The 57,671-nt window shown below is 39.4% G+C and carries 42 protein-coding genes (2 of these 42 cut by a window edge); 19 read left to right on the top strand and 23 right to left on the bottom strand.

Annotated elements, in window-relative coordinates; translation table 11 throughout:
- On the bottom strand, nucleotides 1-481 hold the 5' portion of the coding sequence (ybbA, locus tag PSF09_RS11075) for a putative ABC transporter ATP-binding protein YbbA (protein WP_210837626.1). 206 nt of this gene lie to the left of the window's left edge; only the first 481 of its 687 coding nucleotides appear in the window; the start codon lies at nucleotides 479-481; its stop codon lies off the left edge, out of view.
- Here ybbA and tesA point away from each other — a divergent pair.
- The 5 genes from tesA (at nucleotide 449) to PSF09_RS11050 (ending at nucleotide 4,339) form a co-directional block, all read left to right on the top strand.
- Nucleotides 449-1,090 (top strand): multifunctional acyl-CoA thioesterase I/protease I/lysophospholipase L1, encoded by a 642-nt coding sequence (gene tesA / locus PSF09_RS11070; RefSeq protein WP_210837628.1) that lies wholly within the window; start codon nucleotides 449-451, stop codon nucleotides 1,088-1,090. The genes ybbA and tesA overlap by 33 nt on opposite strands.
- Nucleotides 1,091-1,168: 78 nt before the next feature.
- On the top strand, nucleotides 1,169-1,972 hold the full coding sequence (locus tag PSF09_RS11065; RefSeq protein WP_272683896.1) for an SDR family oxidoreductase: 804 nt from the start codon (nucleotides 1,169-1,171) through the stop codon (nucleotides 1,970-1,972).
- A gap of 75 nt (nucleotides 1,973-2,047) precedes the next feature.
- Nucleotides 2,048-2,905, top strand: coding sequence for a co-chaperone YbbN (locus tag PSF09_RS11060; protein WP_272683895.1), 858 nt, complete (start codon nucleotides 2,048-2,050; stop codon nucleotides 2,903-2,905).
- 13 nt (nucleotides 2,906-2,918) lie between these two features.
- Nucleotides 2,919-3,863: an SPFH domain-containing protein gene (locus tag PSF09_RS11055; RefSeq protein WP_109912071.1), complete on the top strand. Its 945-nt coding sequence runs from the start codon at nucleotides 2,919-2,921 to the stop codon at nucleotides 3,861-3,863.
- Nucleotides 3,860-4,339 (top strand): NfeD family protein, encoded by a 480-nt coding sequence (locus PSF09_RS11050; protein WP_272683894.1) that lies wholly within the window; start codon nucleotides 3,860-3,862, stop codon nucleotides 4,337-4,339. Before PSF09_RS11055 ends, PSF09_RS11050 begins: the two co-directional genes overlap by 4 nt.
- Here PSF09_RS11050 and cueR read toward each other — a convergent pair.
- On the bottom strand, nucleotides 4,293-4,703 hold the full coding sequence (gene cueR / locus PSF09_RS11045) for a Cu(I)-responsive transcriptional regulator (RefSeq protein WP_272683893.1): 411 nt from the start codon (nucleotides 4,701-4,703) through the stop codon (nucleotides 4,293-4,295). The genes PSF09_RS11050 and cueR overlap by 47 nt on opposite strands.
- A gap of 118 nt (nucleotides 4,704-4,821) precedes the next feature.
- Between cueR and copA the strand changes: the two genes are divergently transcribed.
- The 5 genes from copA (at nucleotide 4,822) to PSF09_RS11020 (ending at nucleotide 10,280) form a co-directional block, all read left to right on the top strand.
- Entirely contained in the window at nucleotides 4,822-7,755 is a 2,934-nt protein-coding gene (gene copA, locus PSF09_RS11040; protein ID WP_272683892.1) for a copper-exporting P-type ATPase CopA, read from the top strand.
- A 187-nt stretch (nucleotides 7,756-7,942) separates the two neighbouring features.
- The gene (locus tag PSF09_RS11035) at nucleotides 7,943-8,524 is read left to right on the top strand and encodes an HdeD family acid-resistance protein (RefSeq protein ID WP_272665719.1); all 582 of its coding nucleotides are present in this window, start codon (nucleotides 7,943-7,945) and stop codon (nucleotides 8,522-8,524) included.
- A gap of 156 nt (nucleotides 8,525-8,680) precedes the next feature.
- The gene (locus PSF09_RS11030; RefSeq protein WP_210837640.1) at nucleotides 8,681-9,484 is read left to right on the top strand and encodes a TraB/GumN family protein; all 804 of its coding nucleotides are present in this window, start codon (nucleotides 8,681-8,683) and stop codon (nucleotides 9,482-9,484) included.
- Between the two features lie 21 nt (nucleotides 9,485-9,505).
- Entirely contained in the window at nucleotides 9,506-9,979 is a 474-nt protein-coding gene (gene ybaK, locus PSF09_RS11025; protein WP_272665718.1) for a Cys-tRNA(Pro)/Cys-tRNA(Cys) deacylase YbaK, read from the top strand.
- The gene (locus PSF09_RS11020) at nucleotides 9,951-10,280 is read left to right on the top strand and encodes a hypothetical protein (RefSeq protein WP_272665717.1); all 330 of its coding nucleotides are present in this window, start codon (nucleotides 9,951-9,953) and stop codon (nucleotides 10,278-10,280) included. The genes ybaK and PSF09_RS11020 overlap by 29 nt, the downstream gene beginning before the upstream one ends.
- 60 nt (nucleotides 10,281-10,340) lie before the next feature.
- Here the strand turns inward: PSF09_RS11020 and ushA are convergent, their stop codons facing one another.
- The gene (gene ushA / locus PSF09_RS11015; RefSeq protein ID WP_004913593.1) at nucleotides 10,341-12,005 is read right to left on the bottom strand and encodes a bifunctional UDP-sugar hydrolase/5'-nucleotidase UshA; all 1,665 of its coding nucleotides are present in this window, start codon (nucleotides 12,003-12,005) and stop codon (nucleotides 10,341-10,343) included.
- Between the two features lie 258 nt (nucleotides 12,006-12,263).
- Here ushA and PSF09_RS11010 point away from each other — a divergent pair, with 258 nt between their 5' ends.
- Both PSF09_RS11010 and ybaL read left to right on the top strand, forming a co-directional pair.
- On the top strand, nucleotides 12,264-13,487 hold the full coding sequence (locus PSF09_RS11010; protein ID WP_272665716.1) for an MFS transporter: 1,224 nt from the start codon (nucleotides 12,264-12,266) through the stop codon (nucleotides 13,485-13,487).
- Between the two features lie 286 nt (nucleotides 13,488-13,773).
- The gene (gene ybaL / locus PSF09_RS11005; RefSeq protein ID WP_004913598.1) at nucleotides 13,774-15,525 is read left to right on the top strand and encodes a YbaL family putative K(+) efflux transporter; all 1,752 of its coding nucleotides are present in this window, start codon (nucleotides 13,774-13,776) and stop codon (nucleotides 15,523-15,525) included.
- 235 nt (nucleotides 15,526-15,760) lie between these two features.
- Here ybaL and PSF09_RS11000 read toward each other — a convergent pair whose 3' ends face one another.
- The 4 genes from PSF09_RS11000 to PSF09_RS10985 form a co-directional block, all read right to left on the bottom strand.
- Nucleotides 15,761-16,108 (bottom strand): DUF1937 family protein, encoded by a 348-nt coding sequence (locus PSF09_RS11000; protein WP_210837654.1) that lies wholly within the window; start codon nucleotides 16,106-16,108, stop codon nucleotides 15,761-15,763.
- 118 nt (nucleotides 16,109-16,226) lie between these two features.
- Nucleotides 16,227-17,003 carry a DeoR/GlpR family DNA-binding transcription regulator gene (locus PSF09_RS10995; RefSeq protein WP_272683891.1) on the bottom strand — a complete coding sequence of 259 codons (777 nt, stop codon included), beginning with the start codon at nucleotides 17,001-17,003 and terminating at the stop codon, nucleotides 16,227-16,229.
- A 35-nt stretch (nucleotides 17,004-17,038) separates the two neighbouring features.
- Nucleotides 17,039-18,268, bottom strand: a complete 1,230-nt coding sequence (locus tag PSF09_RS10990; RefSeq protein ID WP_272665714.1) for an FAD-dependent oxidoreductase — start codon at nucleotides 18,266-18,268, stop codon at nucleotides 17,039-17,041.
- A complete protein-coding gene (locus tag PSF09_RS10985) occupies nucleotides 18,265-19,665 on the bottom strand; it encodes an NAD(P)/FAD-dependent oxidoreductase (RefSeq protein ID WP_272665713.1) in 1,401 nt (466 codons plus the stop codon). The genes PSF09_RS10990 and PSF09_RS10985 overlap by 4 nt, the downstream gene beginning before the upstream one ends.
- Nucleotides 19,666-19,906: 241 nt before the next feature.
- Here PSF09_RS10985 and PSF09_RS10980 point away from each other — a divergent pair, with 241 nt between their 5' ends.
- Together PSF09_RS10980 and eutH are read left to right on the top strand one after the other, a co-directional pair.
- A complete protein-coding gene (locus tag PSF09_RS10980; RefSeq protein ID WP_272665844.1) occupies nucleotides 19,907-21,346 on the top strand; it encodes an FGGY family carbohydrate kinase in 1,440 nt (479 codons plus the stop codon).
- 22 nt (nucleotides 21,347-21,368) lie between these two features.
- Nucleotides 21,369-22,619, top strand: coding sequence for an ethanolamine utilization protein EutH (eutH, locus tag PSF09_RS10975; RefSeq protein ID WP_272665712.1), 1,251 nt, complete (start codon nucleotides 21,369-21,371; stop codon nucleotides 22,617-22,619).
- 340 nt (nucleotides 22,620-22,959) lie between these two features.
- Here the strand turns inward: eutH and PSF09_RS10970 are convergent, their stop codons facing one another.
- The 9 genes from PSF09_RS10970 to apt form a co-directional block, all read right to left on the bottom strand.
- The gene (locus tag PSF09_RS10970) at nucleotides 22,960-24,273 is read right to left on the bottom strand and encodes an inosine/guanosine kinase (RefSeq protein WP_004913614.1); all 1,314 of its coding nucleotides are present in this window, start codon (nucleotides 24,271-24,273) and stop codon (nucleotides 22,960-22,962) included.
- 106 nt (nucleotides 24,274-24,379) lie between these two features.
- Nucleotides 24,380-25,498 carry an LPS O-antigen length regulator Wzz(fepE) gene (gene wzz(fepE) / locus PSF09_RS10965; protein ID WP_272665711.1) on the bottom strand — a complete coding sequence of 373 codons (1,119 nt, stop codon included), beginning with the start codon at nucleotides 25,496-25,498 and terminating at the stop codon, nucleotides 24,380-24,382.
- Nucleotides 25,499-25,621: 123 nt separating this feature from the next.
- Nucleotides 25,622-26,587, bottom strand: coding sequence for a ferrochelatase (hemH, locus tag PSF09_RS10960; protein WP_272665710.1), 966 nt, complete (start codon nucleotides 26,585-26,587; stop codon nucleotides 25,622-25,624).
- A gap of 182 nt (nucleotides 26,588-26,769) precedes the next feature.
- Nucleotides 26,770-27,414 (bottom strand): adenylate kinase, encoded by a 645-nt coding sequence (gene adk, locus PSF09_RS10955; RefSeq protein ID WP_210838678.1) that lies wholly within the window; start codon nucleotides 27,412-27,414, stop codon nucleotides 26,770-26,772.
- Between the two features lie 192 nt (nucleotides 27,415-27,606).
- Entirely contained in the window at nucleotides 27,607-29,475 is a 1,869-nt protein-coding gene (gene htpG / locus PSF09_RS10950) for a molecular chaperone HtpG (RefSeq protein ID WP_004913627.1), read from the bottom strand.
- Nucleotides 29,476-29,963: 488 nt separating this feature from the next.
- Nucleotides 29,964-30,563 carry a recombination mediator RecR gene (gene recR / locus PSF09_RS10945; RefSeq protein WP_004913633.1) on the bottom strand — a complete coding sequence of 200 codons (600 nt, stop codon included), beginning with the start codon at nucleotides 30,561-30,563 and terminating at the stop codon, nucleotides 29,964-29,966.
- Nucleotides 30,563-30,892, bottom strand: a complete 330-nt coding sequence (locus PSF09_RS10940) for a YbaB/EbfC family nucleoid-associated protein (RefSeq protein ID WP_004260403.1) — start codon at nucleotides 30,890-30,892, stop codon at nucleotides 30,563-30,565. The genes recR and PSF09_RS10940 overlap by 1 nt, the downstream gene beginning before the upstream one ends.
- 48 nt (nucleotides 30,893-30,940) lie before the next feature.
- Nucleotides 30,941-32,884, bottom strand: coding sequence for a DNA polymerase III subunit gamma/tau (gene dnaX / locus PSF09_RS10935; RefSeq protein WP_272665709.1), 1,944 nt, complete (start codon nucleotides 32,882-32,884; stop codon nucleotides 30,941-30,943).
- A 112-nt stretch (nucleotides 32,885-32,996) separates the two neighbouring features.
- Nucleotides 32,997-33,548: an adenine phosphoribosyltransferase gene (gene apt, locus PSF09_RS10930; protein WP_210838682.1), complete on the bottom strand. Its 552-nt coding sequence runs from the start codon at nucleotides 33,546-33,548 to the stop codon at nucleotides 32,997-32,999.
- Nucleotides 33,549-33,690: 142 nt separating this feature from the next.
- Between apt and priC the strand changes: the two genes are divergently transcribed.
- Entirely contained in the window at nucleotides 33,691-34,239 is a 549-nt protein-coding gene (gene priC / locus PSF09_RS10925) for a primosomal replication protein PriC (protein WP_109912058.1), read from the top strand.
- Nucleotides 34,240-34,257: 18 nt separating this feature from the next.
- Nucleotides 34,258-34,434, top strand: a complete 177-nt coding sequence (gene rsmS, locus PSF09_RS10920; RefSeq protein ID WP_272665708.1) for a pleiotropic regulatory protein RsmS — start codon at nucleotides 34,258-34,260, stop codon at nucleotides 34,432-34,434.
- A gap of 5 nt (nucleotides 34,435-34,439) precedes the next feature.
- Here the strand turns inward: rsmS and mscK are convergent, their stop codons facing one another.
- The 3 genes from mscK to acrR all read right to left on the bottom strand — a co-directional run bounded on the left by mscK (nucleotide 34,440) and on the right by acrR (nucleotide 38,940).
- Nucleotides 34,440-37,817 (bottom strand): mechanosensitive channel MscK, encoded by a 3,378-nt coding sequence (gene mscK / locus PSF09_RS10915; RefSeq protein ID WP_272683890.1) that lies wholly within the window; start codon nucleotides 37,815-37,817, stop codon nucleotides 34,440-34,442.
- Nucleotides 37,818-37,923: 106 nt separating this feature from the next.
- Nucleotides 37,924-38,277: a DsrE/DsrF/TusD sulfur relay family protein gene (locus PSF09_RS10910; RefSeq protein ID WP_004913652.1), complete on the bottom strand. Its 354-nt coding sequence runs from the start codon at nucleotides 38,275-38,277 to the stop codon at nucleotides 37,924-37,926.
- A gap of 12 nt (nucleotides 38,278-38,289) precedes the next feature.
- Nucleotides 38,290-38,940, bottom strand: coding sequence for a multidrug efflux transporter transcriptional repressor AcrR (acrR, locus tag PSF09_RS10905; RefSeq protein WP_004260429.1), 651 nt, complete (start codon nucleotides 38,938-38,940; stop codon nucleotides 38,290-38,292).
- Between the two features lie 134 nt (nucleotides 38,941-39,074).
- Here acrR and PSF09_RS10900 point away from each other — a divergent pair, with 134 nt between their 5' ends.
- Together PSF09_RS10900 and PSF09_RS10895 are read left to right on the top strand one after the other, a co-directional pair.
- Nucleotides 39,075-40,262: an efflux RND transporter periplasmic adaptor subunit gene (locus PSF09_RS10900; protein ID WP_210838690.1), complete on the top strand. Its 1,188-nt coding sequence runs from the start codon at nucleotides 39,075-39,077 to the stop codon at nucleotides 40,260-40,262.
- A 15-nt stretch (nucleotides 40,263-40,277) separates the two neighbouring features.
- Nucleotides 40,278-43,439 (top strand): efflux RND transporter permease subunit, encoded by a 3,162-nt coding sequence (locus PSF09_RS10895; protein WP_210838692.1) that lies wholly within the window; start codon nucleotides 40,278-40,280, stop codon nucleotides 43,437-43,439.
- A gap of 57 nt (nucleotides 43,440-43,496) precedes the next feature.
- Here PSF09_RS10895 and PSF09_RS10890 read toward each other — a convergent pair whose 3' ends face one another.
- The 3 genes from PSF09_RS10890 to PSF09_RS10880 all read right to left on the bottom strand — a co-directional run bounded on the left by PSF09_RS10890 (nucleotide 43,497) and on the right by PSF09_RS10880 (nucleotide 56,158).
- The gene (locus tag PSF09_RS10890) at nucleotides 43,497-49,553 is read right to left on the bottom strand and encodes a TcdA/TcdB pore-forming domain-containing protein (protein WP_272683889.1); all 6,057 of its coding nucleotides are present in this window, start codon (nucleotides 49,551-49,553) and stop codon (nucleotides 43,497-43,499) included.
- Between the two features lie 598 nt (nucleotides 49,554-50,151).
- Nucleotides 50,152-54,792: a TcdA/TcdB pore-forming domain-containing protein gene (locus tag PSF09_RS10885; RefSeq protein ID WP_272683888.1), complete on the bottom strand. Its 4,641-nt coding sequence runs from the start codon at nucleotides 54,790-54,792 to the stop codon at nucleotides 50,152-50,154.
- Between the two features lie 88 nt (nucleotides 54,793-54,880).
- On the bottom strand, nucleotides 54,881-56,158 hold the full coding sequence (locus PSF09_RS10880) for a hypothetical protein (protein WP_272683887.1): 1,278 nt from the start codon (nucleotides 56,156-56,158) through the stop codon (nucleotides 54,881-54,883).
- 191 nt (nucleotides 56,159-56,349) lie between these two features.
- On the opposite strand from PSF09_RS10880, the gene PSF09_RS10875 reads away from it, so the two are divergent.
- A complete protein-coding gene (locus PSF09_RS10875) occupies nucleotides 56,350-57,279 on the top strand; it encodes a two-partner secretion domain-containing protein (protein WP_272683886.1) in 930 nt (309 codons plus the stop codon).
- Between the two features lie 118 nt (nucleotides 57,280-57,397).
- On the opposite strand, the gene PSF09_RS10870 is transcribed toward PSF09_RS10875, so the two are convergent.
- Nucleotides 57,398-57,671 carry the final stretch of a DASS family sodium-coupled anion symporter gene (locus PSF09_RS10870; protein ID WP_004913667.1) on the bottom strand. It continues 1,112 nt past the right edge of the window, so the window shows 274 of its 1,386 coding nt (coding positions 1,113-1,386); the start codon falls outside the window, past its right edge; its stop codon occupies nucleotides 57,398-57,400.

Below are 57,671 nucleotides of genomic sequence, written 5' to 3'. Positions count from 1 at the left end.
AAGCTCGAGCAAGTGCAACGCGTTGTTGTTCCCCTCCTGACAACTGTGCTGGCATATGTTTTAAGCGATCTTTTAAGCCTAAATCAGTCAGTAAACCCGCCGCATGTTGATAACTTTCAGACTCAGATTCGCCACGTAGCAAAGAAGGAAGCTGCACATTTTCAATAGCATTTAAGGTTGGAATCAACATAAAGGATTGAAACACAAAACCGACACTTTGTGCCCGTAAATGTGCCCGTTGCTCTTCATCCATTTTAGTGAGGTCTTGACCTAATAAATTAACCGTTCCACTGGAGCCGTCATCCAACCCCGCGATAATCCCTAACAAGGTTGATTTCCCCGAACCAGACTCCCCAATTAAAGCAATTGTTTGCCCGGACTCGACAATTAGCTCAACACCTTGCAATATAGTCAGTTCATGTTCACCTTGGCCAACACGTTTAATGAGATGATGAACTTCAAGAATATTATTCGCCGACATATATTGGTATTTCTCCTGTTACTGACTGCAAGTGGGCACGCACTTGCGTCAACTAAGCTATTAATCTTAGGTGATAGCCTAAGTGCAGGCTACCGTCTACCGGCTGAGCAGGCTTGGGCCTCTTTGCTTGCCGAACGTTGGCAGAAACTTTCCCCACCCGTTGCTATTATTAACGGTAGTATTAGTGGGAATACCTCTGCACAGGGGTTAGAACGACTTTCCATGTTACTCGAACAAAACAAACCTAACTGGGTATTGATCGAGTTAGGTGCAAATGACGGCTTACAAGGTCTCCCAGTAGAACAACTTGAAGCTAATTTACAACAGATTATTAAGCAAATCGTGCAATCCGGTGCGAAACCGCTCTTAATGCAAATTCGTATTCCACCTAACTATGGAAAACGTTATACGACAAGTTTCGAAAAAGTCTATCCGAAATTGGCGCAAAGTAATCAAATTCCATTACTGCCATTTTATATGGAAACTGTGATAACTAAGCCTGAATGGATACAACAAGACGGTATTCACCCGACGGTTGAAGCCCAGCCATCCATTGCTGATTTTATGGAAAAACAGCTTTCTGAACATATTTTACCGTCTAATAAATAAAACAGACGTTAAACAAGAGAATTAAAACGCTCTTTTATACCCGAAATAGATTCAGTTGCATGAAACCAAGGTAAAGTTATGCAAACATCAGCACGAAACAAAAAATCAGTCCTGGTCACAGGTGCATCAAGCGGTATTGGCTTTTGTGCTGCACAAACACTTCGCCAGCGTGGCTATCATGTTATTGTTGCCTGCCGTAAAGAAAGTGATATTTTACGCCTGAAAGAACTGGGTTATGACACCGTCTCACTTGACCTCGATGATAAAAATAGCATAGAAACAGCGGCTCAAACGGTGCTAACACTCTGTAATCATCGCCTTTACGGGTTATTCAACAACGCCGGTTTTGGGGTGTATGGGCCGTTAAATAGCGTCAACCGCGAGCAACTCGAAGCGCAATTTTCCACTAATTTTTTTGGTGTTCACCAATTAACTTTCTTGCTATTACCCGCCATGAGCGCGCACCATGAAGGCCGAATTATCCAGACCAGTTCGGTAATGGGGGTGATTTCAACTCCCGGCCGTGGCGCTTATGCTGCCAGTAAATACGCACTGGAAGCATGGTCTGATGCCCTACGCTTAGAGTTAGCTGGAACAGGTGTAAAAGTGAGCTTAATTGAGCCAGGCCCTATTCATACCGCTTTTACTCAAAATGTTGAACAAACTCAAAAAGATAAACCTGTTAAAAACCCAGGTATTGCCTCACGTTTTACCTTAACACCGGAACATGTGGTAGAAAAACTGATCCATGCGTTAGAAAGCCCGCGCCCAAAAGTACGCTACTCTGTCACGTTATTAACTGTCGCTGTACGTATCTTAAAGCGTATTTTACCTGACAAAATAATGGATAAAATACTGTCAAATCAGGGAAAAAAAGCTTGAAAAAAGCAAAATCAGCCCCATTTTATTACTATCGCTCAAAAATTCTATTGATAACAAATTCAAAAGAGACTTCTTATGTTTGCTAACGCTCAGATAATTGATATTAACGAAACCAACCTACACCAACTCATTGAACAATCAATGAACTTACCTGTCATGTTTTACTTTTGGTCACCGCGTAGCCCTCATTGCCAAGATTTCGGTACTATGTTGGAAAAAATTGCCAACGACTACGCAGGGTCATTTATTTTAGCTAAAGTTAATTGTGATGAAGAACAAATGATCGCCAGTCAGTTTGGCTTAAAAGCGATCCCTACCGTATATGTATTGCAAAATGGTCGTCCTGTTGATGGCTTTGAAGGGCCACAACCCGAAGAGGTCGTGCTGGAAATTTTATCTCGCGTGCTGCCAAGCCCAGAAGAAATGAAAGCAGCACAAGCTGCTGAATTAATTGCAGAAGGTAAAGCGCAAGAAGCACTGCCATTGTTAAAAGAAGCGCATCAGCTGAACCCCAAAAATAGCGAAATCACATTATTATTGGCAGAAACCCAAATCGGTTTAAATCTTGTTGATGACGCACAAGCTACTTTAGAAGCTGTCCCATTACAGGATAAAGACAGCCGCTACCAAGGTTTAATTGCACAAATTGAATTATTAAAACAAGCTGCGGACACCCCTGAAATTCAGCAATTGCAAGATGAATTCAATCAAGATCCGCAAAATACAACGTTAGCTGTTCAATTAGCCCTAAAACTGCATGAAGTGAACCGCAACGAAGAAGCGCTGGAAATGTTATTCGGCTTTTTACGTACCGATTTGGGTGCAGGTGACGGCGCAGTGAGAAAAACCATGATGGATATTATGTCTGCAATGGGAACTGGTGATGCCATTGCCAGTAAATACCGTCGCCAAGTATATTCATTACTTTACTAATTAAGGGTTAAATATGGACTTGTTCGCCTTTGGTGCAATACCGATTATCATTTTTGTCGCTGTCGTTATTGTTTTTACCTGTGTTAAAACAGTACCGCAAGGCTTTCAATGGACAGTTGAGCGTTTCGGCCGCTATACCCGTACGCTACAACCAGGCTTGCATATTATTGTGCCATTTATGGACAAAATTGGCCGTCGCATCAATATGATGGAACAAGTCCTCGATATCCCATCTCAAGAAGTTATTTCTCGCGATAATGCCAACGTCACGATTGATGCGGTCTGCTTTATTCAAGTCGTTGACCCAGTACGTGCGGCCTATGAGGTCAGCAACCTTGAGCTTTCCGTACTGAATTTAACCATGACAAATATTCGTACCGTATTAGGTTCCATGGAACTGGACGAAATGTTATCACAACGTGATTCCATTAATAGCCGTTTATTACACGTGGTGGATGAAGCAACTAACCCTTGGGGTGTCAAAATTACCCGTATCGAAATTCGTGACGTGAAGCCACCAAAAGAATTAATTAGTGCGATGAATGCGCAGATGAAAGCTGAACGTACCAAACGGGCTGATATTCTTGAAGCTGAAGGTATCCGCCAAGCAGCAATTTTAAAAGCTGAAGGTGAAAAACAGTCACAAATTCTCAAAGCTGAAGGTGAACGCCAATCCGCATTTTTACAAGCCGAAGCACGCGAAAGAGCAGCAGAAGCGGAAGCAAAAGCAACACAAATGGTATCTGAAGCGATTGCCGCTGGTGATATGCAGGCGATTAACTACTTTGTGGCGCAAAAATACACTGATGCACTGACTAGTATTGGTTCTGCCGAAAACAGCAAAGTCATCATGATGCCATTAGAAGCCAGTAACTTAATGGGCGCAATTGGTGGGATTACTGAGCTAATCGGTGAAAGCAAGAAAACCGGTGCCATAAAAAAACAGGTAAAAGAATGATAGAGCTTATCAGTGCTCAACCCGCATGGTTTTGGCTGTGTCTTGGTGGGCTATTGCTGATTGGTGAACTTCTTGGTACCGCAGGCTATTTTTTATGGTCGGGTATTGCTGCGGTGCTTGTTGGCGTTATCGTTTGGGCTCTGCCATTCATCGGTTGGGAGTGGCAAGGGATCTTGTTTGCCATTTTTACCGTTGTCTCTGCTGTATTATGGCGCAACTGGTTGAGGAACAAGCAAAAAAACAAGGCAGATAACGTCAATCAAATCAGTCATCAACTCATCGGTGTGAAAGGCCGTTTGTTGTCAGATACCGAAGAAGGCTTTAGCCGAGTACGCCTTGCCGATGGTAGTTGGCGCGTGTATAGCGACACGCCATTAAGCGCCAATACAGAAGTGGTCGTCATCGCAGTAGACGGTATCACCTTGCAGGTTAAGCCTTCTCATGATGACAACATCCACGCGCCAAGTGGTCAATAATTGGGCAATCCGCACCATCATCCCCAGGACATACGTCCACGAGCTCTTGTAATGTATCTCGAATGGCAGACAATTTAACGATTGTCTGCTCTATTTCATTTATCTTGGCTATCGTTGTCGTTTTTACATCAGCACTATGTCGGGTTGGGTTGCGAAATAAACCTAATAATTCGCCACATTCATCCAAGGTAAAACCCACATCTTTTGCCTGTTTGAGCAACACGAGTTCGTTTAAATGACGTTCCCGATAATAGCGGTAGCTGTTCTCCCCTCTTTCAGGTGGCGTAATTAAACCTTTATCCTCATAAAAACGGATTGCTTTTGCAGTTAGGCCCGTTTTTTTGGCAATTTCACTAATATTCATAATTCCTCTTGACCTTAACCTTGCTGGAAGGTGTAACCTTTATATATTGTCGAATTATAGACCTAATTGTAGATAAAGTTATAGACCCAATACATCAAACGGGTTTGGAGGCTGCAAAATGAGTAACATGATTATTTTAAAATTACAGGGACTAAGCTGCATGCACTGTGTCGGTTCAGTCACTAAAGCGCTCGAAGGACGTGGTGATGTCACTAACTTAAAAGTGAGTATCGATTATGCCGTGATGGAAAGTGATACCAATGTGGCTGATTTAATTAAAACCATCGTTGATGCAGGCTATGAAGCTGAAGTGGCTACAGCTCCTGATGTCGAGTTACAGCTTTCAGGCCTCAATTGTATGAAATGTGCGGGTAAAACACAAAAAGCACTCGAAGAGGTTGATGGCGTTGCCGCTGCCGTTGTCGATACCACCAGCGCCAAAGTGTACGGTTCTGCTGATGCACAAACGTTAATCGCCGCTGTTCAACAAGCGGGTTACAACGCAGAACTCGCCCAAACAAAAGCGATCTCTTTAGCCCTTTCGGGTCTAAGTTGCATGAAATGTGCCGTTAAAACACAGCAAGCGCTAGAAGCAGTTGATGGTGTTCAAAGTGCAACTGTCGATACCCAAACCGCTGTTGTCCAAGGTACGGCATCCGCAGAATCCCTAATTGCTGCGGTTCAAGCGGTTGGCTACCAAGCAACTGTGGGTGAATCTCACCCAAAAGCTGAGCCGCTGAGTACTACAACTGAACAGCCGGAAGCTGATTCAGCGGCAATCTGTGAGATCCCGGCACAAGAGTCTGATTTAGGTGAACAACCTGAAATTAGCCCAATAGATGACAGTGTACAGTTACTGCTTGATGGCATGACCTGTGCTAGTTGTGTCAACAAAGTCCAGAAAGCCTTAAATAGCGTACCGGGCGTTGAAAATGCACGTGTCAACTTAGCTGAGCGTAGCGCGTTAGTCACCGGAAGCGCTGAACCAAATGATTTAATCGCTGCGGTTGTTAAAGCAGGTTATGGTGCTGAAATCATTCAAGATGAAGCTAAACGCCGTGAGCGCCAACAGGAGGTTGCGCAAGCCAATATGCGCCGCTTCCGCTGGCAATCAGCATTAGCACTTGCCCTTGGTATCCCTGTGATGGTGTGGGGGATGATGGGCGATAACATGGTGCTGACTGAGCAAAACCATACCATTTGGCTTACCATTGGTGTATTAACCCTTGCGGTCATGGTATTTGCAGGTGGGCACTTTTATCGAAATGCATGGCAAAGCCTAAAAAATGGCAGTGCGACCATGGACACCTTAGTCGCGCTAGGAACCGGGGCGGCTTGGCTCTATTCTATTGTGGTGAATCTTTGGCCTGAATGGTTCCCAGACCAAGCCAGACACCTTTATTATGAAGCCAGTGCCATGATCATCGGTCTTATTAACCTAGGTCATGCCTTAGAACAACGAGCTCGCCAACGCTCATCCAAAGCCCTTGAACGCTTACTAGACCTGACACCGCCAACGGCCCGTGTTGTCACAGAACAAGGCGAAGTGGATATGCCGCTCGAGCAAGTCAAAAAAGGAATGATTTTACGCTTAGCAACGGGTGACCGTGTCCCTGTTGATGGTGAAATTGTCGAAGGAGAGGTTTGGTTAGACGAAGCCATGCTAACAGGTGAGCCGATCCCGCAGCAAAAAAGTAAAGGGGATCAAGTCCATGCGGGAACTGTGGTACAAGATGGTACCGTGCTATTTCGTGCCGCTGCTGTTGGCAGCCAAACGACTTTAGCGCGCATTATTCACCTTGTTCGCCAAGCACAAAGTAGTAAGCCACAAATTGGCCAACTTGCTGACCGTATTTCTGCCGTATTTGTACCGGTAGTTGTGGCTATCGCCTTAATTTCAGGTGCGATTTGGTACTTTGTTGGGCCTGCACCACAAATTACTTACGCACTTGTTATTACCACAACCGTTTTAATTATTGCGTGTCCTTGTGCACTAGGCCTTGCAACGCCAATGTCGATTATTTCTGGCGTGGGCCGTGCGGCTGAATTTGGCGTGTTAGTGCGCGATGCAGATGCATTACAGCAAGCAAGTGAGTTAGATACCATTGTCTTTGATAAAACAGGCACATTGACTGAAGGTATGCCACAAGTTACTGATATCCATGTATTTAATGGGTTCGAACAAGACACCGCCTTACAGTTTGCCGCTTCATTAGAAAATGGTTCTAATCACCCACTGGCTCGCGCTGTTTTAAATCGCGCAAAAGGCTTAACACTACCTGCTAATGAGCAGTTTAGAACCTTAGCAGGGTTAGGTATTAGCGCAATAATTGATGGGAAAACTATTTTATTAGGTAACCAAAAACTGTTATCACAAAATAATATTGATACCCGTGATATTGAAGAAATCTTACACCAACAAGCCACTCAAGGTGTCACTCCCGTCTTACTGGCTGTTGATGGTAAAGTTGCCGCACTGTTATCTATCCGTGACCCATTACGTGAAGACAGCATAAGTGCGCTGGCACGGTTGCACAAACAAGGTTTCCGTTTAGTCATGTTAACCGGAGATAACCCAGTAACCGCTAACGCGATAGCCAAAGAAGCAGGTATTGATGAAGTGATTGCAGGCGTTATGCCAGATGGTAAATCTGCCGCAATTGAAGCCTTGCAAGCCAAAGGGCACAAAGTTGCAATGGTGGGTGATGGCATCAATGATGCCCCTGCTCTAGCCCGAGCTGACGTTGGTATTGCGATGGGTGGCGGCAGTGATATAGCTATTGAAACTGCATCGATTACCTTGATGCGCCAAAGCTTACATGGTGTTGCCGATGCGGTATCTATTTCAAAAGGAACACTGCGTAATATGAAGCAGAATCTGTTTGGTGCCTTTGTTTACAATACGTTAGGTATCCCGATTGCCGCTGGTATTTTGTACCCAATAACGGGAACATTACTAAACCCTGTCGTTGCTGGTGCCGCAATGGCCTTATCATCAATTACTGTGGTCAGTAACGCAAACCGCTTGTTACGGTTTAAACCTGAAAAATAATAACCAAAAAGAGGGAGAAACCCATGTTCCTCCCTCTTTTTAATGATAGATACTGTTTATCTCTAAACCTTCTCGCTGCAACACTTCATTTTCATACTAAGTAAAAATCGCATTATCTTATATGTCATTAATATCAAGCTAAGCCTATACTAGTAAATAGTTAGTTATTTCATATTTGGAGAGCAAAATGCTTAATATTGATCGTGAGAAACTTGCCAAACTTGCGGGTGAAGAGTTTAAAAAACAACGTACATTTTTGGTGATATTATCCATTTTATTATTAGCGGGCGGAATTTTTTGTATCATCAACCCAATGATATCAGGTATCGCTGTCAGTACCGTACTGGGTGTGCTCCTGATTATTGGTGGTGTTGGCGCGATAGTAAGCATTCTAAGTACCGTGATCTATACCGGTTGGTCTCGGCTATTTGGTTTTATCATTGGTCTTATTTATATTATTGTCGGCTACTCTTTCATTAAAGACCCGTTGCAGAGCCTGGTCGCGTTGGCTATTTTAGTCGCGGCTTTATTTATCGTCGGCGGGGTTATTCGGTTGTATGTCGGCTTCCAACAAATTAGCTCAGCTGGCGGCTGGCTACAAATCATTATTGGCCTATTAGATTTCTTTATTGCCTATTTACTCATCGGTAATGGCCCAATTACATCAATTACCTTACTGACAACCTTAATTGGCATCGAAATGGTGTTTAGTTCCTTTAGCTTATTCACGTTACTCAGTGTATTTAAAGGTATTAGTAAAAATAATTAACCCCATCGTGCCCCTTAATAGGGGCACTTTTCTACTTTACTTCGCCTCCACGATGACACCAATCGGCTAAAAAATGCGTAATCAACGATGAGCATTCGCAAATTACAGTAAGATTGTTTACCCTAATAAAATGAGAAATAACGCAGGGACGAAATCGTGGGTAACTTGTTTGAAAATTTAAAGAATTGGCTTCATACAGAAACCGCTCCGGTTTACCCTTACCCTGCTGTTGATATTCGGCTATCAAAAAAGCTGAAATTGCACATTGTGGGTAGCATTCACATGGGAACAGAAACGATGTTTCCTTTGTCTGCCACATTATTAGACAAACTTAATCTCGCAGATGCCTTGATTGTTGAGGCGGATATCACTGAAACTCACTCTCCATTTCCTAATGATGATATCACTGAGTTTCTCCCTGTCGAGCAACGGCTAACTCGTGATGAATATCATCTTTTTCAACAATATTGTTTAGAGCTCCGCCAATCCCCCGAACGCTTTGATACCTTACCCTCATGGCAAATTGCCCTGATTTTGCAAGCAACCCAAGCCCAAGAACTCGGGCTAAGAGGTCACTACGGCATTGACTACCAACTTATCCGTAATGCGCAATCACAACTCAAACCAATTATTGAACTAGAAGGCACCGCCTCCCAAGTTGAATTGCTGCTTTCTTTGCCTAATAATGGGTTAGCGTTATTACAAGACTCGCTGAACCACTGGCGTGCAAACGCGCGCTCGCTACAAACGATGATAGGCTGGTGGTTAGACTACCAACCCAATAATCGTACCGCTTTACCCAATACCTTTAGCGAAGACATTTATCAGGTATTGATGAAGCAACGAAATGCGAATTGGAACGAGCAGCTTAGATCACTCCCTGATGGTAACTATGTGGTCGCTGTTGGTGCGTTACACCTGTTTGGTGAAAATAGTCTGGTAGAATATTTGCGAAACTAAGTTATAAATAGAAGGCTCAAAATGACCCCAGCCGTAAAATTACTCGAAAAACAAAAAATTTCCTTCACATTACACCCCTACGATCACGACCCAAATGAAAGTAACTTTGGTGATGAAGCAGTACGAAAACTTGGGTTAGATGCCAAGCAAGTGTTTAAAACCTTATTAGTCGCACTCAATGGCGATCAAAAAACATTAGCCGTAGCCGTAACACCTGTTTCAGGGCAATTAGATTTAAAACAGGTTGCCAAAGTGTTTAAAGTCAAAAAAGTTGAAATGGCGGACCCACAAATCGCTCAAAAAACAACGGGATATTTGCTTGGGGGTATTAGCCCATTAGGTCAAAAAAAGCGCTTACCAACAGTCATTGACGACCAAGCTCAGCAATATGCCAGTATGTTCGTTTCAGGTGGAAAACGTGGTTTAGATATTGAACTTGCTCCTAACGATCTCGCCAAAGTACTGAATGCAACCTTCGCTGAAATACGTAAATGATATTAAACCCGTGACAGTCGCAGCAACGATTGAATGGTTATCGGCTCAAGAAGGTGGTAGGCAACAGCCGCCAGCAATTGGGCCTTATTATGCTGTTGCTCGTTTCAGCCTCAAACCCGATGAATCTTGGAGTGTGATATTCCAGCTAGCGTTTCATTTACGCAATAGCCATAATCGACAAATAAGCCGAGGAACTGTGCGTTTTCTTGTTGAACATGCGCCTCATGAATATTTATTACATTATCATTCATTTGATATTTATGAAGGCCCTCATTTAGTCGCTCATGTTTTTTTGCTCTAAATAATGACGATAAAAAGCCCCACCGCGAGCAGTGAGGCTTTCAAGGTAATAATGATTTAATTATTTATTATTATAAATAATCTCACCTTTTGGCTCATAATCTGCCGCTTTCAGCGGGGAATGTTTTTCAATATACCCTTTGAGCACTTCCGCATCGACAAAACCGGTATTAACGTAGTTAGGATGGTTGTCAATTTTCGGGTAACCGTCACCACCAATCGCATTGAAATTCAACGTTGCCATACGATACGTTTTAGCCGGGTCAACAGGCTTACCATCAATTTTGACATCACTAATCGTGCCATCTTTATTCAGCGTTAAGTTCACGTTGTAGAACTGGCCATACGCACCTGCATCCGGTTTCATATTCGCAACTGCGGTCAGGTATGGGATAACTTCATCCCCTTTGAAATCAACATAAACTAACTCATTAGCAAACGGTTGAACCTTGAGCACATCTTTATAAGTGATATCGCCGCTTTCGATAGAGTCACGAACACCGCCGCCGCTCATAATCGCAAAATCAGCTCCAGCACGTTCTTTTTGTGCGGCTAACAGAAGGTGCCCCATATTTGTTTGCACAAAACGCACTTTACTGCGATCACCTTCAAGCTTACCTTCAACTGAGCCCACTTTAACACTCAATTGCTTGTCACCTTTTTCTTGATAAGGTGTCAATAATTTCATCATGTCAGGGTTATGAGCAATTTCTTGTGTATAGTAAACACGCTCGCTAGTCCCATCTTCTTTTGTCACTTTTTTCTTCAAGTTAATTGGGATTAACTGGTAGTGTTTCAGCGTAAACTTGCCGTTTTTAAATTCAAAATCTGCACGACCAACATATTTACCCCATTCATGGGCTTGCACAATCCAAGTTCCATTTTGGTTATCTGGCGCACACGGTGTACCTGGTACATAGTCTTCTTGTTTGTAGTTTTTCTTTTCTTGAGACATACAAACAGGGTCTTGTGAGTGACCACCCACTATCATATCTAAATAGCCAGCCGGTAAGCTGCGCGCCATTTCTACATCGCCCGGAGCATTCGAACCATGATTACCATCATCATAGTGCCCCATATGAGTGGCTGCGATGATAATGTCTGGTTTTTCTGTTGCACGAAGCTCTTCAACCACTTTTTTGGCTTCGTCCGCAGGCACACGGAATTCGACATCAGGGAAATTGGCAGGGTTACCGATACGCACTGTGTCGTCGGTTGTCAGCCCCATAACCGCAATTTTCACACCTTGTTTATCAAAGATTTGGTAAGGTTTGAAAAGGCGTTTACCTGTGCTGCTTTGATAAATATTGGCAGATAAGAACGGAAAAGTTGCCCATTTTTCTTGCTGACGCAAAGTCTCAAGTGGGTTATCAAACTCATGGTTCCCTAATGCCATTGCATCGTAACCGACTAAGTTCATTCCTTTAAAATCGGGTTCTGCATCTTGTAAATCAGACTCTGGTACACCGGTATTAATATCACCACCAGAGAGCAGTAAAACACTGCCGCCTTGTTTAGCGACTTCGTCACGAATTTCATCAACTACCGTTTTTTGCGCCGCTAAACCATATTCGCCATGGTCGTTATGCCAGAAGTGGCCGTGATGGTCATTGGTATGCAAAATGGTAATATTGTATGTTTTGTCTTTTTCCCACGCATTTGCCATAGTTGCGGGTATTAACGCTAACGATACCGTTAATGCGCATGCCTTAAATGCAAACTTCATACATTTCTCCCTGCTGGTATAGGAATTTTTATACAGTCATATTAGATTATAGTTTGTCACTACCTGCTGTCTTATAGCATAAAAATATGAGCAGGATTTGATACCTATTGCAGAATAAGAAATTCGTTTCATAAAAATGAGATCACCATCAAATAATTTACGAACACTAGTTATTCACGTGATTTATTTATTCATTTAAATAAATTGTATTTCAGTTATATTGATAACAATTATGTAACACAGAAAGTTGATAATGACATGAGTGAGCAAACCACAACACCTAACAACCCAAGCCCGTCAAAGCCATTAAATAAAACAGGGAAAACGGTCTTTAGTATCCTAACGGCGATCAGTGTCTCTCATTTACTTAATGACATGATCCAGTCACTAATCTTAGCGATTTATCCTTTATTACAATCTGATTTTTCACTGAGTTTTGCCCAAATCGGGATGATAACCCTTACTTATCAGATTACCGCATCATTGTTACAACCAATTATTGGCTACTATACAGACAAACATCCACAACCTTATTCCTTGCCAATAGGAATGAGCTTCACGCTAACGGGGCTAATCTTGTTAGCGATGGCAGAAACCTTCCCGACCATATTACTTGCAGCCGCATTGGTTGGAACCGGTTCTTCTGTCTTCCATCCTGAATCCTCTCGTGTGGCACGTATGGCTTCAGGCGGTCGTCATGGTCTGGCGCAATCCTTTTTCCAAGTCGGTGGTAACTTAGGCGCCTCCCTTGGGCCACTACTTGCAGCACTGATTATTGAACCATATGGAAAAGGCAACATTGGTTGGTTCTCGCTTGCAGCCCTGCTTGCGATTGTTATTTTGTTGCAAGTCAGCAGCTGGTACAAACAACAACACCGTGCTGCAAGTAAGAAACCAATCGATGCAGGGAATGTTAAAGTCTTACCACGAAAGACAATTATTGGCTCTTTGGCAGTACTGTTAATTCTGATTTTTTCAAAATACTTTTATTTGGCGAGCATCAGCAGCTACTACACCTTTTATTTGATAGATAAGTTTGGTGTTTCTGTGCAAAATGCGCAAATTCATTTGTTTGTTTTTTTATTTGCAGTTGCTGCTGGTACTATGATTGGCGGACCAATAGGTGACAAAATAGGACGTAAATACGTTATTTGGTTCTCAATCCTTGGAGTTGCACCATTTACCTTAATTTTACCCTATGCATCCCTCTATTGGACTGGGGTACTTACCGTCATCATTGGTATGATTTTAGCCTCCGCATTTTCGGCTATTTTAGTCTACGCACAAGAGCTGATCCCCGGTAAAACCGGCATGGTATCAGGGTTGTTCTTCGGATTAGCATTCGGTATGGGAGGTGTTGGTGCGGCAGTTTTAGGCCATATCGCAGACCAGACCAGTATTGAACAGGTTTATCATTATTGTGCTTTCTTACCATTACTTGGGATTTTTACAGTATTGCTACCAAATATTGGCAACAAATAGATTTATTTTCTTATTTTACCCATACTTACCTAAAAATAAGTATGGGTCTTTCCTTCCATAATCTCGATAAATTTCAGATAAAAATCTCACAAACACAAAGCTTGTAACGATTTAGCTCCTTTACCCTGCATTTTTTTTAAAAACATTTCATTTTTTTAAGGAAATTTATCTCAAAAAAAGTTAGAATATAAAAACATGCAATTTGCATTTTAAAATGAAGGCCTCATTTTAAAAGTCAACGGCATGTACCCACCTTTCTATTTTTATACTAACCAGAGGAGACTAAATGGAGCATTCAACGCCCTTAATCACAACCATTGTTGGTGGTCTCGCCCTTGCATATTTGTTGGGAATGATTGCACAGCGATTAAAAATTTCCCCTTTAGTTGGCTATCTTGCAGCCGGTGTCCTAGCAGGCCCATTTACCCCTGGGTTTGTTGCTGATGCAGCACTGGCACCTGAACTTGCTGAAATCGGTGTTATCTTACTGATGTTTGGGGTAGGCCTACATTTCTCATTAAAAGATTTACTTGCTGTTAAAGCTATCGCAATTCCCGGAGCTATTGCTCAAATCGCAGTAGCAACCTTACTGGGTCTTGGCCTGTCGATGTTATTTGGCTGGGGAATATTTACAGGTGTTGTATTTGGCCTGTGTTTATCAACAGCCAGTACCGTCGTATTACTTCGTGCATTAGAAGAGCGTCAATTGATTGAAAGTCAGCGTGGGCAAATTGCGATAGGCTGGCTGATTGTTGAAGACTTAGCGATGGTCTTAACACTCGTTCTACTGCCTGCGGCGGCAGCTATTATGAATACGGATGATGCTAGCTTCAGTGAGCTCGCATTAGGCCTTGCATGGACAATTGGTAAAGTTGTTCTATTCATATTCATTATGATTGTCGTGGGTCGTAAAGTGATCCCATGGATTTTATCGCGCACCGCATCAACAGGTTCTCGTGAGCTATTCACTCTTGCTGTTCTCGCACTCGCATTAGGCATTGCCTATGCTGCTGTGGCTATTTTTGATGCTTCATTTGCCCTTGGTGCATTCTTCGCAGGGATGGTATTAAACGAGTCTGAGCTCAGCCATCGTGCCGCACAAGATACACTGCCATTACGTGATGCCTTTGCCGTACTGTTCTTTGTATCAGTTGGGATGCTGTTCGACCCAGTCGTATTAATTGAGCAGCCTCTGGGAATTTTAGCTGTTCTCGCCATTATTATTATTGGTAAATCCGCAGCTGCCTTGGTACTTGTTAGGATGTTTGGCCATTCACGGCGAACCGCGTTAACCATTTCTGTTAGTCTTGCGCAAATTGGTGAGTTTGCCTTTATCTTAGCCGGAATGGGGTTAACCCTAGGCGTCATGGATAAAGATGCGCAAAACCTGGTGTTAGCGGGTGCAATTGTCTCTATTATGCTGAATCCTGTGTTATTTAGCTTATTAGATAAGTACCTTGAGAAAACTGAAACTATCGAAGAACAACTGCTGGAGGAAACTCTGGAAGAAGAAACCCAAGTTCCTGTCGATATCTGCGGTCACGCCATCATCGTCGGTTATGGTCGCGTGGGAGGCATGCTTGCAGATAAACTGCGTAGAAGGGAAATCCCGGTTGTCGTTGTTGAAGATACCCGCTCTCGGTTTGAAGAACTTGCTGAAAATGGCTTTAGCGCAATCTTAGGTAATGGTGCCAATAGAGAAATTATTAGCCTTGCCCGTATTGAATGCGCCAAAACATTGCTCTTAACTATCCCTAATGGTTATGAAGCCGGTGAAATTGTCGCAACCGCGAAAGAAATGAACCCAGATGTCACTGTGATTGTTCGTGCCCATTATGATGATGAAGTCAGCTTTATTAAAGAACGAGGTGCAGACCATATCATTATTGGCGAACATGAAATCGCAAAATCAATGGCGACATTAATGTGCAATGATGTGGAAGAGTTCGGTTGTTCTATCGATGATATGATTGATGGTGACAATGATAAAAAAGGTGAAGGCAAAAGTTTAGATGATTATCTAAAACCCGCTCATTAACCTCTATTTCCATTAATACGAAAAGGAAGCAATTGCTTCCTTTTTTATTACATTGAAATTTATACGCTTATTATTTCTATCCACTCTAGATAGTTTATCTTCAGTTTTACTTTCCCTCATCGTTCACTCTAAATAATTCGCGCTGAAGCTAGGCGGCAAGAGAAGATATCCCTAAGAACATACACAAGTATGTGCCTAGAGGAACTGAGCGAAGCCAACAACGCATCAACGTGAATTATGACGAGTGAGCGATAAACTCATCCCCAGTCCAAACTGGCAACCCTTGGTCTTTAAAAAACTGAATTTCAGCTGCAACACCACCGCTTTTTTCCCAGCCAGGTAATGTCAGCACAATTAAACCATCACACCGCTTTAGAAATTCCATATCAATAGAAGACCATGCGACTTTTTGTCCTTGAGAAGCAAGGTATTGGTTAATTGGGTGGGTCATCGTGATTTGGCTATAGGTAGCGATACCTTTAAGCGCCAGTTCTGCTGCAAATTTTGTGCATTCAGCAAAGCGCATTTCTACAACATTGCTATCGGGGTCTGAATAAGGACAAGCAATAAAATAAAGGCTCATAATCTTTCCTAGGTGCTGTTAATTTTCAATGAACATTTTTTAGTTAAAGTAACCCCATGAAAAATAATTAATTATTTTCCACAGGGAGAGTTAAAGTTTAATTTATAGAATTAAAGACTTATTCAACGTCCGCAACAATAATTTTCGTTTTAGGATGTTTTTTACCTTCAGGTAATTTAAATTCTTTGCTGGTTGTCACTAAATAATCAATATTTTCCCAACTTGTCACAAAATTAATCGCATGTTTATTCGCTTTCGTGCCATCCGCTAACACCATTAATTTATCGCTGTTTTCCATCATCTTTTGTGCGATTGCCGCTTCATCGACATGTTGATCCATCACACCATGTAATGCGTGTATCGCCCCTGCCCCAATCACTGCGTAATCAGCAAAAAATTCAGCAATATTTTTTAGTGCAATAGCGCCTAAGCACGCATTTTGCGCTGCATTAAATTGCCCACCAATCAAAATCGTTTCGATAGTTGAGTTTTCTTGTAACGTATTTGCCAATAACGGCGAATTTGTAATAACGGTTAAGTTATCAATCAATTTGATTCTTTGGCTAAATTCAAAGGTGGTTGTGCCAAAATCAATAAACAATGTGTCTCCAGGTTTAATCAGCTCAGCCGCTTTCGCCGCAATCGCTTTTTTCTCATCAACCGCGGCTTGTGCTCTTTCCGTAAAATTACGCTCAAATTTTGATTGAATATTGACAGCCCCACCATGGACTTTTTTCAGTAACTTCTGTGTTTCAAGCTTACTAAGGTCACGACGGATGGTTTCTTGCGCGACATTAAAATGCTTAGCAAGCTCCTGTACGTAAACCTGCCCTTGAGTAGAAAGCAGCTCAATGATAGTTTGATGACGTACTTTTGAGGAACGTCCCTCACACATAGTTTAATCCTTCTTAACCATTTAACTTTCCAGCACTATACAACAGTGATACTAATTTCAGTAGCTTCCTGCTGTATTTTTGTTAAATCAATATTTTTCAGTAAAATACGTCGTGTTGGTAAACAGCGATGGCGTTTTTCATATAACAGGGTATTCCCTGCCATAACACGAATAGTTCCGTTCACTGGCTGTTCAACTTTGATATTAAAATCAATTTGTCGCACTGATAAATTATCCATATCAATACACGCTGGAACACTAAAACAAATTTTCGGGTCAAACTGCACAGGAATACATTGAGCCACTTTCAATTGTTGTTGATGATGATTCGCTAGTAAATCATCTGCTATCCGTTCTCCGATCACCAAGCCTTCTTGATAGCATTGATCCCCCATATCGGCCGGGTGCAACATATTGCCAGCGGCATAGTAGCGAGTATCAGAGCAACGCCCATACTGGTCTGTTACCGGTTTTCCTGTCGCCGCATCAAAGTTCAAATGGCTTTTACGGATTAGCGTATTTTCACCAACAAATTGCCCCGTAAAAATGACCGAATCACACATAATTTTGTGGCTTTTACCTTCGGTTTCAACAACCACATATTCCACGCGATCTAAACCGCCAATTTCAGTAATTTTACTATTCAAATAAACGGGGGTTCCCATCGCTTTAGCAAATAAAGTCGCGGGTTTAAAAGCTAAAATCCGCTCACCACTTTCAATCATCGCTTGGGCTTTAACGCCTGCGTTTTTTAGTGTCCATAGCGCAGAAAAACTCACTAATTCACTGCCTACAATCACGGGATTACGGCAAGGCTTCTTACCATTTAAATAAACAAATTGCTGTAATGCCCCTGCGGTTAAAATTCCTTGTGGCCTCAAGCCTGAAACTAAGCGCGGATGGCGAGGTGTTTCTCTTACCCCCGTCGCTATCAAAACTCGTTTAGCTTGCATTTCAACAAGACCTTCTGGTGTTGAAACGGTTAATTTCCCATTAGGTTGTAACGCGGTCACTGTACTACGGGTGAAAATCGGTGTGTTTCCCAGTTGATTGACAATTTTTTCAGCAAATTGGTTGCCTTTCATCGGCCGTTTAAAGGCTAAAATGCCAAAAGTTGGATGCTGGCAGTGACGTGGAACGCCACCAGCATGGGCTTCACGTTCAATAATGGCGATATTTTGTACACCACGGCGACGTAGTGCTTGTGCCGCAGCTGCACCGGTAGGGCCCGAGCCAATGATAATAACATCATAATTTACACTCATTTTACGGCCTCCACTGCCAATGTGTGGTCGAAGCGACCATTAATAATTTCAGCCACCTGACTACTACAATAAAATCCATTACAGCGTCCCATCATCACTCGCGTTCTGCGGCGTAAAGCCCCTAAACACTCAGGAGGAATGTCCGAATCAAATGCGGCTTCAATCTCCCGTTGAGTCACTAATTCACAATGGCAAACAATACCGCCATTACTTTTGCATTGGTAATCCCGTTGATGATATTCAGAAATCATTGGCATAGTTGGCCAAATCAGCGCTTCTGGTGGTGATAGTTCAAAAAGCGGTGTGAAATTTTCTTGGTACAATTTACCAAGATAGCTTGCCACCCCTAAGGCCGAGGTTAAACCTGTGGAACGAATTCCCCCTGCACATATCCACTGTTTTTCTGGGTAACCATTAATGCGGTAATATTTTTCTTCTGTTGCAGGGCGTAACCCCGCATAGGTTGCGGTCACACTGTAATTGTGCAATGAAGGTAACATACGAGAACCTTGGGCAATTAAGTCCTCAAGCACTTCTTGTTTTACCTCTGCTTTCCAACGGTCATCTTGTTCTTCCGCTGTAGGGCCAAGCAAGAGGTTGCCGAAGATGGTTTTCGATAGCAATACACCTTTTGTGATAGCGGTCGGCACTGGTAGGATAATCGCATTGATATCCGCTGCTGCCGCTTTGTCATAAACAAGAAATTGCCCTTTACGTGGTTTTATTTGGAACGGTGATGGGTGGCAAATTGATTCGACAATATCCCCATTAATTCCTGCGCAGTTAATGACTAAACGGGCAGAAAACTCACCTTTTGATGTGGTTAAACGCCATACTCCATCATTGAGTGTTCCATTGCTGACCTCACAATGAAAACGGTATTCAGCCCCATGTTTTACTGCTTGGGTTAAATACGAAAGTGGCGTACTCCATGGGTCAATAACCGCTTCACCAGGCACAGAAACAGCCGCAAGTGCCCCTGGTGCTAAATGGGGTTCTCTGCGATATAGCTCTTCTTTATCAATAATTGCCACATCTAATACATTGTTAGTGTGTGCTTGTTCTACTATCGCCGGCAATTTACTGAGTTGCTCATCATTCCATGCAACCACTAATGCCCCCGTTTCAAGAAGAGGTAAATTCATTTTTTCTCTGATTGCAATGAATTCACGATACCCCTCTTGCATGCACTCAAGTTCTAGACTCCCTGGTGTGGCGTCAAAACCGGTATGTAATAGCGCACTATTTGCCTTACTTGCTCCCGAAAGGATGTCACCACCACGTTCAAGTAACAACGTGTTGGCTCCCATTAGTGTGAATTTACGTGTCACAGCACAGCCAATGACACCACCGCCGATGACAATGACATCCCAAATTTTTTTATTATTAATATCCATGGCTGAGATCCTTAACTTAAAACTTGCACACATAAAACCACATAATTCCCACAATCACAATAATTAAAACAACACAAAGCACAACAGTAACCAAAAATTTACTCACATTGTTACTTTATTGTGATTTTTGTCACATTAGTGAAACTTACTGTGAGTTTTTTGTGGATTTTATTTCCGATTAAACGATAGTAAGCAAAAAAACAGACCTATTTACAACATTTATAACACTGGGAATACTGTGATGCTCAATCAACGTTATGCGGCTATCGACCAGGGAACAACGGGAACCCGGGTCGTTGTCTTTGAAGAAGGCGGCCATTACCACTCCCCTATGAGCATTCCTCATAAACAAATCACGCTGAATAGTGGTTGGGTTGAACACGACCCAGAGGAAATACTGGCAAACATCATTAAATGCTTACATAGCTGTGAAGTCGTTGATGCTATTGGGCTTTGTCACCAAGGTGAAAGCATTGTCGCATGGGACGCGGACAGCAAGCGCCCTTTATACAACGCGATTGTTTGGCAAGACTTGCGAACAGAAAAAACCATCTCAATGCTCAAGGAGGCTGGGTTAGAGCCGCTGGTACAATCTAAGTCAGGCTTACCTCTCGACCCTTATTTTTCCGCCAGCAAAATGGGCTGGATTATTGACAATGTTGTCGGTGCGAAAACGTTAGCGGATAAAAATAAATTACGCATCGGTACAATGGATGCTTTTTTTCTTGACCGTATATGTGGCGTATTTGTCACCGACTATAACTCGGCGTCTCGAACTTCATTACTCAATATTCATACGTTGGAATGGGACCAAGAGCTATGTGACATTTTTGGAGTCCCCATCCATTGCTTGCCGCCAATTAAAGACAACATTGGTGACTTTGGCGCTATCAATCTCGATGGGCACCTTACCCCAGTCACGGCCATTATTGTTGACCAATTTGCCGGCACATTCGGCCATGGTTGTCGTGAGAAAGGTGATGCCAAAATCACCTTCGGTACAGGCGCGTTCTTGCAAGCACTGACTGGCACCGATATACCACAAACTCATGACAGCGGTTTATTGCCCACACTCTGTTGGAAGTTTCCCAATCAGCCCCCTGTATTTGGCTTAGATGGCGGCGTCTACAACGCAGCATCTGCCATCAATTGGGCTCGCAAAATCGGTTTATTTGACTCGTTTGATGAGCTCGGGGATTTCAGGGCAGAATCCGCTATTAAACGCGGCCTAGCCTTTGTCCCTGCGTTATCCGGTTTAGGGTGTCCATACTGGGATCGCAGTGCTGCAGGCCTTTGGGCGGGGCTTTCATTAGATACCGACAAAAAAGACATGATGCAATCGGTTTTGGAAGGCATAGCCGCACGCTCCGCTGAAGTTATTTTTGCAATGGAAAAAATTTCACCGCTAGGCCAGTCAATCTCAGTCGATGGAGGACTCTCTTCAAATCAATATTTTAAGCAATTTTTAGCTAATTTATTACAAAAAAACATTGAAGCACCAGCAAACCGTGAAGTAACCGCATTAGGCGCCGCCTTGTTAGCTCGAAAAGGTATCGGGATCACTCATGAAATGGCGGTAAGACGCAATTCAACCGTGACACATCCTGATGGGACGAATATGCAAGGTGTGATGGAACAATATCGCGACATCATTGCCCGTTCTCGCCAATTAAGACACTAAAATAATAAAAGGAAACCCTACTATGGCTGAATTCGGAAATTACATTATTTATTTAATTATGTGTGGCGCCATTATTGGTGCTGTCGCATCCATTGTTAGACCCGCCAGCGATCTTGGAAAAGAGTTTGTTAACGGGATCTTTTCTATTGGTCCCGTGTTTCTCGCTCAAGCCGGGATCATGGCTGCTGTTCCGTTACTCTCGCAATTAATCTCTTACATTCTTGGACCGGTCTTTTCCTCTGTCGGCTCAGACGTTTCTATTGCAGCCTTATCAATTATTGCAGTTGATATGGGCGGTTACCAACTAGCCGATGCACTAACAACTAATCGAGATATGTGGATCACTGCAATGTTGATCGGTTACACCTCTGGGGCCACCATTGTTTATCTGATCCCTGTGGGGCTAACAATGCTAAATCGTAAAGATCATAAATACCTTGCACTTGGTGCAATGGCAGGGTTGATCTCCATACCATTTGGCGTATTGGCTTCATTACTGCTAATTACATTCAATAATATTCCTGTAAGGGACATTATTTCCACAAACTCACCGGCGACACACCAATTAACCTTAGATTTCTTTACCATGTTGCAATACCTGATGCCGTTGTTTGTATTCTGTTTTTTATTAGCCGCAGGGCTAAAATATCGCCCGATGTTAATGGTAACGGGCTTCCTGATTTTCGGTAAAATCATGGATGCATTCGTCAAATTAGTCTTAGCATTTTCCATTGTTGAACACTTTACTGGTGTATTTACCAAAATGTTCGGCGCATGGGGCTTTGACCCACTGTTTGCTGACCAAAATGAACTATTCCGTGCCATCGAAATTGCGGGTTATATCGGTATCATGTTAGCGGGCACATTCCCCATTTGTTATCTGTTCCAACGCTACTGCAAGCCTTTAGTCCGTGCACTAAGTAACCGTTTAAAACTGAGTGATACGGGTTCTTTAGGTTTTATTATGGTTATGGCAAACATTATCGCTACTTATCACTTATTCAAAGAAATGCGAGCGAGGGATAAAGTATTATGTGTGGCATTTGGTGTTTGTGCACAAGCGACCATCGGGGATCATCTTGCCTTCACCGCCAACTTCCAACCTACTCTCGTTTTACCTATTTTACTGGGCAAGTTGGTAGGCGGCTTCTTAGCAGTATTTATTGCGATTAAAATCTCAGTACCACAGGCGATGCGTTATGAAGCTGAAGATACAAAAGCAGCTGAAATAGTCAAAGAAGAAAGTGAGCTCGCTGTTGCTAAACAACATTAATTAATATTAACCATACTTATATATTTAAAAATAATTAGCTGTATGCCAAATATGAATACTCATAAAGTAGCATACAGCTTTTATTTATTAGTCTGAAATTAACTCAAACTCTCATCCATTATTAATATTATACCCATCATATGGATATCTATATTAGTCATCATTAACCATTACATTATTTATAGATACATAACCGGAAGGTAAATAATGATCTCAATTAATAAAATTTAGTAGCAACAATTCATCAGAATAATTGTTTAAAAAGAAAAGCACCTCAATAACAATTATATTGAAGTGCCTTAAAATTGACATCATTAATTCAAATAAGAATTATTTCGTTTTAACGTTCCCAATAAGACTCTTCTAAACTATCTTCTTTTTCAGGTAAGCCACGACTCAAACGAGGTGAATGCTGAGTTAATACTTGATAACTCACACGGTTAGCATATTTGCATACTTGAGCTAAAGAGGAATATGTTAAGTATTGGCGTTCATGTTTACTGGAATTCGGTACATTTGAACGATGGTAAGAATTGGCAGTAATATCGTGAAGTAATGCCGATAAAGCCCCATCTCCCGCCCCATTCGTGTTCATTATTTTTTCAGGCCCGCCCATATAAGGCTCAATATGAGAGAAAATACGTAATGGAACTTGGCAATCTTGTTGGCGCATTGCTCGGCTAAACTCGTATAAGTTAAATTCTGCAATCGCACCTGGTAATAGTGGGTGCTGCGTCGTACGTTTATAAGCGTCCTCAGTGTAGCCGGCCATATACAAGCCTGATGGACCCGCTGTACATAAAACTAAATCGACCCAGTCTAATGCCATATTAGAGGCGAGTAATGGGTCACTCAGCCCTGTCAGTTCCTGCGCTTCGTCCTCATTCATTGCAACGACTGAAATATGTTCCGCTAAGAAATCACGCCAGAACTGAGGGTCTTGAGCGATGACAAATTTTGTTCCAAGCGTCAACACAACGGGAACATTGTGCTTTTTCGCATACGCAATAGCCTGCATAGTCGCATCAGGCATGGTTTCTCCGGGTTTACAACGGACTAAATAAGCGGTTAAAACCAATGCAGAAGCCCCCGCAATAATATCCTCTGGAATACTATTTGGGTGCAAGCGATTCATATGGCCAGGGCTGATAGCAAAAGTTCGCTCGCCATTTTCAGTGATCAAGGTAAAACAGCGCCCAATAGGCCCATCCACGCCTTGTAGAAAATTTAAATCCATACGGCTTGAGGTATGGCACAGGTAGCGATATGCATAGCTACCAATTTGGATGTTATTACACATTGTGCCCAATAAAACAGACCTGTCATCCGCTAATACCGAATAATTGTGCAAGGTATTGCCAATCGTTCCACCAGCAAACTCATGAGTAATCAATGCATTATCTGTGAGCTCTTTATACAAAGCTTCGGCGGCATCATCTTCAATAACTAGTGAATGCCCCTTACTCAACTGGTAGCGCTGAATGAAATCATCATCCACTTTCGCTTCAATATCGACTAATGTTTGGTCGATACCAACGATATAGGACTTACAATTCTCATCATCTGCCAATGTTTCTTTTAAAGGCTGTAATAAAGGATCTCTGAGACTAACAGGAAAATAGTGTTTTGATTTGCGCTGACCGGGGAATTTCATAATTAGAAGATTAACAATGGAACATCGCCCTATTCTAGCACGATAAAATAAAGCCAGCACCTGCAAAGAAGGCACTGGCTCCATTGTTTGTCATTTGGCGGTAATTTTACTGATTTTGATATTTATAATCGCGGTAAAGCTCTCGACTTAACACAAATGCACAACTCAAAATTAAACCTAATATGGCGCTTAATGCAACAATCAACGCTGATTTAGGTGAATCTTTATGCAATGGTAAGTCTGGCGTTAAAATAAATTTAACCGGCGTAAAATCTAACTCTTTACTAGTTAGCTCTTGTAAATCATCAATATAAATCTTACGGTTTTGTAGGTTTTCGCTCATCAATGCTAAATCACGATTTTGAGTTTCAATCAGTAATTTTTTCTCTAAAGCTTCAGTCCCCAACGCAATAGGGTAATCAGGGTCATCATTGATAGCAACAGATTCGCTGGCAATCGGTTTTTCAATTCCAGCGGCTTTTGCAATATCAACGGCTCGTTTAAGCCTTTCAACCTTAACATCGTATTCAGTTTGAATTTTGCTGACTTCGCGTTTTAGTGACTCACTGGCATAAATAAGTTTCTCTGAAATCATATTATCGATTTCAACTTTTAGCTGTTGCCTTACTTTCGATGCACTATAACGAATATAGCCTTCAAGTAAATCTTGGGCTTCTGTCGGCAACGGCGCAGTAAAGCTTAAAACAATATCATTTGAAGTACTGTTTTTTTCTTTTGACAGATCTTGAATTTTAATATCATTTGAAATGATTGAATTCACTAGCCTTTGCTGAGCGATAACATCATCTTTTGGGTCAATTTTCTCTGCAAGGTTATGGTAATACTCAGTACTTCTCACATAACTTTCTTGATTAACTTTCGAACGATATTGGTCAATAAATGCAGTAAAAACACGTTGAGCACTTAGATCAACAGGAACATCTAATACATCCAATTGCGCTTTAAATGCATTAACTTCTTTGAGCTCTTCAGATGCAGGGGGAATAACAATAGCAGTACTGCTCCATTTTTGAGGTAAGAGTTTAACAACACCAGCACTTACTGCAATACAAACAATCGTAAATATAAGAATCAAAAATTTATGTTTTAACAAAATGGAAAACAAGGCCATTAAATCAATTTCATCGTTTTGTTGTATATGAAATTGATGAGCAGAAGACGACTTCTGCTCTATATTACCTTGTGGGGGCTGCTTATTGCTCATATTAATTCCAAAAGACATAACATTTATTCAATCATTTATAATTTCAGATAAGTGATTATAGTCCATAATGAGCCTATTGATATATCGATAAGCAAACTTTTCTGCATTAATTTGCTGAATTAGTTATTTTAGTACATCTTGAATTATTGAATTAATCATATGAATGCTATTTGGATTATCATTTAAAGCCGGTATGTAATTATATTTATTACCGCCACTACTCATAAAAAATTCTTTATTTTGTTCGCTAATTTCTTCTAATGTTTCTAGGCAATCAACTGAAAACCCTGGACAAATGACCTGAACGGATTTTACACCCTGGGAGGGTAATTCATGCATAGTTTTATCCATGTAAGGCATCAACCAAGGCTCACGTCCAAACCGTGACTGATAGGTGAGCATGACTTTATCACTTGGATAATTCAACGCCTCACGGAGTGCCTCTGCCGTTTTTTCGCACTCTTGCTGGTAAATATCACCTGTATCGCAATAACGCTGTGGAATACCATGGAACGACAATATAAGTCTATCGGGTTCACCATGCAGGGCAAAGCTTTCGTCTATCGAGGCCACTAACGCTTGAATATAAGCAGGATGTGTCGCATAGCTACGAATGAATTGCACGCTTGGAATGGTACGTCTACTTTCAAACGCTCTGGTTAATGCATCATAAACTGCTGCGGTTGTCGTGCAGGAATATTGTGGATACAGCGGAAGAACCACTAAGTCAGTAACACCATGGTCTAGCAAACCATCCACCGCACTTTTAATTGAAGGAGAACCATAGCTCATGCCTATCTCTACAGCAATATTAGGCAATAACTCTGCTAACTTTTGTTTTTGACGCAAAGAATAAACCAGTAATGGCGAGCCGCCTTCTAACCAAATAGACTTATATAACTTCGCCACTTTAGAAGAGCGAAGAGGCAAAATCGCCCCATGTAAAATTGGCTTCCAAATCAAGCGCGGTACATCAATAACACGTTTATCACTAAGAAATTCGGCTAAATAGCGTTTCACTGCTGAGGTTGTTGGGGCATCAGGGGTTCCTAAGTTTGCTAACAAAATGCCGTATTTTTTTTCTGACATGAAACAACTCCTAATTGATAATTATTCCCAACTTTAGCACAGTTAATTAACGATTTTTGTCACCAAGTGGTATAAAAAAGAAAGGCAGCGATCATCGCTGCCCTCATATAATACCTTTATACTTAAAATAATTCGAATTGCAGTTACGATTACTGCAACACAAAGCATAGTAAGTACAAATATCAACCTAAGATTTTCGCCAGTTCTTCACTAACTTCTGCCACTTTACGTGTACCATCTAATTTGAAGTACTTGGTATTCCCTTGTTTAGCTTCATTTTGGTAATACGCAATTAAAGGTGCAGTTAATGCATGATATTCAACCAGACGCTTACGCACGGTGTCTTCTTGGTCATCTTTACGGATGGTTAGTTCTTCACCTGTTACATCGTCTTTGCCTTCAACCTTTGGTGGGTTAAAGTTGATGTGATAAACACGGCCTGATGGCGCATGTACACGGCGGCCAATGATACGCTCAACAATGATTTCGTCTGGTACAGCAAATTCCAGTACGTTATCAACAGTGATGCCAGCTTCTTTCATCGCGTCCGCTTGTGGGATTGTACGAGGGAACCCATCCAACAAGAAGCCATTGCGGCAGTCATCTTGTTTGATACGCTCTTTAACTAATGCGATAACTAATTCATCAGTAACTAATTTACCGTTATCCATCAGCTCTTTAGCTTGTAAGCCGAGTTCGCTCCCTGATTTAACAGCGGCACGTAACATGTCACCTGTTGAAATTTGAGGGATCCCAAACTTTTCCATAATAAATTGAGCTTGAGTGCCCTTACCAGCGCCTGGAGCGCCAAGCAGAATGATACGCATTGCGTAAACCCCTTGCTATTTAGATTTTTATAATTTGAAAAGAAAACAAGCTACCATACCATTAGCATGCTGCTTTACTCAAGAACACACGTAAACGATTTCGCATTTATCTTTTTTCGCAAAAGAAAAAAACCACGCTAAAGCACAAGCAAAAGCGTGGTTTATGCTCAATATCGAAAATATCGAATCAAATTACTTTAAAAGTAATTCATTGATTTTACGTATAAATAGGTTTGGATCTTCCAATGTGCCACGTTCTGCTAACAGTGCTTGATCCAACAAAACATCCACCCAATCAGCAAACACGGATTCATCTGACACTTCTGCAGCTTTTTTCACCAATGGATGCGTTGGGTTCAATTCGAAGTTATATTTTACTTCTGGCGCGGCTTGCCCGGCTGCTGCAAACAGTTTCGCCATTTGTGTACTCATTTCATCCACGTCTGTCGTGACAATGGCCGGGGTATCCGTTAAGCGATGCGTGAGTTTAACGTCTTTAACACGCTCACCAAGGAATGACTTAACGCGTTCAACAAATGGCTCTAGTTGCTTATCCGCTTCCTCTTGTTCCGCTTTGTTTTCATCCGCTAGCTTATCTAATGACTCGTCTGCTTTGCTTACGGATTGGAACTGTTTACCGTCGAATTCAGACAGATAGTTCATCATCCATTCGTCAATACGGTCAGATAACAGCAAGACTTCAATACCTTTTTTACGGAACAATTCAAGGTGTGGACTACCTTTTGCCGCTGCATAGCTATCTGCAGTGATATAATAGATTTTATCTTGGCCTTCAACCATGCGGCTAACATACTCTTCTAAAGAGACGTTCTGTACACTGCTATCGGTATGAGTCGTCGCAAAACGCAGAAGTTTAGCAATAGTTTCGCTATTTGCCATATCCTCTGCGGGGCCTTCTTTCATCACTAAACCAAATTGTTGCCAGAAGGTTTGGTATTTTTCTGCATCAGATTTGGCCAGTTTTTCCAACATTTGCAGAACGCGTTTGGTTAAGGCACTGCGCAAACTACGGGTTAATGCGCTGTCTTGCAGTATTTCCCGCGAAACGTTCAACGGTAAATCATTGGAATCTAGCACCCCACGAATAAAGCGCAGGTAATTCGGCATGAACTGTTCCGCGTCATCCATAATAAATACGCGTTGAACATAGAGTTTCAAACCATGCTGTTGGTCACGATTCCATAGATCAAACGGGGCTTTAGACGGCACATACAGCAAGCTAGTATATTCTTGCTTACCTTCTACGCGGTTATGTGTCCATGTCAGCGGGTCTGCGTAGTCATGGGAGATATGTTTATAGAATTCCGCGTATTCTTCGTCTGAAATTTCAGATTTACTACGAGTCCATAATGCTTTCGCTTGGTTAATTTTTTCCCAAGTTACCGTACCGTCTTCTTCATTTTTTTCTTCGATTTCAACGGGTAAAGCAATATGGTCAGAATATTTGCTAATCACTGAACGCAGGCGCCAGTTATCGAGATATTCTTTTTCATCATCGCGTAAATGTAAGGTAATTTCGGTGCCGCGCTCCGCTTTTTCAATATCAGCAATGGTGTATTCACCTTCACCGGCAGATTCCCAGAACACACCTTCATCGGCAGGAGCACCCGCCGCACGGCTACGTACAGTTACTTTATCGGCCACAATAAATGCGGAATAGAAACCAACACCAAATTGGCCAATCATCTGGCTGTCTTTGACTTGGTCGCTACCTAATGACTCTAAGAATGCTTTTGTGCCTGATTTAGCGATAGTCCCAAGGTTTTCAATCACCTCTTCACGGCTCATACCGATACCGTTATCGCTGATGGTCAATGTACCTTGGTCTTTATCGGCACTAATACGCACACGCAGCTCACCATCGTTTTCATACAATTCTGGTTTAGATAATGCTCGAAAACGCAGTTTATCGGCTGCATCTGATGCATTGGAGATCAATTCACGTAAGAAAATCTCTTTATTCGAATAAAGAGAGTGGATCATTAATTGGAGGAGTTGTTTAACTTCTGATTGGAAACCACGCGTTTCCTGTCCTTTCATACTCATTAATCGCCTCTATTTCATCAATCTAATTGGATAGGTTTGACTTATCGATGCAGATTAGTTGGGGGCGAAAAACAGAAATTCAAGCGAAAGGGATAAAAAATTTAGTTAATCAAACTCAAAAGCCAATGATTAAAAAGAAAATAATAACTCAATGAGATATTTTAGAGAGTTAGATTAAAAAATCATTCCCTTTCCCCAGTCTACCCTCTAAATAATTTGTACTGTAGCTAGGCGTCAAATACGTTAATTCCTAGGAGCATACTAGTATGTGACCCGAGTCACCGAGTGCAGCCCCCTACGGCTCAAATTAGTAACTGAATTCTATAGGGGGATTTTAGAAAAACGAAATCAATATCATCCTCTAAATAATTTGTGCTGTAGCTAGGCGTCAAATACGTTAATCCCTAGGAGCATACACCAGTATGTGACTAGGGTTAACGCATGAAGACAACAACGCTACAGTGCAAAGTATGACGAGGATATCAAAGTTTAAGGCGGCCGGAGAGCGAATGAGACAACGTCGTACTATCGACTAACTCTAACTCCCCACCCACAGGCACCCCGTGCGCAATTCGGCTCGCCGCTACCCCATATTGAGCACACATTTGCCCAATATAGTTTGCCGTCGCTTCTCCTTCAACCGTTGGATTGGTTGCTAAAATCACTTCAGTGATAGTCTCGGACGCCAAACGCTCTTCGAGTCTATCAAGGCCGATATCCATTGGGCCGATACCATCAAGTGGTGATAAATGCCCCATAAGGACAAAATAGCGCCCGGAAAATTGCCCGGTTTGTTCTATTGCATAGATATCTGCTGGACTTTCAACAATACAAATCAAACCATTTTGTTGACGACGCGGGTTATCGCAAATATTACAGATATCTTGTTCTGTAAATGTTCGGCAATCACGGCAGTGACCTATTTCAGACATGGCTCGAGTGAGCGATTGCGCTAAACGCATTCCACCACTGCGGTCACGCTGTAAAAGATGAAAAGCCATTCGCTGCGCTGACTTGGGGCCAACCCCCGGAAGACAGCGCAGAGCTTCCATCAACGATTCAAGAAGCGGACTTGTTTGCATTAGAATGGCATCTTAAAGCCTGGTGGTAATTGCATACCACTGGAAACACTCGCCATTTTTTCTTTCTGAGTTTCTTCGATACGACGTGCAGCATCATTAAATGCTGCGGCAATCAAATCTTCTAACATTTCTTTGTCGTCTTCGAGCAAGCTAGGGTCAATCTCAACACGGCGGCAGTTATGTGAGCCATTAATCGTCACTTTAACTAACCCAGCACCAGATTCGCCTGTAGCTTCTAGTTGAGCGATTTCTTCCTGAACTTTTTGCATTTTATCTTGCATTTGCTGGGCCTGTTTCATCAGGTTACCCAATCCACCTTTACCAAACATAGTTATCTCTCACAACTGAGGCTACAGCTTAATAATGAGACTGTAGCGTTAAACGGGGCGAATACTCTCTTCATCTAATTGCGCATCAAACATTGAGCGCAGTTTTTGAATCGTTTTATCCGCAATAATAGACTGGCGCGCTTGTGCCAGTTTTTCTTCATAAATCGCCTGTCGCCATTCTAGCGGGGTTTTCACCTCGCTATTATCATCATGAACGATTTTCAGTTCAACAGTACGACCATATTGTTCACTCAGAGCTTCTTCCAACACTTTGTGTGCCGATGGTTTATCGAGGTGCTTCTGAGCCGAGCGCAAATGTAAAACAATTTGCGACTCACTTAATTCTTCTATATATGAATTCAAAGCTAATTGTTCAACCAGTTTGGGAATATTTAATTTTGCGATTTTCCCTGACCAGCTATCCCGAATTCGCCCTTCTTCAATGATTTTAACGGCTAATTCAGGCGTTTTTTCATATTCCAACGCCTCTTTGATTCCGCTTGGCGTTGTTACCGCTTCTTTTGGAGCCATCGCCTCTTCATTTTGCGGCTTCCATTGGTACTGCTTTGGTTTTTGTGGTTTTGCTGCCTGAGCGGCTCTATTTTCCACATTTTGTTGATGTTTGCTGGTCACGGCGGCCAGCCTTTCCAGTGCTGATGCCGCCGGCTTAGCCCTTTCAGGCATCACCGGTTTAGCCTTTTTTGGGCTAGGATCCTCACTTTGGGGAGATTGTAACGCCTGCCTCGCCTTCAATAACTGTAATGTTGGGCTATTGTCTGGCAGGTTTTCCGCTCGTGCTTGTGTCGGAGGCACCCTTTGGGACATATTTGATGCCACTGGCGGCGCTGACTGGGTAGCTACTTGTGGAATAACCTGCGGCGGTGCTTCAATTTCAGCAATCACATTTTTAGGATGAAAAGCTAATGCACGTAATAGTGCCATTTCAACCCCCATACGCCGCTCAGGGGCATAGGGTAGTTCTTTTCTTCCAACTAACAACGTTTGGTAAAACAATTGGAGATCTGCAGGGGAAATTACCCTTGCAACCTGCCGTAACCGCCCTTCTGTCGATGATGGGTCTGTTTCTTGTTCTGCAGGAAGCAGTTGGATCATTGCTATACGGTGTAATTGCGACAGAATTTCCACCAGCAAGTTTTCCCAATCCGCACCGCGACTAGCAGCTTGCTCTACCTGTTCCATCACCGCCATGCTATCAGCACGTACTAGTGCTTCAATAATGGCTAATGGCTGTTCGTCATCAAGGGTTCCTAGCATTTGGCTAACTATATCAGCCGTAACTTTCCCTTGTCCCATAGCAATGGCTTGGTCAGTTAAGCTTAATGCATCACGTAAACTGCCATCTGCCGCTCTTGCTATCAGCTGGCGAGCACGTTGATCATGTTCAATATTTTCTGCATTCAGGATGAGTTCAAGTTGCTCACTGATTTGCGTGACATCTAACGCTTTTAAGTGGAATTGCAAGCAGCGGGACAAAATGGTCACAGGGAGTTTTTGCGGGTCAGTCGTCGCCAACAAAAACTTCACATGTTCAGGTGGTTCTTCAAGGGTTTTTAATAACGCATTGAAACTATGACGAGACAACATGTGTACTTCGTCAATTAAATAAACTTTGAAGCGCCCACGTGCCGGTGCATATTGGACATTGTCTAATAATTCACGAGTATCTTCGACTTTAGTACGAGAGGCTGCGTCAATTTCAATTAAATCGACAAATCGCCCTTGCTCTATTTCAAGGCAATTGGCGCATTGCCCACAAGGCGATGCAGTTATCCCTGTTTCGCAATTAAGGCCTTTGGCAAACAGGCGAGCAATCGTCGTTTTTCCTACGCCACGTGTACCGGAGAAAAGATAGGCATGATGAAGCCGCTGATGCGTTAGCCCATTAGCGAGTGCAGTCAAAACGTGCTGTTGACCAACAACGTCTGAAAATTTTTGGGGGCGCCACTTACGGGCAAGTACCTGATAGCTCATGGATTCCACTGTCATTTAACATGGTACGTGAATATATATAATCATAGTACCATGCTACCACAGCCTCAACCTATACAGCGAGGCTGTGATAAAAATAGAGGGAAAATAAAGATTAGTGGCCTGGGAACTCAACAAGGCTATACGAAGAAACACCTTCTTTTTGTAGACGCTCAACGCCGCCAAGATCAGGTAAACAGATGATAAATGCCGCATCCACAACATTAGCACCAAGCTGTTTGATCATTTTCACCGTTGCTTCCACTGTACCACCTGTCGCGAGTAGATCATCAACAACTAAGACGTTATCGTCAGGGTTGATGCTGTCTTTATGGATTTCAAGCGTATCGGTGCCATATTCGAGGTCGTAAGTCATACTTAATACTTCACGTGGTAATTTCCCTTTTTTACGCACAGGGACAAAACCTACGCCTAAACGTAATGCGACTGGAGCGCCGAATAGAAAACCACGCGCTTCAGTTCCTACAATTTTAGTGACGCCTTTATTTTGATAATGTTCGACTAACATATCAATTGTTGCTTGGTATGCAGCAGGGTTATTTAATAAAGTGGTAATGTCACGAAAAATCACACCTTCGATTGGATAATCTTGGATAGATGCGATACTTTCTTTAATCAATTGCAGTTGTTGCTCTTTAGCGGTCATAATAAAAGCCATGTAGTAAACACGAAAGTGTAGAATCTATGTAAAGTACCATAAAAATGCAATAAGAAGCCGTCAATTTGGCATCAGTTTTGTTGCTGAATATCAATATTCCGCTATTTTTGACACTTAATGAGAACAAAAAATGAAAATCCCCGCTCTTTTAGATGCGTTAAAAAAGCAGATTGATGAATTGAAAACTCGAGTTGACCCCATAAAAGACCTTGAGTTTTCACATTCACGCTTCGACATGCAATTGTTTAGCCGCAAATCTACCCGTTTAGGCGATTGCCAAAATGAATTACAGACCTTGTATCAGCAATTGTGCCATAGCGTAACGTTAAACCACAGCGAGCAGGTCAATTTCCTGACGGAGAAAATTGTCCACCAAATACAAGCCATTTCTCGGGAGATTTCAACACAAGCTTTACGTGAAAAAGAATCCAGCTTTACTAAGAAAAAGGAACAGATTGATTTATATGAACGTTTATCACAACACCAAGACTATGAACGACGCTTACAAGCCATGGTAAGTGAAAAAGAGCTTCATTTAAGTGAGCTAACTGACCACCGTCTACAACACCAGTGCCAAAAAGAACTCGCTGTACTTGCTGGCCGTTTGTACCGTTGCCGCCAAGCACTTTTACGTATTGAGAAAGCCATTGAACATCAGGAAAATCAATATTTTGATTAAATATTGGAAGGAATCAGTATGAGTTCACTCAAAGATGCGCCACAAGAAGTCCAACTTGCTGTTGATTTAATCTACTTATTAGAAACCGCTGAGATAGACACCGATGTGGTTCTCAAAGCACTTGAAATTGTGAAAAATGATTATATGTCAAAACAAGTGCAAGCAGCACAAGCTACTTGCACCAAAGAAACTTAACGGGCCTAGTGCGTTTCACCATCACTATCTTTAGGTGTTCGCTTCACTTCTTGCATTTCATCACCTTTATTATTATGCAAATGAACCTCTAACTGGTTGAATGCAATATCAATGTCATTTTCTCGACATAATTTGTCTATCGCGCGATTCACTTCATCACTTGTCACGCCACGGTCACCAATTTGCCGTACATAAAAACGTAATTCATGGTCTAACGTACTGGCGCCAAAACTGGTGAAATAGACATTGGGAGCGGGTTCGGTCATCACCTTGTTATTATTGGTTGCTGCGGATAATAAGACCCGCTTCACTTTATCTAGATCAGAACCATATGCCACGCCGATCGCAATCGTGATACGCGTGACGGTGTCTGATAACGACCAGTTGATCAACCGCTCAGTCACAAAAGCTTTATTCGGAATGATCACTTCTTTACGATCAAAATCGACGATGGTTGTCGCACGAATACGAATTTTACTAACCGTTCCTGAATAAGTCCCAATAGTCACTGTATCCCCAATACGGATCGGCCGTTCGAATAGTAAAATGATCCCTGAGACAAAGTTGGCAAAAATTTCCTGTAAGCCAAACCCTAACCCGACAGTTAAAGCAGCGGCTAACCATTGCAATTTATTCCATGTCACGCCGATCATCCCTAACGAGGCTATCGCGCCAATCCCCACGATAATATAGGTTAATATTGTCGTAATCGCATAAGTAGAACCCTGACGGAGTTTTAACCGTGATAATACCAATACTTCCAATAGCCCAGGGAGATTTCGCGTCATCACCCAAGACACAATGATGATCACAAGAGCCAATATTAAATTCGCTAACGTCACGAATTGTAAGATATTTCCCCCTTCTGCCGATGTGGTGGTATAGCTCCACAAATTCACGCTATCTAAGAAAGAGAAAATGGTGATGAAGTCAGACCAAATAGCATAAAACGCTAAAGCAAAGATAATAAACAATACCATCGTTGTAAGGCGTAGCGATTGCTGGCTAATCAACTCGATGGTCATTGGTGGCTCTTTAATGGGTTCGTTTTCAACATCTTCTTGCTTCAACATCGCACGACGTTCTATGGCACGTTGATATGCCAACTTACGAGCAACCAGTGTTAGTCCCCTTAAGCAAGCATTGTAAGTGATATACCACAGGAGTAAAAGATAGAGGCTATCTAACCAACGATTAGCCAAACGCAATGTCGTGTAGTAATACCCCGCCATCATTAAGCCCACTAAAATTAATGGCGAAAAAGTCAGTAATGTCATGACAATACTGCGCGTTAAGTGGCTACCTTTCTCTTGCCAAACCTGTTTACAGAATGGGATTGTAAAGATACACAACAGTATAAGGGAAACCAGCACAATTAACTGGCCAATCACGTCCTCAGACACTTTTAGTGGGTTGCTAACACCATAAGTAGAAAAGAAAATAAGTGGCACCAAAGGAATCGATAACCTAATCATTCGACGTCGTGTCTGAGATATTTTCTCTTTTTCAATACCAAAATGCTTTTGTGCGATACCTTGGGGCCTTAACACACGAAACGTCAGCTCAAATAACGCCCAAAATATCGCTAACTGTTGGCTGAACTGCCAGAAAAATGGGCCTTGTACATTCCCTGTTTTCAAAAACCAGTAACCAAATGCGAGTAAAAACAGTGAAATAGGCAATGTTTGCATTAATGTCAGCAGGATCGCAAATGGTGTACTTAGCACGCTATCATTGCGTAAACTGGAAAGCCGTTGGTCAATATCTTGCAATCGATTATTAATTTTACGATTAAACCAAATAAACAGTAGCGCAACCAAAACAAGTGGAATAACCACTAACAGTGAATTACTCACACCCCGTTTAATGCTGCGGTTTGATAAACTAAAATCAAAGCTGTTAATTTGTGTCGCTGCGGCTTCAGGGAAAGCTTTCACCCATTCCAAATCAATCGGTTTGTTACTATTCACCCAAAATATTTGCTGCGCCAAGGTATTTTCAAGCGACCCCACCACACTCAATAATTGGTTTTGATCCAATTGTAGGTTAATTGCTTGGGAAATTTGCCCGCCAAGCTGCTGGTTAAGTTCATCTAATAACCCACGACGAACTTCTAATAATTTCAATAATGTGGATTTATCTTCCGTTGATAATAATGTGCTGTTTGTAGACTCATCCCCGGCTTTTATTTCAAATTGCTGTTCCAACTTCGTAATATAATCATTAGGTTGGTAAAGCTCATCACGCTGTTGGTTAACATCAAATTGTTCAAGTCGCAAATCGGCGATCGTTGTGGGTAAATTTTTCGTTAGAATATCAGGTGGTAAGTCAATTTGTTGTTGAAACAAAATTCGTGAAAGCAATAAGCTACCGCGTAATACATTAATTTGTTCTTTTAGATTTCGTTCTGATTGTGTCGCTCTTTCGAGCCAGGTTTTTACACGGATACCATTTTGAACCAATTTATTGCTATTTTCTGTCACTGCGATTAACCGGTCGCTCAGCGCATTATTAATCCCAATTTCTTTCTGAATAAGGGGATTTTGTTGGGCTTTGATATCGGTTTCAGAAGTACTTAATGCTTCACGCACCGTTGATTGGGAGTCATTTAAGCGGCGATGGCTTATCGCATTTTGTACTTGCTGAATATGATGTTCCAATTGTTCAATATATGCTGCGGTATAATCACGCTGTTTTTGCAGCACATCTTGTAATTGGGTATTCGTCTGTAGGATACGTTTTTGATATTCATTTTGCTGCTGTAATAAATACTGTTCAACTTGCAGCATTGTGATTTGAGTCGGCCTTAAATTCACAGATTCATTTAATGAACTATTTAGCTCATTACGAATTTCCTGCAATCGCCTCGCATTTTCCAACATCATCGCTTGTGCCCTTTCAGGCTGCGTTTGTAAGCCAATTAATTGGCTACTATAGGTTGCGAGGTCATTTTGTTCTGTTTGCAGATTTTCTAAGTAGGAGGTTTGTAATGCTTCTAATTGTGAAAGAGAGCTATCTTGTATTTTTCGTAGAAAATTTTCAGTAAGTTGCTCATTTTCATTTTTTATTTGCAACAAACCTTGCGCAGCTTGTTTTGATTCTTCACTCGCGCTACTGAGTTTTTTTTGCAGATCAGCCGTTCGTTGCTCGAGTTTATCCAATTCGTTATAAAAATCTGAGGTTTTTTCCAGGTCGGCGAGAACAAGTTTATCTTCCTCACTGAGTGAGCTTTTTTTATTCAATGCATTGAGTGCACTTTTTATTTCATTCTTGCTGGGTAAGCTATTTGACGTTAATGCCGTAATTGAGCTGGAAAAAGATGCGATGAAAAAGAACAGTATGATTGATACTAACTGCTGCCACTTCCATTGTTGTTTCATCATAATGGCATTCCTTTATACGAATAATACGTTGCTTAATTAAACAAAGTGCCGATAATAGCCTATCAGCACCTAATTTTACCTAACCAAACACATTTTACGTAGAATATTAGAAAGTTAATACTTTATCAGCCGTTAATGTCCAGCTTGCAAGCTCGACCAATGTACCAACTTCAACACCATCAGCAAGGGTTAATTCACTCACACCACGGGCATCTGTACAAGTTTTACATAATTTAACGGGAACATTTTGTGCCGTTAAAATTTCTAACATTTGTTGAAGGTTATAGCCTTCTTTAGGCTTTTGAGCCGCTAAACCTGCTGTCACTGCATCTGACATCAGAAAAATTTTTAAATCTAACTGTGGCTCTTGCTCTTTTAACGTTATCGCTAATCGCAATGAGTTGAACAATGTTTCACTGCCGTAAGGTGCCCCGTTGGCAATAATCAAGATAGAGGTCATGTCGGACTCCACTTATTCAGTTTGAATGGGTTTTAACCGGATTGCGGTATTACATTTTAGTGTTTCTAATAGTGTATCAACCAATGTAATTGTATGTTGATTAATATTAAAATTTTCTGATTGGAGTAGCCAGTTTTCTAACAAACCAGACATTAATGAGCGGATCATAATCGCGGCACACTCCACATCAAGGTCTGCAGGAAGCTGCCCCGCATCAATACAGGCGGTCAAGTTATCCACAATTCGGCATTGGCTTGCGACGTAATTAGCGCGTTTAAAATCAACTAACTCTGCCATTTCGCCAACTAATTCGCACTTCAAAAAGAAAATTTCCATCAAAGCGCGGTTTTTAGGGCTTTCAATAAAATCAGTCAAAATATAAACTAATAATTCTCTTAGTATTGAAAGTGGATCGTTGGTATATTTAGAACGATAATATTCTTCAGCTTGTACTATTTGGTTATCACCAAATTCACAAGCTTGATAAAAGAGATCAACTTTGTTTTTGAAATGCCAATATATTGCACCTCGGGTAACCCCCGCTGCTTTTGCAATATCGGCTAATGATGTGGCAGAAACTCCTCGTTCAGAGAATGTTTTGATGGCAGCATCTAATATTTCCTGACGGGTTTCTTCAGCCTGTTGTTTAGTTTTTCGTGCCATTGTGACCCGTTTCTATCGAAAGCTGATTTACATACATTCGTGTATGTTTGTACTATAGCACAGTGATAAATCATATTGTTTACCATTTTTCTTATTTTTGTTTTGAACTCATATTGATTAATTGAGGTTAACTTATGCGAAAAAACAGAGGGGTGTTACCTCTGGCTCTGTTAGTTCTTTCAGGTGGCTTGGCTCTATCCGGTTGTAACGATGAACAACAAGGTGGCGGAGAACGCCCGGCGCCTGAAGTAGGAATTGTTACGCTTAAAGCCGAACCTCTGACGCTCAAAACCGAGTTACCAGGCCGTACATCCGCATTTCGTGTTGCCGAGGTTCGTCCTCAGGTTAGTGGCATCATATTGAAGCGCAACTATAAAGAAGGTAGCGACGTAGAAGCAGGGACATCTTTATACCAAATTGACCCGGCACCATTCCAAGCAACTTATGACAGCGCAAAAGCGGAGCTAGCAAAAGCACAAGCTAATGCGAATCTGGCTGCATTAACGGTGAAGCGTTATAAACCATTGTTAGGGACTAATTACATTAGTCGTCAGGAATACGACCAAGCGACTTCAACCTATGCGCAAGCACTCGCTGCCGTCAAAGCGGCTGAAGCGGCGGTTGAAACTGCACGTATCAACCTGAATTATACCAAAGTGACTGCACCGATTAGCGGCCGTACTGGCAAATCGAATGTGACTGAAGGGGCTTTAGTATCAACAGGGCAAACCACTGAATTAATGCGTGTTCAGCAACTTGATCCTATCTATGTTGACGTAACGCAATCGAGTGACGATTTCTTACGCCTCAAAAATGAGATAGCGAAAGGCGCTGTACAGCGAGAATCAGGAAAAGCGCCTGTCAGCTTGATCAACAACAACGGTCAAGAATACGCACAAAAAGGTGTTCTGGAATTCTCTGATGTCACTGTTGATGAAACAACAGGGTCTATCACAATGAGAGCCATGTTCCCTAACCCGAATAAAGAGTTACTTCCAGGTATGTTTGTTCGTGCTGTATTAGAAGATGGTGTTATTGACAATGCGATTCTAGTTCCGCAACAAGGCTTGTCTCGTACGGCTCAAGGTACTTCTCAAGTCATGGTTGTTGGCGCTGAGAATAAAGTTGAAGTCAGAAAAGTTAAAGCTGGACAAGCGATTGGCAACAAATGGCTGGTCACTGAAGGTCTACAAGCAGGTGATCGCGTCATCGTCATCGGCTTGCAAAAAATCAAACCAGGAATTGTTGTGAATCCTAAGGAAGCAAACTTAGAAACGCAATCCATAGACAATCAGGCAAAACCTGAAGAAAAGTCTAAATAAGGGAGCGGCTGATTAATGCCTAAGTTTTTTATAGAAAGACCAATTTTTGCGTGGGTAATTGCCATTATCACCATGCTTGCTGGTCTGTTGGCAATTATCCAGTTACCTGTTTCGCAGTACCCGACCATCGCGCCACCAGCTGTTTCTATTTCAGCTAACTATCCGGGAGCGGATGCTGAGACGGTACAAAATACAGTAACGCAGGTTATCGAACAGAACATGAACGGTATCGATAACTTGGTATATATGTCATCGAGCAGTGATTCATCAGGTTCTGCTAGCATTACGCTGACATTTGAAGCAGGAACTGATGGTGATATCGCGCAAGTACAGGTGCAAAACAAATTGCAACTGGCGATGCCATTGTTGCCACAAGAAGTTCAGCAACAAGGTATTAGTGTCGATAAATCAACTAGTTCATTCTTAATGGTTGCGGGTTTCGTTTCTAACGATGGCTCAATGGGGCAATATGATATTGCCGACTATGTAGGGTCAAATATTAAAGACCCACTTAGCCGAGTTAACGGTGTAGGTGAAACTCAACTGTTCGGTACCCAATATGCGATGCGTATTTGGTTAAAACCAGAGCAACTCGTTAAGTACAATATGACCACTACGGATGTCATTAATGCGATTAAAGTTCAAAATAACCAAGTCGCAGCAGGACAACTCGGTGGTTCACCATCTGTAGCAAATCAGCGTTTAAACGTTTCTATCATTGCGCAGACACGGCTAAATAGCCCTGAAGAATTTAGCAATATTTTATTACGTGTAAACCAAGATGGTTCACAAGTACGTATTAAGGATGTTGCTGAGGTTCAATTAGGTGCTGAAAACTATAGTACGATTGCCCGCTTTAATGGTAAGCCCGCAGCAGGTATCGGTATTAAACTGGCAACGGGAGCGAACGCATTAGATACGTCTAATAACGTTCGTGCTGCGCTTGAGGAAATGAAACCTTTCTTCCCTCAAGGGTTAGAGATTGTTTATCCATACGATACAACCCCATTCGTTAAAATTTCAATTAACGAAGTGGTTAAAACGTTAGTAGAAGCAATCATGCTGGTTGTTGTTGTAATGTATTTGTTCCTACAAAACATCCGTGCAACACTGATACCAACGATTGCAGTACCTGTCGTATTGTTAGGTACCTTTGCTATCTTGTCGGCATTTGGTTATTCCATAAACACCTTGACCATGTTCGCGATGGTACTCGCCATCGGGCTTCTCGTCGATGACGCCATCGTTGTTGTTGAGAACGTGGAGCGTGTTATGCAAGAAGAAGGCTTATCACCAAAAGAAGCGACCAAAAAATCAATGGGTCAAATCCAAGGTGCGTTAGTCGGTATTGCAATGGTGCTGTCTGCGGTATTTATTCCTATGGCCTTCTTTGGCGGTTCTACAGGGGCAATTTACCGTCAGTTCTCAATTACCATTGTATCCTCCATGATCTTATCAGTACTGGTTGCGATGATCTTAACGCCAGCACTGTGTGCCACCATGTTGAAGCCAATTGAAAAAGGCAGCCATGGTAGCCAGAAAGGGTTCTTTGGGTGGTTTAACCGCACATTTGAAAAACAAGCACACCACTACACTGATAGTGTAAGCCGCATGCTTAACGGTACTGGCCGTTATCTCGTGATTTACCTACTGTTAGTGGTTGGTATGGCGTTCATGTTTGTCCGCTTACCGTCTTCCTTCTTACCTGCGGAAGACCAAGGGGTATTCTTGTCAATGATCCAATTACCACCAGGTTCAACGCAAGAACAAACCCAAGCGGTACTGGATGAAGTGAATAACTACTACCATACCGAAGAAGCTAAAAACGTTGAGTCGGTCTTTACCGTTGGAGGCTTTAGCTTCGCAGGTCAAGGACAAAATATGGGTCTTGCCTTCGTCGTTCTGAAAAATTGGAGCGAACGTAAAGGCGATGAAAACCACGTTGATGCGATTGTGCAGCGTGCGAATATCGCACTGTCACAAAAACAAGAGGCCTTGATTTACGCCTTTAACCTACCAGCGATTGTTGAGTTAGGTACCGCAGACGGGTTTGACTTTGAGTTAGTCGATAAAGGTAACTTGGGGCATGATAAACTGATGCAAGCCCGTAACCAGTTACTTGGATTGGCAGCTCAGCACCCAGAAATGCTTCAAGGTGTTCGTCCAAATGGTCAGGATGATACTTCGCAATACCGTATTTATATTGACCAACAAAAAGCACAGGCTCAAGGTGTCGCTATCAGTGATATCAACGCAACATTGAGTTCTATGTTTGGTGGAAGCTACGTGAATGACTTTATCGACCGCGGTCGTGTGAAGAAAGTTTACGTACAAGGTGACGCAGAAAGCCGTATGTTACCTTCTGACATCAGTAACCTGTATGTTCGTAATAACCAAGGTAAAATGGTTCCGTTCTCTGCATTTATGGACGAATCCAAAGATCCTTGGAAGTATGGCTCACCACGTTTAGAACGTTATAACGGTGTCCCTGCGATGAATATTCAAGGCCAAGCAGCGCCTGGGAAAAGTACAGGTGATGCGATGCTGTTAATGGAAAAACTCACCACTGAAAACCTGCCTGAAGGAATTGGTTACGAGTGGACGGGTATGTCTTATCAAGAACGTTTAGCAGGTAACCAAGCCCCTGCACTGTATGCGATCTCTTTGATAGTGGTATTCCTGTGTCTGGCTGCTCTATATGAAAGCTGGTCTGTTCCATTCTCAGTTATGTTAGTGGTTCCATTAGGTATTATTGGTGCGTTATTGTTCACCAGTGTTCGCGGTTTAGACAACGACGTTTACTTTAAAGTGGGACTCTTAACCACCATTGGTCTCTCGGCGAAAAACGCAATACTGATTGTTGAATTTGCCAAAGACTTGATGGAAAAAGAAGGTAAAGGGTTAGTCGAAGCAACACTGAATGCAGTTAAAATGCGTTTACGACCCATTCTGATGACATCACTCGCCTTTATGTTAGGTGTTATCCCACTAGTGTTTAGTAATGGTGCAGGTTCTGCATCCCAGAACTCCGTAGGTACTGGTGTTCTTGGGGGAATGTTCGCAGCGACCTCCCTGGCTATCTTCTTCGTTCCAGTATTCTTCGTGGTGATCCGTCGCCGTTTCTCGAAGAAATCAGAGGACATTGAGCACAGCCATCCGCCAACAGCTAACAGCTAACAGCTAACTGTTACTTATAAAATGCCAGTCTAATGACTGGCATTTTTTTAATAAATACTACTCCATTTCTATAGCTAAAATCCTATCGGCTCGACTCATTTTTTTATCGCCGATAATTCCTTGGCCATATACGCTTTTATCTTCCTTCATAGAAACTATAGATTCACCCAAATTTGAGTTATTAATAGCGTCATAATTATAATAAGTCGACAGCGACATAAAAGAACCATATTGCTCATATCGTTGTAATAGCTTATCAAGTGCAATATTTTCGACTTTGTTTGGAACAATTATATTTAAATGTTGATGTTGCTTTGCATGTAAACCGAAAACCTGCCTAAAAATTAACTTTGTATTGTATCTCTTGTCTGTAAACACCAGATCATTATTATTTCGATTAACTAATATTTCATCCAAGTCATCGATTAAGAATATAGCCTCATCAATTTTAAGGTCAACTGAGTGATTATCAATAACGATAACTCTGCTATCTTTCCACATGTCCGCACTAATAACGTAAGTATCATTACCTTCTTCACCATGAAAAATAATTTTCTTAATATCACTGCTTTCATATACAGATAAAATATTATCATCATCATCGCCTGACTTAATCAGAACTGACTTTCCCTCGTTTGTTTTTTCATAGTTAGTCAAATTATTTATAGAGTGAATAACTACATCATCATCTACAGTTTTTAAAATTAAATTATCCCCACATCGATTTGCATCTTTATAAATAAATTCCGAATATAAACGATGCGATGAATTGATTAACTCCGGAGATATCAAAATACCTTCGCTAGTAAATGCTTGTTTGATAGTTGAAGTTCTTAATTTTTCTTGCATGTATAATTTCCCACTATCCATATCAAATAAATATATAGATTCCTTTTTTTCGTCACAACCTAAAAATTTCAATTTTTGATTTGAAGAAAATCTAATTGAAACAAATAAATTTCCATTCATATACCAAGTAAATATTTTCTGGTTATTTTCTTTATTTGTTAGCCCTAAAATGGAAATAACGCTGTTATCACCAATGCGATTTGTTAATTCAGCAAACCAATTCTTGTGTGTTTTTAGCCATAGTTTATTTACTGCTATCAAGTTTGGTTTCCCGTTAGGTAATATGTGATAAATAGCACCTTCTTGGGTTGTTGCTATACAACGGCCATCCCTATTAACTACATTAATGATATTTTTAAGCTCAGCAGCGTGTGCAATTGTATTATTTTTATCTGATTCATTTAGCAAGGCATCTTCTTGCCAATAAAGAATATGGCTCTCCGTGTTATAAAAATAAAACACTTCTATTCCTTTAGAATTATATTCACCGCCAATATAAATCAAATAGTTAGACATAGTTTTATAATTACTTACATCTAAGTTTAGACCTATATGTCCTACCTCAGATGAACCACTCTCCTTTATATTAGCATTAATTATAACCCCATCCTTGTTCCTTAACCAAAAGCGTATATTTTTTTCCCCTGGAATTTCACCAGAAAACATAATTATATCAGCTAGTTTAATTTCTTTATTAGTTAATACTTGACTATTAAAACTATAGTTATTATCTATATTAGAATAATAAAAAGGCGATAGCTTTTCCTTAATACTTTCAACCAACTTATTTTTATTATTTATATCTAAATCAGATGGTATAAAACCAATCGTAGATATACTCAGCAAATAGAGGCTATTATTATTACATTGATAAACGCTCTCAACTTTAAATTTATCTTTAATTGTAGTGCAACTTATATAAACCTGATTATCGACCTGCCACACTTTAATATTTTTAGTGCGGCCATCAAAACTCGTCCCAAAGGAATACATCGCTAAAGTTTTATTTGTATTGATATCTACAATAGCAACAACTAATTTATCAGGTAATTTAAGATAAGCTTTGCCGTCAATCACGGCTTCTAATAATGTTAGACTTCCTTTAGCATAACCAGACTTAAGATAAATCATCCTTTTATTTTTAACATCGTAAAAGGCTCGCCCTACTTCTACTCCATTAAATTTATAATTTTCAACAATAATGTATTTTTCATGTAATTCATTTTTTTTAGCTAATTCATCCAAATACTCATCAATTGATCCCTGACTATTACCCCATTGGTTAGCATCCTCTTGGATAATGTCAGATCTCATATTAGTAAAATCAACCAATCTTATTTCATTATTTTTCCCAACTATCGTTACTGACCCATATTCAGAGCTTGAATCAATATGAATAGTTATTCCTCCGATAATTAATTGATCATTTAAAATATGAGTAACATCACTATTTAGTAATGTCGCATTGATAACCAGATTAGATTTTTTATTTTTAACAAACTTATTTTTCAGTGTTAACTCTACTCCTTCATTGAGGATTATCTCATAATCCTCGCCAACACTTTCAATAGTATAATTTAATAACCCATACCATTCTTTAGGAATTCTAGGAATGGCTATCTTTCTTTTATGAGCATCTAATAAAACATCAATATTTGTTTTGATATACTCTTGTTTTAATTTTGATATAATATATTCAGATGGAAAAACATAATAATCAAAATCAAATTTTTTGCTTTTTTCCATACGCCTAAGTACATTAAAACCAGAATCTCCCCGAGTCGTTGCTCCTGGTAACATACTATGATTATAGTTAATATAAGACTTAGGTGTCCCAGGTAAAATAATAATTTCAGCTTTATCATAGTCGACACTGTGAATACTTTCCATGTATTCCATTATTTCACGAACATTTAGTGCATCTTTGCGATCATGGTTTATTACATTTGCATATGATGCCCAGAAAAAGTAATTCCGATAACCACCACCTGCCTCATGTTTTCCAGAACGATATATATACTGGCTCCCAAAAACCATTTGGTTATTTTGAAAATCAATTTTTTCTATTACCGCGCCTTGCTTTGCAACTAAAAGAGAGCCATTTTCGATAAAATCAAATCCATTCCCTTGATAAGCTTTATCCAAAAGATAAAAATAGTGACCAACTTCTTGAGCATCTTCAGCAATAATCCCAAAATTTTTAGCTAGCGCAGTAAAACCTATAGTCAAGCCCCCAAGTATAACAGCTCCACTGCTACAAAACGCCGCTATACCTGTAGCCCCAATAGCACCAGTATATATAGACGTAATACCCAGAGCTAATGCCGTGGAGTCGAATCCCAGCTGAGTTCCAAAAATCGCCTTTTGCGATGCCGTCTCAGATTGTGTTAGTTCATAAATATCTAACCCAACTAAGGCGCCATTAAAAACAAGCCCAACGCCTTCATTTGCTGTATGAGCAACTGTATTAGCAAAACTATGCGTATTATTTTTAAATATATCAGCACCGTCTTGCCATAATGATTTAACCACATTGGTCACTTTGGCCATATCATTCGCAATACCATGTGCCATCATCGTATAATTAGTGTAGCTATGAATTTTTAAAGCAATGCTTAAATTAGACTCAGCTCCTTGCAAAGAGGCACGATTTTTATTACTAGCCCATTGAATTAATGTTTGAATAGCAATTCCCGAATTTAAGCCATCAGCAGATTCAACATCTACGGGATATTTCCCTGCTGACAAATTCCGCTTAAAAAATATATCGTTATTTTTCACTTCAGCGAGTTGTTGGTTAAAATAATGAGAGAACTCCATAAATGTATGATCTGATGTCTCAACCCAACGAGGCTCTATAGTTTGATCTTGGTGAATAAATTGTATGCGATAATTGTTATCATCTAGCCTTACAATATTAAAAAAATTAATTAACCATTTATTATCCAATCGATATTCTTGAGTAATTTTTCTGATTGCAGCATCAATTCTTTCTCCCCACTGCTTTGCATCAAGTATTTGTAATGATACTTTTAATTGTAAATCATGATTAATAATATTTTCATTTTCAATAAATAAGTCTACCTTTACTCGTTGCTCACTTACTACACTTAACTCATTTTTATTATGTAAGTCACCAACCACTAAACCATAACCAATAGGAACATCTGCCATTCTTTTGATATCAATAGTCACTAATTCAAATTTAGGTTCTGTTTCACTTCCCATTGCATTATAAAATTCAGCCATTTTTTTTATTAACAAATATTTTTTCAAACTTGAAAATAACTTAGCTTCGTCATTAAATTCAAATATTCCAAAGTTTGGATCATAAAAATAATATTTAACCTCCTCTTCCTTCACAATCTTACCTAGTAGCATGGCATGACTCATTGTATTGAGGGAATACATTACTGTTGAGTTATATTTAGAGAACATATATTGAATTTCTTTTAAATTTAATACTCCATTTGATGAAGATGCTTGGTTTGCGGGTACATTTGAATGTAATGCAATTAAGCTTTTCTTTAACAATACTGAATCGAGTTCTTTGGGAGAAGATGTTGCATAAAATAGTTTATCAATCAGATTATCTGCCCCTTTTTTATCTTCTCTTGCTAAGGCGACTGCCATAGCTCTAACTAATGGATAACATCGACCTCCATTATTATCCTTTACAGATAATAAATAAAAATCCTGAGGAATAAGACGTGCATTTATACTACCAAATTTAATGAAAAAATCTTTTATTTCCTTACTTTTATTAAGAACATAAGCACTGTATTCGCTTTCAAATTTAATCTCAATATAATGACTTAAAGCCCCTTTTTGCTCAATTGTTAACTCTCCATTTAAATATATTTTTTTTAACTCTAATGACGATAATTTTTCCGTAGAAAAATTAAAATTGATACTCTCATAGTTATTATAGCCACTAAAAAATAAGCTATTATTTAATGTACTGTCATTTCTAACAACCAATTTAAATCTTTTTTCTATAGGTATGTCTAATTTATTTTTCCCTCCGAGTTTGACTGAATTATCGTATTCATGGTCTACAACTGAATCTATACCTTTCTTTTCTTTTATTTTTAGCCAAATCCAATTTCTCTCAACATTAAGAATTTCAGATAATGATTTATTATATTTCATCTTTAAATAATCATGGCTAAATTCAATGTTAGATAATTCATTTTTTAATGTGTTATATTCCAATGAATATTTTTCATTTTCACTATTTAACTCAACAATTTCACCCCTTAATTTATCTAGTTTAATTAATTGTTCATCAAGCTCAGATTGAATTGACTCTCTTATTTTTTTAATTAATTCATTCCATGGCCTTGCTATTTCAGCATATGATGAAAAATCATTATTTTGATATTTAATTTCATTTAAAATATTGGTACTAACTCCACATTCCTTTGCTATCCTCATTAATTCATGGTATTTTTCATCACGTAGCAACATAAATTGTTGAATATTACCTTGTGAATCTTGAGCTAAAGGAAACTGAACCATAAGTGAAGCTTTATCATCTCTTCGTGTGATGATTGGAACGCCATCAATAATTTTATATTCCTGTTTTTGTAATACTAATTGCCAAGAGCCATTTTCATATTGCATATATGCCATTCCAAGCCCTTCATCAGAATATTGGCACTGATAATCTTTGTAATTTACTGCCATCACAACGTTGTCATAAAGAATAGAGCTATTAACTCGACCATCATGATAAACTCGATATGTTGTTTCATCTAGATCAGTTACAATAATGGAACAACCTGAGAGAGTTCCTGTAAATAAAAATTTCGCCTTTGATGGGTGTTTTGGTATATCAATATAAGCTGGAGATATATTGGATTGATTAGCACCATTATATCCTAATAAATAAGATTCAATTTGCATAGAAGGGTCTTTCACTGAACTATTCAGTACAGGCTCTATCTCATAGGAATCATGATCAACTTTCACAAACTGAATATCTACTTTTGGAGGCTGATTTCCTGATTTAGTGATACTATCAGTACTAATTGAGTTATTAACCAAAAATTCAATGGGATTTAATTTGAATAATTTAATTTTTGAATCTGCGTCTCTATTTCTGATTCTTACTCCACTGATAACTCCGGATTTTAGATTCTTATCTAAAATTGCTTGTTGTATAAAAGTATTATTTATTGAATACCATTTATTAATTTTTTCTTTTAAGAAGTAATTATATTGAATTTCTATTGATAGGACATTATCTGTTACCTTATGCATATAAACCCCTTTAAATACAAATAAAAATATGCATTATATTATTTAGAACCTAAACGAAACCAATATAAAAATTTAAATATGTTGAATCCATTAAATAAAAAACAACATTTACTATACCTATAATATTTTTTTATTGTATTAAAACCAAAAAATATACTATTATTTAAACCTTAGATTAAAACTATTATTACAAGGAAAGGTAATGAATAGAAAAGTGCAAAATGTACTAAATATTTCGACTGCAGTTCAAAATTATCTGAGTACATCCAGAAGTACTTTTATTTCCCCTTGAGAAGCGGTGCTTCATGCCGTTACTAAATTTAAAATAGATCCTCCTTATAGCCAAGGTAGCCAATTAGAAATAGGAGAAAATAGCAAGCTATTAAGCCAAATCATCTCATTTGAGAGTCATCAATTTCAATGTAAAACAATTTTATTTACTCTCAAAATATAAAAATTAATTTATCATTAGGTGGCGATAGCCATTTTATAATAGGCTAAACAGGAAAAATACCGATAGAAAATAAAACAACCAGTTGTTTTATTTTCTATAACTAATTAAAATGTTGCCAGTCATTCGACTGGCATTTTTTTCTCGCTAATATATAGTCATTTCAGAACTAAACATATTGTTTATATTACTTAACAATTCCGTTTTTTTAAATCCACTAGCTAGCATGGTATCTTTATCAGCCCCAATTAGCGACATAGAACCAACTAAAGTAGATGCTGTCACATTCTCATCATCATAATAAGCAGATAAGGGCATAAAAGGCCCATAATCTTGATACCGCATGATGAGTTTTTCAATTTCAATATTTTCCACTTTACTTGGTAAGGCTATACTTAGGTGTTGATATTGTTTTGCACGGGAACCAAACACTTCTCGCAAAATTAATTTGGTCTGGTATTTCATATCAGTAAAAACAAGATCATCTCTATTTCGATTAATAACCACTTCATCAAAATCAGTGAGTAACCATATAAGGTTATCGACCTTAAGGTCAGTAGCATTATTGTCAATTATTATTACTTCATTTTCTTTCCACATCGACTCACTAACAATATAGGTATCATGACCATCTTTACCATTAAAAATAATTTTTTTTACTTTATTATTGTCATCTACCGTCAAAAAGTCATCATTGTTACTTCCCGATTTAATCAACACAGCACTTTTTTTATCTATGCAGTTACCTATCGCAGAATCATTAATAGCATGAACAATCACATTATCGCCTTCTGTTTTTAAAATTAAATTCCCCCCGCTTATTTCAGCATTTTTAATTTTAAAATCAGGATATAAATCATTAGGTTTATTAATTAACTCAGGGGAATTTAAAACACCATCATGTGAAAATGCTTGATTAACAATTGAAGCATCTATTTTTTTGTGTAGATATAGCTTCCCATTACCCTTATCAAAAATAAATATTGATTCAGTTGATTTGTCATAACCTAAAAAAACAATTTCTTTAGTCGAATAAAATTCTGTGGAAATAAAAAGACCTTCATCTGCGTACCAAGCATAAAGACTGTGACCATTTTTCTTATCAGTTAAGCCTAAAATTGAAATTATTGAATTATTACCAAAACGAGAAGTTAATTTATTAAACCAGTTATTGTATTTTTTTAACCACTGTTCATTAACAGCAATAATCGTTGGGTTCCCATTAGATGATATACGATAAACGCCCCCCTCATCAGTTATTGCAATGCAACGCCCTTCCCAGTTAATCATATTAATAACATCTTCGATCTCGACTCGTTCTGCTATCGGACCATTTTCATCCATTATGTTAGATAGTAGTCCTTTTTGCCAATATATCAAATGGCTATTCGAATTATAAAAATAAAACACCTCCTCACCTTCATTATTGTATTGGCTACCAACATAAATTAAATCTTCATATACACCTCTATGACCACTATTATTATTATTCATTTCTGGACTTTCGACATTAACCATTTCATATGTAATGCTTTCTTTTATATTTGCTCTAATTAATTTACAATCTTTTTCTCTCAACCAAAACCGTATTTTCTTTCCATTTTTCATCTTCCCATAAATCATAATAGTATCGGCTAACTTTACATTATCACTTTCTAACTTACCGCCATAGGACTCATAACTAAGCATCATTTTTTTGGGAGAAACTTGTATTATCCCACTCTCTACATACTTATCTTTTTCTCTATTACTTCCATTGAAATAAAAAAAATCAGGGATAAAGTCATCTGTTGAGTAACTTATTAGATAGAGTGTATTATTAATATATTGATATACACTCTTAGTTTCATTACCGTTCTCTTTTGAGATACAGCTCATATAAATACCATTATTTACTTTCCATACCTTAACATTTTTTTTAACCTCCTTTAATCCATCATCAAAACGGTACATAATCAATGTTTTATTTAAATTAATATCAATAATAAAAACAACCGACTCATTAGGTATGATTATATATGCCAGACCATCTTCGACTACCGATAATACAGCTATTTTTCCTGATGCATAACCTGATTCGATATAAAAAATATTATCCTTTTCAACATCATAAAATGCACGTCCGATATCAACTCCATTATGTTGATAATTTTCTATCGTAATATATTTTTCATATAATTTATTTTCCCTCGCGAGTTGGCTTAAATGAGCCTTAACTGAGCCTTGATTTTTCATCCACTGGCTTGCATCTTCTGAAATGATATCAAGCCTCCGGTTCTTCAAATCCAAAGAACAAATTTCATTATTTTTCCTAATGATAACTAGCGAATTAATAGGGTAACTGGGCGAAAAATTAACAACTGCATCACCAATTTTTATCTTACCTGAATAGAAACTAATTGAATCATTGGATAATAAACTAGAGTTAATAATCCAATTCGAGTTATTATCATTACCATCCTGATTCGATAGTGTAATTTCCGCACCATCATTGAGTATGATATTATATATTCCCCCACCTCCTTGCATCTCATAATTCAATAATCCATACCATTCCTTCGGTAATTCTGGTATAGCAACATATCTTTCAGCTCTATCTAATATAATATCTATATTGGTTTTAACATACTCTTGCTGTATTTTCGATATAATATATTCAGATGGAAAGGTGTAATAATCAAAATCAAATTTCTGACTTTTTTCCAATCGTCTCAAAATATCAAACCCACGATCATTCCGGCTAGTCGCACCGGGTAACATATTATGCTCATAATTAATATAAGATTTCGGTGTACTAGGTAAAATAATAACTTTTGCCTTATTGAAGTCTATCTCATGTTTTTTTCCTGTGTACCCCATTTCTTCACGAATATTCAAGGATTTTTCACGTTCATGGTTTATCACATTTGCATATGATGGCCAAAAAAAATAATTTCTATAGCCCCCACCTGCTTCATGCTCACCTGAACGGTATATATACTGACTACCAAAGACCACTTGACTATTTTTAAAATCAACCTGCTCTACTACTCCTCCTTGCCTAGCGACTAAAAGCTTACTTTCAGTGATATAATCAAACCCATTTCCTTGATAAGCTTTATCTAACAGATAAAAATATCTCCCCACCTCTTGAGCGTCTTCTGCAATCACCGCAAAATTGACAGCAAGTGCATTAAAACCTATCGCTAAGCCCCCTACTATCACGCCACCAGCACTACAAAAGGCAGCAATACCAGTTGCACCAACTGCTCCTGCCGATATTGATGTAAGGCCAAGTGTCAGCGATGCAGAATCAAACGCCAATTGTGTTCCAAAAATCGCTTGTTGCATTTCTGTATCTGACTGCGTTAATTCATAAATATCCAGCCCAACTAATACACCATTAAACATAATTCCTATCCCGTTATTTTCACTACGGGCAATACTCAATGTGAAAGTATCCATACTATTCTTATATGCAATTTCCTCATTTCGCCATAATGACTTAACAATATTGGCTATTTTAAACATATCATTTGCATTGCCATCTACTATCATCGCGTAATTGACATAACAGTGTATTTTTAATGCAACCCCTAAATTATCTTCAACACCTAGCACGGTATTTCTTTTTTTATTATCCGCCCATTGAATTAATGCTTGAACTGCAATTCCCATATTTAGGCCTTCTATGGAGTACTCCTCATCGATCCTCTCTTTCCCATACTTTGGCAGACTATGGTAGTTTTTCAGTTCATCTATTTGTTGATTAAAATAGTTAGAAAATTCTAAAAATGTATTATCTGAGGTCTCTATCCAGCGAGATTCAACTTCTTTTTCTTGGTGTATAAATTGTATTAGATAATTATCTTTCGAGGTATTTCTAATGTTAGAAAAATTTATTAACCATTTATTATCAAGCTGATATTTAGCACCAATCAGCTTCATAGCCTTGTCAATTCTTTCTCCCCACTGCTTAGCATCAATAAGTTGCAATGAGGCTTGTAGCTGTAAATCATCAGTAACTCTATTTTCATGCTCCGCGAATAAACTTACTTTTTCTCGTCGCTCACTGATAGTACTTAACTGTTCTGGATTATGTAAATCATCAACAACTAAACCTGCACCAATAGGAACATTAGCCATTTTTTCTATATCTATAGTAATTAATTCAAATTTAGGTTCTTTTTCATTTCCCATCGCATTATAAATATTATCCAGCTTATTTTTTAACATATATTCTTTAAGTGCATGAAATAGCTTTACCTCATCACTAAATTCAAAAATACCAAAATTAGGATCATAAAAATAATATACTGTTTTTTCTTCACTTATCGTTTTACCTAGTAACATTGCATGGTTTATTGTATTCAGCGAACACATTAAAGTTTCACCAGACTCAGAAAATATTTGTTGAATTTCTATTAAATTTAACACACCATTTGAAGAAGATGCTTGGCTAGCAAATATATTGGAATGTAAAGCAATTAGCCCCAATTTTAATTGTTTAGAACTAGCATCGTTAGGTGATGACATCGCATAAAATAACTTATCTATTAGATGATCTGAGTCAATTCTTCCTTTTTTAGCCAATGCGACAGCCATCGCTCTAACCAATGGATAACAACGACCACCACTATTATCTTTTACAGATAATAAATAAAAATCTTGAGGAATTAAACGTATATTTTCGCTACCTGAATGATAAAAAAAATTCTTAATATCATCACTTTTTTTCAAAATAATTGCAATAATCTCTTTTTCAAATTCAATTTCTATATAATGGCTTAATGCACCTTTTTGCTCCATTAACAAATTATTATTTATATATATTTTTTTTAGTTCTAATGATGATAATCCTTCTAGAGAATAAGGGATGATTACTTTATTATAATTGTTATAACCCTGAAAAAAAAAAGCTATTGTTACGGTTAGAATCCTCCATAAGTAAATTTCTAAAACGCTGTTCTATTGTAGTTATTTTGTCCACATCTTTACCTGCTCCAATAGACTTATCATATCTATTTTCTATAATTGAATTTATGCCTTCACTATTTTTTATTTTCAACCAGAGGTCATTACTTTCAATGATTAGTGAATCAGACAATAGTTTATTAAATTTTAATTTTAAATAGTCACTTCCCTTTTCAATATCAGCTATACTTTTCTTTATTTTATCATACTCGTCTCTTCTTCTAGGTAAATTAGGCTTCATTCCACTCAATTGTTCTTTAAAATTATCAATCTTTATACGTTTTTCACGTAGTTTAACATCAACCACCTTCCTTATATTTCTAATAAATTTAATCCAAGACTTTATCACAGCAGCATCTGATGATAAATCACCACTTTGTTCTTTAATTTTAGACATTGCATCGGTATTAATACCAAGAAACTCTGCTGCTTCAATTAATTTTTGATGTTTTATATCTCTTTCTAGTTTAAATTTTCTAATATTTTCTTTCTGGTTTTTAATTAATGGATTTTGTACTAATAATGGTATTTTATCTTCTCGCAAGCTAATTATTGGTACTCCTCCAATTATTTTATATTCCTGTTTCTGTAATATTAATTTCCAGGCGCCATTTTCATATTGCATATAGACCATTCCAAGCGTCTCATCAGTATTTTTTATACTGTAATCTTTGTAATCTACAGCCATCACTACATTATCATAAAGAATCGAACTATTAATTCTACCATCATGATAGACTCGGTAGGTTGTTTCATTTAGTTCAGTAACGATCACAGAACTGCCTGAAAGTGTATGTGTAAATAAAAATTTTGCCTTAGATGGGTGCTTGGGTATATCAATAAAGGCGGGCGATTTATTTTTCTGATCATTGCCGTTATATCCTAATAAATATGACTCAATCATCATTGATGGCTCTTTTTCCGCCGTATTAATCACAATCTCTAGTTCATAGGAATAACTACCAACTTTAACGAATTGAACATCACCTTTAGATGTCTGAACATCAGTTCTAATAAAACTATCAACACTAATTGCATTTTCCATCATAAATATTGAAGGGTGTGACTTAAATGATTTAATATCTGCACTTGCTACTCTGTTTTTTACTCTTACCCCACTAACCGTTCCTAATTTTAATTTTGCATCATTAATTGCTTGTTCAATAAATTGACTTTTATCCATATCTTTTAATTTCAGCATATAAATTCCTTTTAATTACAAATAAAAATAGTTAAATCCTCATAAAATACAATCTAGCAATAAATCATGAACCCTTAAAATTTAAAATAATTATTTTTTATAACTCCTATAATATTTTTTAATATGCTAATTAAAAATAAAATAGATTATATTATGTCATATCTATAGGGTTGTTATTACAAGGAAATGTAATGAATAAAAAAATGCAATTTATCATTCTAACAAGTTCTTTTTTATCTATTTTCACTATCTCCTCTCTTTCTCAAGCTGATGTATCTAAAGCAAAAGTTATTAATATTGAAGCCCCTCTAAAAAACAATATTTCATTTAATACTTTTGAAAGTTTATCTTCTAATGAGTATGGTCTCATTTTTAACAATGATATTAGTGATAATGATCAGCTTGCAAACAAAGCTGCAAAACTGATATTGGCTGAAGTAACAGGAACAGAAGAAAGTAAAATTAAAGGTGTCCTCGGTATTAAAGGACAGGCAGCGAATCTTATTATCGCTAATCCCAATGGGATCTCTTGGGCTGATGGCTCCATAAGTAATATTAATAGCTTATCTTTAATTGCAGGTAAGTTAGAAAAACAATATGTTAAAAATAAAGAAACGAAGCAGCTTGAAGCAAAAGCACTAGATGAATACAGCCAATTAAAATTCTCAGTTAGCCCCGCAAGCCAAATCAACATCAGCCAACAGCATGCCAGCCCGTTGCAGCTTTCTAAACTGAATGTGTACGCCGATCGAATAAAACTGCAAAATGCACTAAATATTACAGCTGCAGTTCAAAATTACCTGAGTACATCCGGAAGTGCTTCAATTTCCCCACGAGAAGCGGTGCTTCACTCAGGTACTAAATTTAAAACAGATACCCCTTATAGCCAAGGCAGCCAATTAGAGCTGGGAGAAAATACCAAGTTATTAGGCCGAATTATCTCATTTGAGAGTCATCAATATCAATGTAAAGACAGTTTTCTTTGTCCTCAAAATACAATTGATATCAAAGGATTGATACAAACAATGAATTTTTCATTACGTGGTGACAGTGATTTTGTAATGCACAGTACAGGTAAAATACAGATAGGGAAAAATCAGCAAGTGCTTGTCGCACAGTAATGAAAAACGGGCTCATTAAAAATGAGCCCGTTAGGTCGTTGAGAAAGTGAGATAAAAATGCGTTTATCTCACTTTATACTTTTAGCTAAAATCAATTTAGTGATTTTTCTTGTTTGCTTTATAGCCAAAAGAACCAAGCAAATAGAGAGATAACAATAATACATGCTACGTTCAGAACTGCACCGACTCGTACCATTTCAATTTGCCTGATATAACCAGAACCGAATACAATCGCATTTGGCGGAGTCGCAACAGGTAACATAAACGCACAAGAGGCACCAATACCAATAATCATCGTTAACACAATAACTGGCATACCTAATGCTTCTGCTACAGTAGCAAAAATAGGCACTAACAGGGCAGCACTTGCCGTGTTACTAGTGAATTCAGTC

It is taken from the genome of Providencia sp. PROV141, from assembly GCF_028481645.1.
GTDB classification, from domain to species: domain Bacteria; phylum Pseudomonadota; class Gammaproteobacteria; order Enterobacterales; family Enterobacteriaceae; genus Providencia; species Providencia rettgeri.
Note: the sequence above shows the minus strand (reverse complement) of the source record. Positions and strands in the feature narration are given on the sequence as shown.

Excerpts from the sequence above, each read along its gene's own strand:
- PSF09_RS10940 (WP_004260403.1), bottom strand. The coding sequence starts at position 30,892 with ATGTTTGGTAAAGGTGGATTGGGTAACCTGATGAAACAGGCCCAGCAA.
- PSF09_RS11050 (WP_272683894.1), top strand. The coding sequence starts at position 3,860 with ATGATAGAGCTTATCAGTGCTCAACCCGCATGGTTTTGGCTGTGTCTT.
- PSF09_RS11060 (WP_272683895.1), top strand. The coding sequence starts at position 2,048 with ATGTTTGCTAACGCTCAGATAATTGATATTAACGAAACCAACCTACAC.
- ushA (WP_004913593.1), bottom strand. The coding sequence starts at position 12,005 with ATGAAGTTTGCATTTAAGGCATGCGCATTAACGGTATCGTTAGCGTTA.
- PSF09_RS10900 (WP_210838690.1), top strand. The coding sequence starts at position 39,075 with ATGCGAAAAAACAGAGGGGTGTTACCTCTGGCTCTGTTAGTTCTTTCA.
- ybaL (WP_004913598.1), top strand. The coding sequence starts at position 13,774 with ATGGAGCATTCAACGCCCTTAATCACAACCATTGTTGGTGGTCTCGCC.
- PSF09_RS11000 (WP_210837654.1), bottom strand. The coding sequence starts at position 16,108 with ATGAGCCTTTATTTTATTGCTTGTCCTTATTCAGACCCCGATAGCAAT.
- PSF09_RS11010 (WP_272665716.1), top strand. The coding sequence starts at position 12,264 with ATGAGTGAGCAAACCACAACACCTAACAACCCAAGCCCGTCAAAGCCA.
- rsmS (WP_272665708.1), top strand. The coding sequence starts at position 34,258 with ATGAGTTCACTCAAAGATGCGCCACAAGAAGTCCAACTTGCTGTTGAT.
- cueR (WP_272683893.1), bottom strand. The coding sequence starts at position 4,703 with ATGAATATTAGTGAAATTGCCAAAAAAACGGGCCTAACTGCAAAAGCA.
- recR (WP_004913633.1), bottom strand. The coding sequence starts at position 30,563 with ATGCAAACAAGTCCGCTTCTTGAATCGTTGATGGAAGCTCTGCGCTGT.
- apt (WP_210838682.1), bottom strand. The coding sequence starts at position 33,548 with ATGACCGCTAAAGAGCAACAACTGCAATTGATTAAAGAAAGTATCGCA.
- PSF09_RS11065 (WP_272683896.1), top strand. The coding sequence starts at position 1,169 with ATGCAAACATCAGCACGAAACAAAAAATCAGTCCTGGTCACAGGTGCA.
- PSF09_RS10895 (WP_210838692.1), top strand. The coding sequence starts at position 40,278 with ATGCCTAAGTTTTTTATAGAAAGACCAATTTTTGCGTGGGTAATTGCC.
- PSF09_RS10880 (WP_272683887.1), bottom strand. The coding sequence starts at position 56,158 with ATGCTGAAATTAAAAGATATGGATAAAAGTCAATTTATTGAACAAGCA.
- PSF09_RS10910 (WP_004913652.1), bottom strand. The coding sequence starts at position 38,277 with ATGACCTCTATCTTGATTATTGCCAACGGGGCACCTTACGGCAGTGAA.
- PSF09_RS11020 (WP_272665717.1), top strand. The coding sequence starts at position 9,951 with ATGCAACCTTCGCTGAAATACGTAAATGATATTAAACCCGTGACAGTC.
- PSF09_RS10990 (WP_272665714.1), bottom strand. The coding sequence starts at position 18,268 with ATGAGTGTAAATTATGATGTTATTATCATTGGCTCGGGCCCTACCGGT.
- PSF09_RS10885 (WP_272683888.1), bottom strand. The coding sequence starts at position 54,792 with ATGGAGCAAAAAGGTGCATTAAGCCATTATATAGAAATTGAATTTGAA.
- htpG (WP_004913627.1), bottom strand. The coding sequence starts at position 29,475 with ATGAAAGGACAGGAAACGCGTGGTTTCCAATCAGAAGTTAAACAACTC.
- priC (WP_109912058.1), top strand. The coding sequence starts at position 33,691 with ATGAAAATCCCCGCTCTTTTAGATGCGTTAAAAAAGCAGATTGATGAA.
- mscK (WP_272683890.1), bottom strand. The coding sequence starts at position 37,817 with ATGATGAAACAACAATGGAAGTGGCAGCAGTTAGTATCAATCATACTG.
- copA (WP_272683892.1), top strand. The coding sequence starts at position 4,822 with ATGAGTAACATGATTATTTTAAAATTACAGGGACTAAGCTGCATGCAC.
- dnaX (WP_272665709.1), bottom strand. The coding sequence starts at position 32,884 with ATGAGCTATCAGGTACTTGCCCGTAAGTGGCGCCCCCAAAAATTTTCA.
- PSF09_RS10875 (WP_272683886.1), top strand. The coding sequence starts at position 56,350 with ATGAATAAAAAAATGCAATTTATCATTCTAACAAGTTCTTTTTTATCT.
- PSF09_RS11055 (WP_109912071.1), top strand. The coding sequence starts at position 2,919 with ATGGACTTGTTCGCCTTTGGTGCAATACCGATTATCATTTTTGTCGCT.
- ybaK (WP_272665718.1), top strand. The coding sequence starts at position 9,506 with ATGACCCCAGCCGTAAAATTACTCGAAAAACAAAAAATTTCCTTCACA.
- eutH (WP_272665712.1), top strand. The coding sequence starts at position 21,369 with ATGGCTGAATTCGGAAATTACATTATTTATTTAATTATGTGTGGCGCC.
- PSF09_RS10995 (WP_272683891.1), bottom strand. The coding sequence starts at position 17,003 with ATGTGTGAGGGACGTTCCTCAAAAGTACGTCATCAAACTATCATTGAG.
- PSF09_RS10980 (WP_272665844.1), top strand. The coding sequence starts at position 19,907 with ATGCTCAATCAACGTTATGCGGCTATCGACCAGGGAACAACGGGAACC.
- hemH (WP_272665710.1), bottom strand. The coding sequence starts at position 26,587 with ATGTCAGAAAAAAAATACGGCATTTTGTTAGCAAACTTAGGAACCCCT.
- adk (WP_210838678.1), bottom strand. The coding sequence starts at position 27,414 with ATGCGTATCATTCTGCTTGGCGCTCCAGGCGCTGGTAAGGGCACTCAA.
- PSF09_RS11035 (WP_272665719.1), top strand. The coding sequence starts at position 7,943 with ATGCTTAATATTGATCGTGAGAAACTTGCCAAACTTGCGGGTGAAGAG.
- PSF09_RS10985 (WP_272665713.1), bottom strand. The coding sequence starts at position 19,665 with ATGGATATTAATAATAAAAAAATTTGGGATGTCATTGTCATCGGCGGT.
- PSF09_RS10970 (WP_004913614.1), bottom strand. The coding sequence starts at position 24,273 with ATGAAATTCCCCGGTCAGCGCAAATCAAAACACTATTTTCCTGTTAGT.
- PSF09_RS10890 (WP_272683889.1), bottom strand. The coding sequence starts at position 49,553 with ATGCATAAGGTAACAGATAATGTCCTATCAATAGAAATTCAATATAAT.
- tesA (WP_210837628.1), top strand. The coding sequence starts at position 449 with ATGATGAACTTCAAGAATATTATTCGCCGACATATATTGGTATTTCTC.
- acrR (WP_004260429.1), bottom strand. The coding sequence starts at position 38,940 with ATGGCACGAAAAACTAAACAACAGGCTGAAGAAACCCGTCAGGAAATA.